At 37.2% G+C, this 57,671-nt stretch carries 52 protein-coding genes and 2 tRNA genes (1 of these 54 only partly in view); 29 read left to right on the top strand and 25 right to left on the bottom strand.

Annotated features, from left to right (window positions below; genetic code table 11):
* Positions 1-132: 132 nt before the first annotated feature.
* Positions 133-351 carry a membrane or secreted protein gene (locus M9892_01420; GenBank protein ID MCO5253009.1) on the bottom strand — a complete coding sequence of 73 codons (219 nt, stop codon included), beginning with the start codon at positions 349-351 and terminating at the stop codon, positions 133-135.
* A gap of 202 nt (positions 352-553) precedes the next feature.
* Between M9892_01420 and M9892_01415 the strand changes: the two genes are divergently transcribed.
* The gene (locus M9892_01415; GenBank protein ID MCO5253008.1) at positions 554-2,095 is read left to right on the top strand and encodes a YifB family Mg chelatase-like AAA ATPase; all 1,542 of its coding nucleotides are present in this window, start codon (positions 554-556) and stop codon (positions 2,093-2,095) included.
* Positions 2,096-2,192: 97 nt separating this feature from the next.
* Positions 2,193-2,609 carry a hypothetical protein gene (locus M9892_01410; protein ID MCO5253007.1) on the top strand — a complete coding sequence of 139 codons (417 nt, stop codon included), beginning with the start codon at positions 2,193-2,195 and terminating at the stop codon, positions 2,607-2,609.
* A 137-nt stretch (positions 2,610-2,746) separates the two neighbouring features.
* Here M9892_01410 and obgE read toward each other — a convergent pair whose 3' ends face one another.
* Together obgE and M9892_01400 are read right to left on the bottom strand one after the other, a co-directional pair.
* Positions 2,747-3,748 carry a GTPase ObgE gene (gene obgE, locus M9892_01405; protein ID MCO5253006.1) on the bottom strand — a complete coding sequence of 334 codons (1,002 nt, stop codon included), beginning with the start codon at positions 3,746-3,748 and terminating at the stop codon, positions 2,747-2,749.
* A gap of 38 nt (positions 3,749-3,786) precedes the next feature.
* Entirely contained in the window at positions 3,787-4,374 is a 588-nt protein-coding gene (locus M9892_01400; GenBank protein MCO5253005.1) for an adenylate kinase, read from the bottom strand.
* Between the two features lie 95 nt (positions 4,375-4,469).
* Between M9892_01400 and M9892_01395 the strand changes: the two genes are divergently transcribed.
* The 8 genes from M9892_01395 to ygiD all read left to right on the top strand — a co-directional run bounded on the left by M9892_01395 (position 4,470) and on the right by ygiD (position 14,138).
* Positions 4,470-5,444, top strand: coding sequence for a polyprenyl synthetase family protein (locus tag M9892_01395; protein MCO5253004.1), 975 nt, complete (start codon positions 4,470-4,472; stop codon positions 5,442-5,444).
* A gap of 123 nt (positions 5,445-5,567) precedes the next feature.
* Complete coding sequence (locus tag M9892_01390) at positions 5,568-6,497, top strand: DUF6089 family protein (protein MCO5253003.1); 930 nt, start codon at positions 5,568-5,570, stop codon at positions 6,495-6,497.
* Positions 6,494-7,336, top strand: coding sequence for a DUF6089 family protein (locus tag M9892_01385; protein MCO5253002.1), 843 nt, complete (start codon positions 6,494-6,496; stop codon positions 7,334-7,336). The genes M9892_01390 and M9892_01385 overlap by 4 nt, the downstream gene beginning before the upstream one ends.
* A gap of 27 nt (positions 7,337-7,363) precedes the next feature.
* The gene (locus M9892_01380; GenBank protein ID MCO5253001.1) at positions 7,364-8,110 is read left to right on the top strand and encodes an isoprenyl transferase; all 747 of its coding nucleotides are present in this window, start codon (positions 7,364-7,366) and stop codon (positions 8,108-8,110) included.
* The gene (gene bamA, locus M9892_01375; protein MCO5253000.1) at positions 8,100-10,631 is read left to right on the top strand and encodes an outer membrane protein assembly factor BamA; all 2,532 of its coding nucleotides are present in this window, start codon (positions 8,100-8,102) and stop codon (positions 10,629-10,631) included. The genes M9892_01380 and bamA overlap by 11 nt, the downstream gene beginning before the upstream one ends.
* A gap of 40 nt (positions 10,632-10,671) precedes the next feature.
* Positions 10,672-12,036, top strand: coding sequence for an O-antigen ligase family protein (locus tag M9892_01370; protein ID MCO5252999.1), 1,365 nt, complete (start codon positions 10,672-10,674; stop codon positions 12,034-12,036).
* Positions 12,036-13,175 carry a DegT/DnrJ/EryC1/StrS family aminotransferase gene (locus tag M9892_01365; protein ID MCO5252998.1) on the top strand — a complete coding sequence of 380 codons (1,140 nt, stop codon included), beginning with the start codon at positions 12,036-12,038 and terminating at the stop codon, positions 13,173-13,175. Before M9892_01370 ends, M9892_01365 begins: the two co-directional genes overlap by 1 nt.
* A gap of 81 nt (positions 13,176-13,256) precedes the next feature.
* On the top strand, positions 13,257-14,138 hold the full coding sequence (ygiD, locus tag M9892_01360; GenBank protein MCO5252997.1) for a 4,5-DOPA dioxygenase extradiol: 882 nt from the start codon (positions 13,257-13,259) through the stop codon (positions 14,136-14,138).
* Position 14,139: 1 nt separating this feature from the next.
* On the opposite strand, the gene M9892_01355 is transcribed toward ygiD, so the two are convergent.
* Genes M9892_01355 through M9892_01330 form a run of 6 tightly spaced genes read right to left on the bottom strand, consistent with a single transcriptional unit; the run spans position 14,140 to position 19,241 of the window.
* The gene (locus M9892_01355) at positions 14,140-14,337 is read right to left on the bottom strand and encodes a hypothetical protein (GenBank protein MCO5252996.1); all 198 of its coding nucleotides are present in this window, start codon (positions 14,335-14,337) and stop codon (positions 14,140-14,142) included.
* A 12-nt stretch (positions 14,338-14,349) separates the two neighbouring features.
* The gene (gene lptC / locus M9892_01350; GenBank protein MCO5252995.1) at positions 14,350-14,940 is read right to left on the bottom strand and encodes an LPS export ABC transporter periplasmic protein LptC; all 591 of its coding nucleotides are present in this window, start codon (positions 14,938-14,940) and stop codon (positions 14,350-14,352) included.
* Positions 14,933-16,366 (bottom strand): hypothetical protein, encoded by a 1,434-nt coding sequence (locus tag M9892_01345; protein ID MCO5252994.1) that lies wholly within the window; start codon positions 16,364-16,366, stop codon positions 14,933-14,935. The genes lptC and M9892_01345 overlap by 8 nt, the downstream gene beginning before the upstream one ends.
* A 4-nt stretch (positions 16,367-16,370) precedes the next feature.
* Positions 16,371-17,771, bottom strand: coding sequence for a hypothetical protein (locus tag M9892_01340; protein MCO5252993.1), 1,401 nt, complete (start codon positions 17,769-17,771; stop codon positions 16,371-16,373).
* Positions 17,758-18,474, bottom strand: coding sequence for a type III pantothenate kinase (locus M9892_01335; protein MCO5252992.1), 717 nt, complete (start codon positions 18,472-18,474; stop codon positions 17,758-17,760). The genes M9892_01340 and M9892_01335 overlap by 14 nt, the downstream gene beginning before the upstream one ends.
* Entirely contained in the window at positions 18,462-19,241 is a 780-nt protein-coding gene (locus M9892_01330; protein ID MCO5252991.1) for a biotin--[acetyl-CoA-carboxylase] ligase, read from the bottom strand. The genes M9892_01335 and M9892_01330 overlap by 13 nt, the downstream gene beginning before the upstream one ends.
* Before the next feature lie 40 nt (positions 19,242-19,281).
* On the opposite strand from M9892_01330, the gene rsfS reads away from it, so the two are divergent.
* The gene (gene rsfS, locus M9892_01325; protein MCO5252990.1) at positions 19,282-19,656 is read left to right on the top strand and encodes a ribosome silencing factor; all 375 of its coding nucleotides are present in this window, start codon (positions 19,282-19,284) and stop codon (positions 19,654-19,656) included.
* Here the strand turns inward: rsfS and M9892_01320 are convergent.
* Positions 19,653-20,537, bottom strand: a complete 885-nt coding sequence (locus tag M9892_01320) for a YicC family protein (GenBank protein MCO5252989.1) — start codon at positions 20,535-20,537, stop codon at positions 19,653-19,655. The genes rsfS and M9892_01320 overlap by 4 nt on opposite strands.
* Before the next feature lie 76 nt (positions 20,538-20,613).
* On the opposite strand from M9892_01320, the gene M9892_01315 reads away from it, so the two are divergent.
* The 5 genes from M9892_01315 to M9892_01295 all read left to right on the top strand — a co-directional run bounded on the left by M9892_01315 (position 20,614) and on the right by M9892_01295 (position 24,929).
* On the top strand, positions 20,614-21,591 hold the full coding sequence (locus M9892_01315; protein MCO5252988.1) for an NAD-dependent epimerase/dehydratase family protein: 978 nt from the start codon (positions 20,614-20,616) through the stop codon (positions 21,589-21,591).
* Complete coding sequence (locus tag M9892_01310; protein ID MCO5252987.1) at positions 21,588-22,310, top strand: glycosyltransferase; 723 nt, start codon at positions 21,588-21,590, stop codon at positions 22,308-22,310. Before M9892_01315 ends, M9892_01310 begins: the two co-directional genes overlap by 4 nt.
* 48 nt (positions 22,311-22,358) lie before the next feature.
* A complete protein-coding gene (locus tag M9892_01305; GenBank protein ID MCO5252986.1) occupies positions 22,359-22,850 on the top strand; it encodes a DUF255 domain-containing protein in 492 nt (163 codons plus the stop codon).
* A gap of 97 nt (positions 22,851-22,947) precedes the next feature.
* Positions 22,948-23,970, top strand: coding sequence for a DUF4340 domain-containing protein (locus tag M9892_01300; protein MCO5252985.1), 1,023 nt, complete (start codon positions 22,948-22,950; stop codon positions 23,968-23,970).
* Between the two features lie 20 nt (positions 23,971-23,990).
* A complete protein-coding gene (locus M9892_01295; protein MCO5252984.1) occupies positions 23,991-24,929 on the top strand; it encodes a DMT family transporter in 939 nt (312 codons plus the stop codon).
* Positions 24,930-25,018: 89 nt separating this feature from the next.
* Here M9892_01295 and M9892_01290 read toward each other — a convergent pair whose 3' ends face one another.
* From M9892_01290 to M9892_01275, 4 genes are all read right to left on the bottom strand, one after another.
* Positions 25,019-25,735: a LytTR family DNA-binding domain-containing protein gene (locus tag M9892_01290; protein MCO5252983.1), complete on the bottom strand. Its 717-nt coding sequence runs from the start codon at positions 25,733-25,735 to the stop codon at positions 25,019-25,021.
* The gene (locus M9892_01285) at positions 25,732-26,688 is read right to left on the bottom strand and encodes a histidine kinase (protein MCO5252982.1); all 957 of its coding nucleotides are present in this window, start codon (positions 26,686-26,688) and stop codon (positions 25,732-25,734) included. The genes M9892_01290 and M9892_01285 overlap by 4 nt, the downstream gene beginning before the upstream one ends.
* Before the next feature lie 21 nt (positions 26,689-26,709).
* Positions 26,710-27,444, bottom strand: a complete 735-nt coding sequence (locus M9892_01280; GenBank protein MCO5252981.1) for a hypothetical protein — start codon at positions 27,442-27,444, stop codon at positions 26,710-26,712.
* Between the two features lie 111 nt (positions 27,445-27,555).
* Complete coding sequence (locus M9892_01275) at positions 27,556-28,464, bottom strand: PfkB family carbohydrate kinase (GenBank protein ID MCO5252980.1); 909 nt, start codon at positions 28,462-28,464, stop codon at positions 27,556-27,558.
* A gap of 118 nt (positions 28,465-28,582) precedes the next feature.
* On the opposite strand from M9892_01275, the gene M9892_01270 reads away from it, so the two are divergent.
* Positions 28,583-28,656, top strand: a tRNA-Asn gene (locus M9892_01270).
* Positions 28,657-28,719: 63 nt separating this feature from the next.
* On the opposite strand, the gene M9892_01265 is transcribed toward M9892_01270, so the two are convergent.
* Positions 28,720-28,792 (bottom strand) — tRNA-Gly (locus M9892_01265).
* Positions 28,793-28,847: 55 nt separating this feature from the next.
* Positions 28,848-29,528 (bottom strand): SDR family NAD(P)-dependent oxidoreductase, encoded by a 681-nt coding sequence (locus M9892_01260; protein ID MCO5252979.1) that lies wholly within the window; start codon positions 29,526-29,528, stop codon positions 28,848-28,850.
* 523 nt (positions 29,529-30,051) lie between these two features.
* Between M9892_01260 and M9892_01255 the strand changes: the two genes are divergently transcribed.
* From M9892_01255 to M9892_01230, 6 genes are all read left to right on the top strand, one after another.
* Positions 30,052-33,276: a BspA family leucine-rich repeat surface protein gene (locus M9892_01255; protein MCO5252978.1), complete on the top strand. Its 3,225-nt coding sequence runs from the start codon at positions 30,052-30,054 to the stop codon at positions 33,274-33,276.
* Between the two features lie 142 nt (positions 33,277-33,418).
* The gene (gene hisS / locus M9892_01250; protein MCO5252977.1) at positions 33,419-34,804 is read left to right on the top strand and encodes a histidine--tRNA ligase; all 1,386 of its coding nucleotides are present in this window, start codon (positions 33,419-33,421) and stop codon (positions 34,802-34,804) included.
* Positions 34,795-36,276 carry a histidine ammonia-lyase gene (hutH, locus tag M9892_01245; protein MCO5252976.1) on the top strand — a complete coding sequence of 494 codons (1,482 nt, stop codon included), beginning with the start codon at positions 34,795-34,797 and terminating at the stop codon, positions 36,274-36,276. Before hisS ends, hutH begins: the two co-directional genes overlap by 10 nt.
* On the top strand, positions 36,260-36,703 hold the full coding sequence (locus tag M9892_01240; protein MCO5252975.1) for an NUDIX domain-containing protein: 444 nt from the start codon (positions 36,260-36,262) through the stop codon (positions 36,701-36,703). Before hutH ends, M9892_01240 begins: the two co-directional genes overlap by 17 nt.
* A 188-nt stretch (positions 36,704-36,891) precedes the next feature.
* Entirely contained in the window at positions 36,892-38,343 is a 1,452-nt protein-coding gene (locus tag M9892_01235; GenBank protein MCO5252974.1) for a glyceraldehyde-3-phosphate dehydrogenase, read from the top strand.
* Positions 38,344-38,496: 153 nt separating this feature from the next.
* Entirely contained in the window at positions 38,497-40,560 is a 2,064-nt protein-coding gene (locus M9892_01230; GenBank protein MCO5252973.1) for a glycosyltransferase family 39 protein, read from the top strand.
* 6 nt (positions 40,561-40,566) lie between these two features.
* Here the strand turns inward: M9892_01230 and pyrF are convergent, their stop codons facing one another.
* The gene (gene pyrF / locus M9892_01225; protein ID MCO5252972.1) at positions 40,567-41,382 is read right to left on the bottom strand and encodes an orotidine-5'-phosphate decarboxylase; all 816 of its coding nucleotides are present in this window, start codon (positions 41,380-41,382) and stop codon (positions 40,567-40,569) included.
* A 63-nt stretch (positions 41,383-41,445) separates the two neighbouring features.
* Between pyrF and M9892_01220 the strand changes: the two genes are divergently transcribed.
* The gene (locus M9892_01220) at positions 41,446-43,125 is read left to right on the top strand and encodes a DUF6029 family protein (protein ID MCO5252971.1); all 1,680 of its coding nucleotides are present in this window, start codon (positions 41,446-41,448) and stop codon (positions 43,123-43,125) included.
* 11 nt (positions 43,126-43,136) lie between these two features.
* Here M9892_01220 and M9892_01215 read toward each other — a convergent pair whose 3' ends face one another.
* The 7 genes from M9892_01215 to rpsO form a co-directional block, all read right to left on the bottom strand.
* Positions 43,137-44,333, bottom strand: a complete 1,197-nt coding sequence (locus M9892_01215; protein MCO5252970.1) for a tetratricopeptide repeat protein — start codon at positions 44,331-44,333, stop codon at positions 43,137-43,139.
* Between the two features lie 32 nt (positions 44,334-44,365).
* Positions 44,366-44,875 carry a hypothetical protein gene (locus M9892_01210; protein MCO5252969.1) on the bottom strand — a complete coding sequence of 170 codons (510 nt, stop codon included), beginning with the start codon at positions 44,873-44,875 and terminating at the stop codon, positions 44,366-44,368.
* A 191-nt stretch (positions 44,876-45,066) separates the two neighbouring features.
* Positions 45,067-47,106, bottom strand: a complete 2,040-nt coding sequence (locus tag M9892_01205) for a PKD domain-containing protein (protein MCO5252968.1) — start codon at positions 47,104-47,106, stop codon at positions 45,067-45,069.
* Between the two features lie 46 nt (positions 47,107-47,152).
* Positions 47,153-47,572, bottom strand: a complete 420-nt coding sequence (locus tag M9892_01200) for a hypothetical protein (GenBank protein MCO5252967.1) — start codon at positions 47,570-47,572, stop codon at positions 47,153-47,155.
* A gap of 103 nt (positions 47,573-47,675) precedes the next feature.
* Positions 47,676-47,828 (bottom strand): hypothetical protein, encoded by a 153-nt coding sequence (locus M9892_01195; protein ID MCO5252966.1) that lies wholly within the window; start codon positions 47,826-47,828, stop codon positions 47,676-47,678.
* A gap of 74 nt (positions 47,829-47,902) precedes the next feature.
* Entirely contained in the window at positions 47,903-50,029 is a 2,127-nt protein-coding gene (locus M9892_01190; GenBank protein MCO5252965.1) for a polyribonucleotide nucleotidyltransferase, read from the bottom strand.
* A gap of 102 nt (positions 50,030-50,131) precedes the next feature.
* Positions 50,132-50,401, bottom strand: a complete 270-nt coding sequence (rpsO, locus tag M9892_01185; protein MCO5252964.1) for a 30S ribosomal protein S15 — start codon at positions 50,399-50,401, stop codon at positions 50,132-50,134.
* A 199-nt stretch (positions 50,402-50,600) separates the two neighbouring features.
* Between rpsO and M9892_01180 the strand changes: the two genes are divergently transcribed.
* Positions 50,601-51,296, top strand: coding sequence for a galactosyltransferase-related protein (locus M9892_01180; GenBank protein ID MCO5252963.1), 696 nt, complete (start codon positions 50,601-50,603; stop codon positions 51,294-51,296).
* Here M9892_01180 and M9892_01175 read toward each other — a convergent pair.
* Positions 51,293-53,185, bottom strand: coding sequence for an amidophosphoribosyltransferase (locus M9892_01175; GenBank protein MCO5252962.1), 1,893 nt, complete (start codon positions 53,183-53,185; stop codon positions 51,293-51,295). The genes M9892_01180 and M9892_01175 overlap by 4 nt on opposite strands.
* A 91-nt stretch (positions 53,186-53,276) precedes the next feature.
* Between M9892_01175 and M9892_01170 the strand changes: the two genes are divergently transcribed.
* The 4 genes in view from M9892_01170 to M9892_01155 are tightly spaced (at most 60 nt apart) and all read left to right on the top strand, a layout consistent with a single transcriptional unit that may run on beyond the window.
* Complete coding sequence (locus tag M9892_01170) at positions 53,277-53,966, top strand: response regulator transcription factor (GenBank protein ID MCO5252961.1); 690 nt, start codon at positions 53,277-53,279, stop codon at positions 53,964-53,966.
* A 13-nt stretch (positions 53,967-53,979) separates the two neighbouring features.
* Complete coding sequence (locus M9892_01165; GenBank protein ID MCO5252960.1) at positions 53,980-55,347, top strand: HAMP domain-containing histidine kinase; 1,368 nt, start codon at positions 53,980-53,982, stop codon at positions 55,345-55,347.
* Between the two features lie 60 nt (positions 55,348-55,407).
* Positions 55,408-56,709 carry a TolC family protein gene (locus M9892_01160; GenBank protein ID MCO5252959.1) on the top strand — a complete coding sequence of 434 codons (1,302 nt, stop codon included), beginning with the start codon at positions 55,408-55,410 and terminating at the stop codon, positions 56,707-56,709.
* Between the two features lie 24 nt (positions 56,710-56,733).
* Positions 56,734-57,671 carry the 5' portion of an efflux RND transporter periplasmic adaptor subunit gene (locus tag M9892_01155; protein MCO5252958.1) on the top strand. Its footprint extends 157 nt past the window's final position, so the window shows 938 of its 1,095 coding nt (coding positions 1-938); it begins with the start codon at positions 56,734-56,736; the stop codon falls past the right edge of the window.

Below are 57,671 nucleotides of genomic sequence, written 5' to 3'. Positions count from 1 at the left end.
TGTAATCATTTCATGAAAGCCTCAGGTATATGCCGAGAGGCTTTTTGTTTTTAGCAAGGAATAAACATAAATAAATGAAAAGTGCAATTGAGCTATTTTTTAACCGTGGTTAGTGTTTTCACTACCTACTACTTAAGGATTGCTTGCGTTGTCTTTGCCGCAAGATTCCCCGGGCGCACTCCCGCAAAGACCGCATGTGCCATTACTATCATTAAGTAATGGGTTGGAAGAGGAACAGCTTTTGCGGACTTCTCCGCCTTTAATCAAAATTGCTCTAATCCCAATTCCTGCTGCTGCAAGCACAGTAATTGCGATGGCAAGTATGACTGTTGTGATGAGTGTGGATGACATAGCGAATGCAAAAGTACCTAAAATTCTTCGCACCTTATTACGGGCGCTTGTGTAATGTGTTTAAAACCCTACATAAATCCCATTAAATGTGTCGTCAAGTAGGTTGTTTCCCTTCCAAAATTCACATATTTTGACACGTGCAAATATTTTACTTCTTAATTTCATACTTTTCATTTGCTTATTCCTGCTATTTTTGTTCCCTATGCTGATAAAAACTTTTGGAGCTGCTGTTTATGGTGTCAATGCGGGTTTGATTACAGTAGAAGTAAATCTCGGTCAAGGTGTAGGCTATTTTCTTGTGGGTTTGCCCGATAATGCAGTCAAAGAAAGTCAATTAAGGATTGAAACTGCTTTTAAGAACTCAGGTTTGGAGATGCCGCGCAAAAAGGTGGTTATCAATATGGCACCCGCAGACCTCAAAAAAGAGGGTTCCGCATACGATCTCACAATAGCTGCTGCTCTGTTGGCTGCTTCCGAGCAAATTGTTGCGGACAGAATACCGGAGTATATCATCATGGGAGAACTCTCATTAGATGGGAGTCTTGTTCCTATCAAAGGAGTTTTACCCATAGCCATACAAGCTAAAAAAGAAGGTTTCAAAGGGTTTATACTTCCACAACAAAATGCAAAGGAAGCAGCTATTGTTAAAGGTTTGGAGGTATATGGAATGGAAAATATTTTGGATATCGTAGATTTCTTTAATAATGTAAAAGAGTTTGAACCCGCAATGGCTGATCCAAGGGGAGATTTTGCGAATCTAAATGAATCATTCGATGTTGATTTTGCTGATGTTCAAGGACAGGAGAATATCAAACGAGCAATGGAAATTTCGGCAGCCGGTGGACATAATATTATTTTAATTGGTCCTCCGGGTGCAGGCAAAACGATGTTGGCAAAAAGGCTGCCAACAATTTTGCCTCCAATGACGCTTCAGGAAGCATTAGAAACTACCAAAATACATTCTGTGGCAGGTAAGTTGGGTAGTCATGCATCACTGGTTGCCACACGCCCTTTTCGTTCGCCACACCATACAGTAAGCGATGTTGCGCTCGTGGGGGGAGGGAACATTCCGCAACCCGGTGAAATCTCACTCGCACATAATGGAGTACTTTTTTTAGATGAACTTCCCGAGTTTAAGAGAACCGTTCTTGAAGTTTTGAGACAACCTTTGGAAGAGCGCAGAATTACAATCAGCAGAGCCAGATTTACGGTCGAATATCCTTCGAGCTTTATGCTGGTAGCCAGTATGAACCCTTGCCCTTGCGGATATTACAATCATCCCGACAAAGACTGTGTTTGCGGACCGGGTGTGGTGCAACGATATTTGAGTAAGATTTCCGGTCCTTTGCTTGACCGAATTGATATCCATATTGAAGTTACTCCTGTTTCGTTTGAACAGCTTGCCAATCGTGACAAACCTTCTGAACACTCTAAGGATGTGAAACAAAGAGTGATGAAAGCACGTGAAATTCAGAAACAAAGGTATGCGGACCAAGAAGGAATTTATTGTAATGCACAGTTGCAATCTAACCGAATTCACGATGTATGTGCAATCCCAAAAGCTGGACAAGCTTTACTAAAAACGGCTATGGAAAGACTCAGTCTGTCAGCACGTGCTTATGATAGGATTCTGAAAGTGGCGCGTACTATTGCTGACCTGGCAGACAGCCCTGAGATTCGAGTGGAACACCTGGCGGAAGCCATTCAATACAGAAGCCTTGACCGTGAAAATTGGGCGGGATAATCTTGACGCTCATAGATGAAGAATATATACCCGTTGTTTTGACGTTTTTATTTGATTGGTTTTATTCATATTTGCACCACAAAATTTATATTATAAAATGAATACAGGATTTATACATCTACACAACCTTGTCGCTTGGATATTGGTAATTATTCTTATCGTTTCGGTAGTGCTTTTTCTAATTAACAATTCAGGTAAAAAACCTTTGAGCAAATTGCAAAATAACCTTAGGTTGTTTGCAGTAATTGTATCCGGTTTACAGTTGGTACTTGGTTTTGCATTGTATTTTATCCAAAATCGTATTCAAGGTATGTCGTCAATGTCGGTTCCCGAAATTAGGTTCTATTCTCTCGAACATCCGCTAATTATGCTCATTGGTATTGCTTTTATTCATATTGGAAGTGCTAAAATCAAAAAAGCACCTACTGAATTGAAAAACAAAAAAGGATTGATATATTTTGGAATTAGCTTGGTATTAATAATGAGCAGAATGCCTTGGGATAGATTGTTTTAATCTTACCCTACGGGTGTTTGTATCCTCCATTCCAATTAGGACACTACCAATACAGCCTGACAAGGCAAAGACAAGATAAATCGTAGCTATGATTGGAGTTGTTCCAAACACTTCAATGTGCCGTCAGCCTATATTGTTTATTGATTATCGTAAGACTGATTGATAGCCCTCCAAAGTAAATCTTTGAGTTCTTGAATGTTAATGCCTGCCAAAGAAGAGATGAATATGGGATTTAGTTTCTTTAACTTCGTTTTTAATTTTTTCAACTCTTGTTCTTCTAAAAGTTCACACTTACTTATGGCTATAACCCTTTGTTTGAGCAACATTTCGGGGTTGAATTTTTTGAGTTCATTGACAAGTACTTTGTATTCTTGTTGAATGTTTTCAGAATTTGCAGGAATAAGAAATAACAGCACCGCATTGCGTTCAATATGTCTGAGAAAGCGGTGTCCTAATCCTTTGCCTTCGCTTGCCCCTTCAATAATGCCGGGGATGTCAGCCACTACAAAAGATTGATAATCGTAGTATTTGACTACGCCAAGATTAGGGGTAATGGTAGTAAACGGATAGTCCGCGATTTCCGGTTTGGCGGCTGAGATAACTGACAGCAAAGTAGATTTTCCTGCGTTTGGAAATCCAACTAACCCAACGTCTGCCAGTACTTTTAATTCTAAAACAACAGCGCTTTCAATTCCTTGTTCACCGGGTTGGGCATATTGTGGAGCGCGGTTGGTTGAACTTTTGAAGTTTACATTGCCAAGTCCGCCTCTGCCTCCGGGCAATAACACGTGTTTTTGTTCGTCTTGAGTGATTTCACAGAGTATTTCACCGGTTTCTGCATCTTTAGCTATAGTGCCCAATGGTACTTCCAGAATTTCGTCCTTGCCGTCAGCACCTGTCCTCTGATTTTCTTCACCTGATTTTCCGTTTTCAGCAAAAACATGTTTACGGTATTTTAAATGCAATAAGGTCCACAAATTATTGTTCCCTTTCAAAATGATATGCCCGCCTCTGCCCCCGTTTCCACCGTCCGGACCTCCTTTGGGATTGCCTTTGGCGCGGTGAAAATGAGCACTCCCGCTACCGCCTTTGCCGGAGCGCATATAGATTTTTACATAGTCAATGAAATTTTCTGCCATGTTTATAATTGGGTGTCCGAGTATATAAAATAAAGGGGTTAAATAGAAGAGGAGAGAACAGATTGAATCTCTTTTGATAAGAGTTCGTATATTGTCTCAACAGAGCCTACGCCATTGATTTGCTTATACTTATTTTGTTTGTTGTAAAAATCAGCTGCCACAGCAGTCTGTTCATTATACACTCTGATTCTGTTGCGAATAATAAATTCGTCTGTATCATCAGTGCGACCACTGATTTTTCCTCTTTCGAGTAATCTTCGGGTAAGTTCGTCTTCGGGTACATCTAAGGACAGCATGAGGCTAATGCGTGTGTTCAGCGTAGATAAAAGCGAGTCTAAGGCTTCAGCCTGCGGCACAGTTCGGGGAAATCCATCAAAAATAAATCCTTTTGCATTTGGGAATTTGGACAATTCGCTCTTCAGCATGTTAATGGTAACCTCGTCAGGTACTAACTCACCTTTGTCAATGTATGATTTGGCAAGTTGTCCAAGTGCAGTTTCGTTTTTGATGTTGAAACGAAAAATATCTCCCGTACTTAAATGTACCAAACCAAATGTGTCAACTAATTTAGCAGATTGAGTGCCTTTGCCAGCCCCCGGAGGACCAAATAATACAATATTTAACATGAACTTTTTAATGAGGCACAAAAATAAAATTAAAATCTGAAATACCATGCTTTATTGCAAACAGTTGTATTTTAGCAGCCCGAAAGTAACGCAGCGTGGCAGACATTTTAAAAGATATAAAATATGAGTTAAAAGATCAGTTTGCCGGTTTTGAGTCAACCTTTTCCAAAGGTGTAAAAACCAAAGTTTCCTTACTCGATACAATTCTTAATTATATTGTTAAGCGCAAGGGCAAACAAATTAGGCCTGTTATGGTATTGTTGACAGCCGGCAGTTGCGGAACTATCAATGAAAAAACATATAGAGGAGCTTCCTTGGTTGAATTATTACATACTGCTACGCTTGTCCATGATGATGTTGTAGATGAAAGTTATAAGCGAAGAGGTTTCTTTTCTATCAATGCACTTTGGAAAAATAAAATTGCTGTGCTTGTAGGAGATTTTCTATTAGCACGGGGGTTAATTATGGCTGTTGAAAACAAAGATTTTGAAATGCTCAATATCGTTTCAGATGCCATGAAGCGTATGGCAGAAGGAGAATTGCTGCAGTTGGAAAAAGCGCGTAAACTTGATATTAAAGAAGCCGACTATTATCAAATAATCTCAAATAAAACTGCTTCATTGTTTGCCTCATGCTGTGCTATGGGTGCTGCCAGTGTTTCTGATTCTACAGAATTGGTAGAAGCGATGAGAAATTTTGGAGAAAATGCCGGTATGGCTTTTCAAATTAAAGATGATCTTTTTGATTTTAATGATGACAACTCAGGCAAACCTAAAGCTGTTGATATTAAAGACCGGAAAATGACCTTGCCTTTAATTTATTCGCTCAATAATGCTGAACCTAAACGTAAAAAGGAAATTATCAGGATTTTTAAATCTAAAAAAATCAGTACTGAACAGATTCAAGAAGTAGTTTCATTTATCGTAAATTCGGGAGGTGCAGAATATGCACGTAAAGTAATGAATGAGTATAAACAAAAAGCTATGCGAGATCTTGAAATACTACAAGATAGTAGGCACAAAGAACATTTAATTGCTGTCTTAAACTACATAATTGAACGTAAAAACTAAGTAGGAGTTTCGTCCACTGTACAGAATAGCCTAATGGCAACAATTCCAGCCAAAATAATTTCTTATTTATTACGTTAAAGGTGTAAATTCGCGCGTCTTAAATTCAGCTATTAATAAAGAAACATGAAACGAAATTTTACCTCCATTTTTTATTTTTGTTCACTTGGTGTTGCAATGTTTTTGAGTGAGCACGTCTTTGCACAGAATCCGATTCCTTCCAAAAGAGAAACGGCTTTAGATTTCGGAATTTTTATTGGTGGCTCTAATTATACCGGAGAATTGACCAAATCATTTATGCCTGTTATTGGAGAAACTCATCTTGCAGGCGGAGCTATGATAAGATACAATTTGACCCCGAGTATCAGTCTTAGAGCTGTTGCCATGTACATGCGAATTAGCGGAGATGATAAGAACTTCAATGACGATGCATTCAGAAGAAGAAGAAATTTGAATTTCAGGTCTAATATCTTTGAATTCTCAGGCGGATTTGAGTGGAATTTGATGGGTTGGCAGCAAACACGAACACACTTAGCATCTACACCCTATCTTTTTGGTTCTATTGCAGTATTTAAATTTAATCCTCTCACACAGTTTTATTATCATCAAGGCTTGCCAAATCAAGATCCAAGTTTGTCATCCAGAGATGGAAATTGGGTTGAGTTGCAACCACTTTCTACAGAAGCACAAGAAACGACCAAGAATAATGGAGCCAAAAGATATTCACTTACACAAGTAAGCATCCCGTTTGGAGCAGGATACAAATTTCAATTGAGCGACTATTGGACAGCCGGTTTTGAAATAGGTGTGCGAAAAACATTTACGGATTATCTAGACGATATTTCTACCAAATATTGGGATCCAATTATTGTCGGTGGTGCTGGTGGCTATATGTCCAAAGCCTTGTTTGACAGATCGTATGAAGTAGGCGAAAAGCCATTTTTGGAGGATGATTCAAGAGGAAACAATAGGACAAAAGATTGGTATATGTTCGCAGGGATTAATATTACCTATAGAATACTTGGCGGGAAAGTTCCTTGCTTTAATTTTGAATGATAAGAAGGAATTCCAAATACCTGATACTTTCCATACTGTTGTCGTTCAATCTTTCTACTCAGGCACAGCGGTTTTTTGCAGGTAAAATGGAATTCGGAGTTATGTTTGGAGGCTCAAACTACCATGGAGACTTAGCCAAAGAAATAGTTTTTTCTGAAACACACCCCATGTTTGGTGCCTATTTTCAACGCAATTACAATGAATGGGTTTCTCTACGCTATCAGTTTTCCTATGCTAAAATTTCCGGTTCGGATAAGAATTTCGTTGCTTATACCCAGCGAAATTTGAGCTTTTATTCTAATATTTATGAAGCCGGAGTTGTGGCAGAATTTAATTTTAACCCTTTTGGGCTAAGCCCAAATATGAAGTCATTCTCACCTTATATGCTTACCGGCTTAAGTGTTTTTCGTTTTGATCCCAAAACAAAATATAATAATGAAGTGGTTTCATTACGAGATTTAGGAACAGAAGGTCAAGGCTTGGATGGGAAAAAAAAGTACAGTCTGATTCAACCGGCACTGCCGATAGGTTTTGGTCTTAAATGGAAACAAAGCCAAAATTTGGTTGTTGGATTTGAATTAGGTTTCAGAAAAACATGGACGGATTATTTGGATGACGTAAAGGGAGAATATCCTTCTTATAATAAAACACTTGCAGATAAGGGACAATTAGCCGCAATGATGTCACACAGGTACAAGGAAGGCTCCGATATCAATTTTACTGCTCCGGATAGAATGATGAGAGGAGATCCGCATCTGAATGATTGGTTCTTTTTTATAAACTTTAGAATAGGGTATAAATTTGGTAGCGTACCTTGTGCAAACGATAAATCATTTTAATATAAATTCGCCAGCCTTTACACAATCTTGGAACATACAGAAATTGATATAGAAAAAGTCCCTCAACATGTTGCCCTTATTATGGATGGTAATGGTAGATGGGCAAAAAGAAAAGGTTTGTCAAGATTGATAGGACATGAATATGGAGTAGGGTCTGTACGTGAAATTGTAGAAGCTGCAGCCAAAATCGGAATTAAATACTTGACACTCTATACTTTTTCAAAGGAGAATTGGAATAGACCGGTATTAGAAGTTAGTGGGTTAATGAGTCTGCTTGTAAAAACCATTCGAAAAGAAATTAAGACCTTGACAGAAAATGAGATACGCCTTCAAATTATTGGAGATGTCTCAGAACTTGCATCAGAAGTGCGGGCTCAACTTAACGAGGCTGTTGTCAATACTCAAACCCATTCAGGAATAACAGTTATTTTGGCAATCAATTACAGTGCAAAATGGGATATAACCAAGGCGATAAGAAATATTTCAGAAAAAGTGAAGTCAAATGAAATTAGTTCCGAACAGATAGATGAACATTTGATTGCCCAATCCCTCAGTACTGCCCAATTCCCGGAGCCTGAACTTATTATTAGAACTGGTGGTGAACAAAGAATCAGTAATTTTCTCCTTTGGGAATCAGCCTATTCTGAGTTTTATTTTACTCCGATATTTTGGCCTGATTTTAAAAAAGAGCATTTTTATCAAGCAATTTTAGATTATCAAAATAGAGAAAGAAGGTTCGGAAAAACCAGTGAACAGTTAGTGAATGAAAAATAAGAAAATTTATATCTACATTCTTTTTGCACTCTTTACAATAAGAGGGGTCTATGGGCAGAAAGACAGTGCACAACTATTGAATTTTGATTTTTCAGCTCAAAAAGAAATAGTCATAAACAATATAGTAGTAGAGGGCAATGTGTTTGTTGAAACCTCATTGATTGTTGTCTATTCAAACTTATCTTTAGGTCAGAAAATCAAGATTCCGGGACCCAAGGTCAGCGATATCATAACCAATCTATGGCGACAAGAACTTTTTTCAGATGTAAAAGTATATGTCCAAACGATTCACGATGACACCGCTAATATTATTATTTGGGTTAAAGAAAGACCTCGATTATCTAAGTTTACGTTCCCGGGATTGAAAAGGTCGGAAGCCCGAAATGTCCGAGATGAAATTTCGCTCAAAGGAAACATGATTATTAATGAAGACCTCATTAATAAAACCACGCGTGAGATTAAGCAGTTTTATTATGAAAAAGGATATTTTAGTGCAAATGTTCGCATAGAATCTATACCCGATAAAGATAAAAGTAATGCGAATATTTTCAGAATATATATTGATAAGGGTCAGAAAGTAAAACTTTATGACTTTGAATTTGTTGGAAACATTGCATTGACAGACGCGCAACTCAGAAAAAGTTTTAAAAACACCAAACGTAGAAAAAACAAAATCAATATTTTCAAATCTGCTAAGTTTATAGAAGATGATTATGAAATGGATAAGCTGGATTTGATTAAACTCTATCATTCAAAAGGATTCAGAGATATGCAAATTGAAACTGATTCCGTCATTAAGATTAGTGACAATAGGGTTGTCGTTAAAATGCACATTAAGGAGGGAATACAATATTATTTTAGAAATATCACCTTCTCGGGCAATACCGTTTTTTCTGATGAAATACTTTCGAGAGTCTTAGGAATCGAAAGTGGCGATGTGTACAACCAATCAAGATTTGATGAAAAGCTGTATGCAAGCCCTGATGGATATGATGTTCAAGGACTATATATGGATGATGGTTACTTGTTTTTCAACGCTGTCCCTTTGGAAATCAATGTAGAAGGAGATTCAATAGATGTAGAGATTAAGATTCAGGAAGGGGAGCAAGCAACCCTAAGAAACATGATAGTTCGAGGTAACTACAAAACCAGCGACCATGTGATTATCAGAGAATTAAGAACACGTCCCGGTCAGAAATTTTCACGTTCTGATATTCAACGTACTGTGCGTGAGTTATCATCAATGGGCTTGTTTGATCCTCAACAGATTAATGTAGTGCCCAAACCCAATCCTGCTGATGGTACGGTGGATATAGAATATACGGTTGTGGAGAAAGCCTCAGACCAGATTGAATTGTCAGGAGGAATTGGACCCGGTTATGGCGGACAAAGTGCCCAATTTGTGGGTACTTTAGGTTTGGTTTTGAATAATTTTTCATCAAAAAAAATGCTGAACCCTAAGCTTTGGAATCCTATTCCTGTAGGTGATGGGCAAAAATTATCGTTGAGAGGACAAAGCAGCGGATTCTTTCAAGCCTATAATTTTTCATTTACTGAACCTTGGTTAGGTGGACGCAAGCCAAATTCGTTTACTACGAGTGTGTTTCACTCAATTTATAATTTTAACGGTCGCCCCAAAAGCGATCCTGCAAGACAATCCATGATGACCACAGGAGCTAGTGTTTCCTTGGCTAAACGATTGAAATGGCCGGATGATAACTTTTCTATTATGTATTCTATGACTTATCAGCGTTATAAAATTCAGAACGGAAAAGACTTTTTTGAAGTCATCGAAAATGGCAAATCAAGAACTCTTGAATTTCAGACGGCTTTGTCTCGAAATGCGTTAGAGGGCGGGTTTATCTTCCCTACAGGAGGGAGCAATGTGTCGTTGTCGCTTGCATTTACACCGCCTTTCTCACTTCTTTCATCTAAGGATTGGACGAATGCTACTAACGAAGAAAAATACAAATGGGTTGAATATCATAAATGGAAATTTGACGCTGAATGGTATTTAAAACCTTTTAATAAAACAAAATTTGTTTTGATGGCAAGATCGCGTTTTGGGGTTATGGGCAGTTATAACCCGCTTATTGGATTATCTCCCTTTGAGAGATTCGTGGTGGGAGGAAGCGGATTGTCAGGTTTTACATTTTATGGCACCGAAATAGTGTCACAAAGAGGCTATGATGAAGGAGAAATTTCTACCGCAGCCTCCGGTTATCGCAATATTGGAGGTACAATTTTTAGTAAACAAACGCTTGAATTACGATATCCTATTACGGATAATCCGAATGCAACAATCTATGTTTTATCATTTTTGGAAGCAGGTAATGCTTGGGTAAATTTTAAAAATTTCAATCCTTTTGATTTGCGTAGAGCAGGTGGGGTAGGATTGCGACTGTTTTTGCCGATGTTTGGATTGATTGGGGTTGATTATGGATATGGATTTGATTGGAAACAAGTGAATCCCGGAGATAAGCCGGGCCGCTTCCACTTCTATTTGGGACAGCAGTTCTAAGCCTTGTTATGACTTCAAATAGTTTTATACCTTCGCAACCGTGCAGCAACTTCTCAAAGAAGCCAAAGGATTACTATTACTGAGCAAGGAAATTATCCTGCAGCTTATTCTGATTCTCTTATCATCATTTGCCGGAAGTATTGTAGCTTCACTTGTTGTTTTGGGTGTTATTGGGTGGAATCTAACAAAAAACAGACTTGGTGACGCTTTCATACTTTTTCTTATAATTCTGTTGTTTTCGGATAGTGTAATGCCAATGTTTCTCAATGCCGGTAACGCGAAGGAGTTTGTGTCTATTTTGCTTTTCTTATATGTGATGACAAAGACTAAAAATCCCATTAAGAACTCGTTCATTAATTATTTCTGGGCATATCTGTTTATTGCATTATTAGGACTTATACTTGTCAATTTTGATTTCTTGGGTTTCCAAAAGTTGATTTCCTATGGACTCATGATTGTTATAGTACCTGCTGTATTATTGCATGTGTTGAACCGTCCAGGAGGTGCTTCATTCTTGAGAAAGTTACTCTTTATGTTTGTGGCACTTTATGCAATCAGTATTGTAATGTCTAGGATTAACCCCGAAGGATTTGCGCATTTTGGCAGGTTTAATGGAATACATCGTAACCCCAATGGTGTCGGGATTTTCTCAGCTCTTTTTATTATGAATATTGTGTTGGTAAAAGATAAGTTTCCAAAACTATTTTCTGCCAAGATGTATTGGTTGTTTATTGGGGTTTTTATTTTTACGGTCTTGTTGAGCGCGTCAAGAAGTGCATTGATGGCATTAGTAATATTTTTTCTCTTTAGGACTATTAAGGTTAAGTTTTTTGCGGGTTTTGTTATTGCGCTTGTGATTGCATCCGGTTATGCTGTAATTACTGCTTGGTTTGAAACACTTATTATAGATTTTGGTTTGCAATCCGAGTTTCGACTTGATACTATTTCCTATGCATCGGGCAGGATTTATGTGTGGGATGCTTGTTGGCGAGAAATTCAAAGCCACTATTGGCTGGGATATGGTTTTACCTATGCAGAGTATTCTCATTGGGACAAAAAATGGTATGCCGAGATTCCTATGTTGATTCACAACTACGGAAATATTCATAATTCATATCTTACTATCTGGCTCAATACAGGCCTCTTAGGCTTAGTTTCTTTCTTGTCAGGGGTAATTTACCTTGTCTTTAGAGCACAGAAAAAATCTCCTTCCATTGCACCCTTGTTTTTTGGAGCGGTAGTTATTGGAATTTTTGAAAGTTTTATGGTGGCATCGCTAAACCCTTATACATGGCAACTGTGGTTCGGTTTTGTTATAGCGGCATTTACTCCCAATAAATTAGTGAAGAGAACCAAAATATCGGACAGTACAATACCTTTGCCAACTCAAAAATTGCTAAAATAATGAAACCCATTTCTATGGTTGATCTTCATGGTCAATATCTCAAAATTAAAGAAGAAGTACTCTCAGGGATTGAAGCTGTTATAGACTCTTCGTCTTTTATCAATGGAGCCGAAGTAAAACATTTTGCTAATGAACTGGGCAAATATTTGCATGTGAATCATGTAATTCCTTGTGCCAATGGAACGGATGCACTGCAAATTGCCTTGATGGCACTTGAGTTAGAACCTGATGATGAAGTTATTATACCCTCTTTTAACTATGTTGCACTGGCAGAAGTTGTAAAATTGCTTGGATTAAAGCCTGTTTATGCAGATGTACATCCGCATTATTATACGATTGACCCTCATTCCGTAAGAGAAAAGATTACAGCCAAAACTAAAGTGATTGCTCCTGTTCACCTGTTTGGACAATGTGCACCTATGGAAGAGTTGATTCAGATTGCTAAAGAATTTAACTTGTTTGTCATAGAAGATAATGCCCAAGCTATTGGCGCAGATTATACTTTTAAGGATGGTTCAACCCAAAAGGCAGGAACAATCGGACATATTGGAACAACCTCTTTTTTCCCTTCAAAAAATCTTGGATGTTATGGTGACGGAGGCGCTCTTGTCACACAAGATGCAATATTGGGGGCTAAGTTGCAATGTATTGCCAACCACGGACAAAAAGTAAAGTATATTCATGACATGGTGGGTGTGAACTCAAGATTAGATACTATTCAGGCGGCAATATTGTTGGCAAAACTTCCACATCTGGATGAATACAATGCAGCAAGAAACAAAGTAGCCACATATTATGACAATGCTTTTAAAGAGTTTAGTCCTACGATTGAATTACCTGCCAGAGCAAGTTATTCAACTCATGTCTTTCATCAATATACTTTGGTTTTAAATGGGATAGACAGAGAAAGTTTCAAATCTTTTTTAGCGTCCAAGAATATCCCATCCATGGTTTATTATCCAATCCCTATTCATAGACAGAATGCTTATAAAACAGAAGATGTAATTCCTATTTCTGAACACTTAGCACAAAATGTCGTTTCATTACCGATCAGTACCGAGATGGACGAAGACCAGCTAAAATATATTGTGGAGAATATTCAATCTTTTGTAAAACAAGAGAGTTCTGCAAGCAAATAATCAAAGACAACAATTCTTGTTTATCCAATTGTTTGCAAGGTGTATTCTTGGATAAAGAAAATTTTGCATCTTTGCTAAAGAATGGATAGGAAGAAATTTCTCAAAACCTTAGTTCTTGCTCCATTTGCTTATCAAGCCATGAAAATGAACGCGCTGAATCAGCTGAATTTTAGTTTGGAAGACTCGGTCAAAATGCCGGTGTTATTTGTTGGACACGGCAATCCTATGAATGCAATTGAAGAAAATGAGTTTGTGGAAGGGTTTAGAAATGTTAGCAAACAAATACCGAAACCTCAAGCGATTATTTGTGTCTCCGCCCACTGGGAAACACGTGGTACTTTTGTAACAGCAATGGAACACCCCAAAACTATCCATGATTTTGGTGGATTTCCCAAAGAGTTGTATGAAGTAGAATATCCGGTATTAGGAAATCCTGAACTTGCCAAACAGACCCAAGCTTTATTAAGTAAATCAGAAATAGGTTTAAATCAAGACTGGGGATTAGACCATGGTGCATGGACTGTGCTAAAACATTTGTACCCTAATGCGGATGTGCCTGTTGTTGAACTAAGTATTGATTATACAAAGGATGCTCGGTATCACTTTGAGTTGGCTCAAGAATTATCAAGCCTTCGGAAAAAAGGAGTTTTAATCATAGGCAGTGGAAATATAGTACACAACCTGCGTTTAGTTGCATGGAATAAAATCAATGAGAATTATGGTTTTGATTGGGCATTAGAAGCCAATGATATAGTCAGGAAGAGTGTTCTCAATAGGGATTTTGCCAAAATTATTAATTATAAATCACTCGGCAAGGCGTTTGAACTTGCGGTACCTACACCGGAGCATTATCTGCCTCTTTTGTATGCCTTGGCATTGGCGGAGCCAAACGAAGAAATCAGTATTTTCAATGATGCGGCTTTAGCCGGTTCGCTTACTATGACTTCTTATAAAATAGGTTAACTTATTTACCTTTAATTTTCTCTTTGTTACGCAATTTTCGCAGTCTGACTATAAAGAAAAAAGACGCAATCAGCAATGCAAAGAACAGCCATGTCTTAATGCTTGAAAGTCCATTGTCTAAGTATGCAGCGGTCATTTCAATAACCGCTATAGCTGCAACAAACATCCACAAAATCAGTAAAAACCAGTTAGCTGTCATTGGAGGTGCAAGTTATTCTAAATTAAATTCTCCGCTTGCCTTTTTTATTACCCAATTACTGAAATCCTCATCCGCAATGAGTCCATATCCGGTAAGAATCTCTGTTGGGGTGGTTATCTTTACAAATTTGTCTGTATAAATCTTTTTGGACTTTTGGTCCCAAATCAATTCTTCCGTATTCAACTTCTCATTCTTAATATTAACCACATCAACATTTCGTCTGAGAATAACCTTTTGTTCTTTTTCATAACTGATTCCATATTCAGAAGAAACAGTACTTTCGACTTGTTTATTTTGATTGAAAAAAACAGATTTAAGACCGTTCGGCATTTCAGTATAAGGGTTTTCATTGCCTCTTTTTGACACGGCTTTGGGTGATGTTAATACCGCTTTAAGAAATCCCGAATCTGTATATAAAATCTTAATATCTTCAGCAGTCTCAGTTGTCAATACTTCTTGCAGGTGGTCTAATTGATTGATAATTTCTTTTTTATTATTAGTGCATGATGCAAACACAAAAAAGAAAATAAAGACAAAAACCCGTATGATTGTTGTATCAAACGGGTTTTTGTTCAAAAGGATATAGTCATTAATTTTATTCAAAAAATCTGACTGTTGTGGTGGCATTCATGCAACTTACATTATAGGGTTGACCTTCTGTTACACCTTTGAAAAATGCAGTTTCTTTATCTGGTGCATGTTTCTTGTAAGTATTGATTCTGCTTTGTGCTTCATCTTTGATAGAAGGGTCAATGGAGATGGCTTTCTGCAACATATCGATAGTTACCCATGCAGCAGCTTTTTTGTCAAATGGATCAGTACAATTGCTCACTGCCATATTATATTTTGCCATAGCTTCTATAATCAGGGCGTATCCGTTACCGGGATTAGAAGCCAACACTTTGTTTGTATAATTTAATGCTTGTGAAGGATTGTTTATTTTCAAATAATTAGCAGCAATTTTGATATAGAAGGATTCTTTGCGTTTTGGGTCATCAGCATATCCTGCTGCTTTATCATAGTAGGTATTTGCAGTCTTCACGTCATTATTGTTGTCGTAGTATTTTGCAAGTTCTTCTGCAGTAGTTGCATCCGGTTTAACTTCAAAAAGAGATTTTAATACAGAAATATAGTTAGGGCTATTATATGCTTGTGCGCTTCTATATAGTTTCACAATTTTTTCTTTGAGTGCGGTATCATTGGGATTGGCTTTAAGTCTTGGCATGAAAATCTGATCGATATCTTCGCTTTTTACAATGCCACGCAAACTGTTTTCAATTCCATCTTGGGTTTGTTTCCAATAAGCTGCATAAGGTCCGTTACTATTTACATTGAAATCCATGATAGTGCCTATTTTATCATAAGCATTCAAAATATCTTCTTTGCTTGCTTTTTTGTTTTTATAAGCGTTAAAAATGGCTGTCATGTATGTGGATGGAACAATATACTCTAACTTGTTGTTTTCAACCACTATGGCTCTTTCACATAATTCAATAATCTTGGTGTACTCTGTTGGGCGATACAAATTTAAATAATATGCCCATCTGCCTTTTACGGCTCCTTCGTTTCCGTGGTAATGGATGCGTTGAGGGAAAACAGCAAAAAATGAATCTAATAAAATTTCCTTTTTGTTTTTGAGGGTGGAATCAGCAAGGAAAGCAGGAAACATGGTTTCTGCATCTACATAAGGACCTAATCGGGCACAAGGTGCTTTTGCCATAATTTTTTGCCACATGGGATAAACACCCGCATAGTTCTTGTATTTGAATCCCTCTTGATATAATGAGAATGTTCGGAGCATGTCAAGAGAATCTTCCGGGTTTTCTCCAAATGGGTGCAAACATTCAATAGGTCTGTTTGTATTAGGAGGAGGGGGAGTGTTTGTTTGATTGTCAGTTTGAGTTGTAACTACAGTTGTGTGAGTCTCGGTTGCCGCAACAGTTTTGCCTCCGGCACAAGCCCACAATGGGAAAAATGTTAAAATAAATAATTTGTTCATTGCCATTATGTTTGAGCTAATTCTTTTCATTTGATTATCTGTACTTTCTTTTAATAAACCATAAATCGGTAAGTGACATTCCTATGGAAATCCTATATAAATCTTCTCTGACTCTGCCATCAGTTATATCACCTCTCTTGATATATTCGCCCGATAAGTAAATCATAGATTTGTATTTTTCTCTTTTTCCATCTTCAGTAAAAACATCTCTTACTACGGGTAATCCAATTCCAAAAGATATGCCAGTTTCTTTGATTGGCTTAATTCTCCCTTGCTCATCATAGTAAACCGCGTTAAGATTAGCAGTATTAAAGCCTAAATATATTTCGGGATTATGCATGCTTTTGGTTGGAGTAGATTCAGGATTGATAGTGATACCAAGACTTAATTTGTTATAATTGGCAAAATCAGTATTCCACCCTTTATTCATTACATCAGACCAATTCTGTACTGCATATTCTGCTCCAAAGCTGAATTTTTCTTTGAGCGTAAATGAAAATCCCGCAGACAAATAAGAAGGGATGTTTACAGTACTCTTCTTCTCGTCTGTATTGAAGATTGTATCTTGTAGCACAAGAATACCTTGGATGTTATAGTCAAAACTTCTTACAGTTCTAGATTGCTTGGAATTAAGTAAATAAGGCAGTTGATAGCTGATACCGGAACTGAGGGTCATTTTTTTGTTGAGCGGTATGACAAATCCCAGCCCAAATGTATGATTAAAACCGTTGTATTGTGTGAAGTCAAGGTCTTGTAAGGTAACAATATTTTGTGTGTCAGGGAAAGTGGCAAGTCTTGTTTTGAGACTTTGTCCCCACATAAAGGAAAGAGAATATCCAAGACTTATATACTTGCCGAATTTGAAACCATTATTAAAACCAACAGATGTCAGACCCCCGTTAGCAGTGTTTGAAAAAATCGCAGTAGCAAAACTAGTATCTAATTTTTGTTGAAAATCTCCGCCCAAACTGCTGTATGGGGTAATAGATAGTCCTGTTGCCCAGCTAAATAAATTGGAAGGATTAGTGATTTTGTTTATGGTTTTGTCCGCGTTAAAAATGGTGTCGGGTCTATGCTTGTCTTTCTTGTAAATTGCTCTGAATCCAATCCCGAAATAATTAAAGTTGCCATTATTAAAATCTCTGAAATCACTTTTAGTCCGAAGTGTGCCTCTTTCGCCTCTGAGTCCAAAATCTATGATGGTTTTGTCAATAAAACCAATGCTTGCAGGATTTACATAATTATAATGATTATTGGAAAAAATGGAAGTTGCAACTCCTCCTAATGCCCTGTTTCTGGTTAGATATCCATGATTTATCTCACCCAAACCTGAGTATGAATAAGGAGAGTTGGTGTTATTTTGAGCTTGTAGAACGGAGGGAATTCCTCCCATACTTGCGAGTAGAATAACGAGTGCTTGTTTAAATGATACCATTAATTTGAGCTATGTTGAATAATCCGTATAGGTTTAGATAAGGCGCTGCGAATATCTTTGTTTTTAGTTTCTTCTCAAAAAAAACTGCATCACCTCCGGTCAGAAAAATATTGATTTGGTCTGATTGACTCCAAAACTGATTAATATAAAATTCAATTTCTGCCTGAATGCCGTTTTGAACACCGTTGGCAATGGCACTCTGAGTGTCTTTTCCCATAGTCGAAGTGATGTGAGTAGGTGTAATCAAAGGTAGTTTTGCAGTGAATTGATGCAATGATTTATATCTTAACGACAGTCCGGGCGAAATATTTCCACCGGAATAAACTCTGTCTTTACTTACAAAATCAATAGTTAGGCAGGTGCCAAGGTTAAAAACCAAGCAATTTGTATCGGGTTTGAGGAATAATGCGCCTGCCAGTCCACACAAACGGTCTGTGCCCAGTGTTTCGGGTGTTTTGTAATTGGTTTTGAAAGGGAGGGCAGTTTGTGCATTAATGATGAGAAGGTTTTTCTGATGACAGATTGGGTCAGTTTTTCCACTCACATCCGATATAATAACTTGAGTATCTTTACTTACATTGCTAATAACTTCGAGAGATTCTGTGTTTGGATATATTTGGTGATTCAACAACTTGCCTTTTGTGTTGAATTCGGCAAGCTTCAAGTTTTGATTACCTATATCAACACAGATTATGGAATCCATTGATAGTGCTCACGTGTAAGTTTTTTGAAAATACCATTATGCTTCACAAGTAAACGATGGTCAGAGCAAAATTTATCAGGTGCGGCAAGTATTTTTTTGTTAGTGTCTCTTTCAAGAAATTCTTGTTGGACATTTCTTTTCCATAACAACTGACTAATCTTCTCTTCTAAGAAATTGAGTGAAGTAAATGTGTTTTTTTCTGTAACATCTCTTAACGTTTTTAGAAATTCCTCCGTTACTGTATGAATGTCAAATTCTTTTCCGGCATAGTCTCGCATACTGATTGCAGGATAACCCATATCACTGTCTTTAAAAACTTGATTGATATTGAGCCCTATTCCACCAATGACAGTGTTTACTTTGTCGCCTGCAATGGTTGTTTCGGCAAGTACACCTGCAATCTTTTTGTCATCAAGAAAAATGTCATTAGGCCACTTCAGCAGTGCAGGCATGTCAAATGAACTTCGAAGCGTACAAATCAAACTATATGTCAAGATATAGTTAATTCTGAACAAAGCTTCCGACAAACTGAAATTGGGTTTCATTACTACAGTAATTAACAGATTTTTCCCGTGTTCTGATTCCCATCCATTACCCATTTGTCCTTTGCCTTCTGTCTGATAATCTGCAATGATAGCTGCCGGAATGTATGAGACAACCTCATCCAAAATTGTTTTTACATAATCATTTGTTGAGCTGACCGAATCAAAATATTTGCATCTGTAGCCTGCAATTAGGTCTTCCTTGTATAAATTTGCGCTTTCCAAAATCAATAAAAATTTATGGGTGCAAAATTAACATCTTTATATGAAAAAAACGAAATCTGATGAAACTGACTTATTAGTCATGAGTATTGTTGCAGGAATGCAGGAAAAAAAAGCGAAAAGTGTGAAGGTGTTAGACCTTAGGAATATTAAATCAGGTTTTACAGATTGCTTTGTAATTTGCCACGGAACTTCAGATAGACATGTAGAATCTATTGTTGATAGTGTAGAAGAAGTTGTACGAAAGAAGACAAAAGAGAAGCCGTGGAATATTGAAGGTTCCGAACGAAACGAGTGGGTGTTAATTGATTATATTAATGTTGTGGTACACGTATTTGTGCAAGATAAAAGAAAGTTTTATGCAATCGAAGAGTTGTGGGGAGATGCAGATATCACTGAGTTTGATGATGTTATTTAAAGTGCATTGAGCACTTGTTCTTTGATTTTCTCCAAAACATCTTTCATTTCAACTACATATTTCTGCATGGTAAAGTAATTGGCTTTAGAACCCAAGGTATTGATTTCTCTGCCCATTTCTTGGCTAATAAAGCCGAGTTTCTTACCTGTTGCTTCATTGTCTATGGTTTCAATAAAATAATGAATATGGTTGTGAAGTCGGCTTATTTCTTCGCCAATATCAAGTTTTTCCAGATAGTAAAGCAACTCATATTCAAAGCGAGTAGGATCTAATTTTACCTTTTCATTGAGTTCTTCAATCGCCTTTTGAAGTTTAGATGTTACACTCGCTTTTCTTTCATCGTCCAGTAGGATAATGGATTGCAGATGTTGCTGAATCGTGAGTGCGTGTTCTTTTAAGTTGCGAGCCAATGCTTTTCCTTCTTGAAGTCTGAAATTATCAAATTGTTCAAAAGCCTTGTCCAAAGTATTTTTTGCCAAATTCCAATCTTCGTCTCCTGTTTTTGGGTCATTTATTTTGATAACTTCGGGTAGTTGCATCAAATATTCAAACATGTTGGGATTAGCCATGTTTAACTCTGCTGTCAGTGCGTCAATCTGTTGTTTGTAATGTTTGGCAATTTTGTGGTTAATACTTAACTGACTTGACAATAAATCTTGATTTATATAATCAACATTAACATTGATTTGTATACTCCCCCTACCGATTTTGTCCGCAGCCCATTGTCTGATTTCTGTTTCTTTGTCTCTGAAAATCTTAGAAGTGCGGAGATTACACTCAAAGAATTTGCCATTGAGCGACCTGATTTCAACCTTTACAGAAATATTTTTGTTGGCACTCTCAACGGAGCCAAAACCGGTCATGGAACGTAAGTTTGACATGGGTGCAAAGAAAATGGAAAAAGGCACCTGAAATTAAACCCATTCAATACATCTAATTTTATTTAAGTTTGCGCTGATGAAAATTGCAATTACGGGTGTTGCCGGCTTTGTAGGCTCAAACCTTGCTAAAAAACTATTGTCAGAAGGTCATCAAGTGCTTGGAATTGATAATTATTCTTTTGGAAACAAAGAAAATATTGCTTCCATTATCGCAAACAAAGATTTTACTTTTTTTGAGAGAGATGCCAGAAACATTGATTCTTTTAATGATATTAAAGCAGATGTTTGGGTACACCTTGCTTCTCAAAAAATCCCCAGATACAGTAGTTCATTTTATACCTTGAACGATAATCACAAAATGACAGACAATTTAATTGAAAAGTGTCTGCAGGACAAGGTAAAGTTGGTATTTGCTTCCACAAGCGATGTGTACGGCAAAAACACCGAACTGCCTTTTAATGAAGAATCTAATTTAGTGATGGGTCCAACTAATGTAAAGAGATGGGCATATTCGGTTTCAAAAATGTATAGTGAGCATAAAATTATTGCCAATCATGATGAACTTGGATTGGATTATACAATTATGAGGTTTTTTGGTTCTTACGGACCACATCAAAACACTACTTGGTGGGGCGGTCCACAGGCGGTTTTTATTCAAAATATTCTGGAAGGCAAAACGATTGAAATTCATGGAACCGGATTGCAGACACGAACCTTTACATATATTGAAGATACGGTGCAAGGTATTGAAAAATGTATTTTTCACCCGGAATCTCTAAATGATATTTTTAATATTGCCAACGAACCTGATGAAGAAATTACCATTAAAGAATTAGGACTTTTGATTTGGGAACTCATGAAAGGAGATAGAAATAATCCGGACATGAAACTTATTCCTTATGAAACCTTCGGTAAATATGAGGATGTGATGCGTAGAGTGCCCGACATCTCCAAGATTAAAACTAAACTTGGTTTTTTGCCCAAATGGAAAATGGCTGACGGACTTCGTAAGACGATTGAATGGCAAACTAAACGTTTTCAAAAGCCATTATGATTTTCACCTTGATTCCTATATATAATGAGGCAGAAAATCTGTCCGAATTAGCCAAAAATTTGCGGAGTACATTGGCAGGACATGAAAAGACTTTTGTTTTTGTGGATGATGGTTCTATTGATGGTTCACCGGAAAAGATTAAAGAACTCTTCCAAGGGGAGAATGTTCATGTGCTTGTCAATCCGGGTAATCAAGGTCCCGGGTATTCTTTTAATGCAGGATTTAATTTTATATTGGATAAATTGAATTCCAAATCTGATGATATTGTGATTACTCTTGAGGGAGATAATACTTCAGATATCAATATCCTGCCGGTTATGATGAACTTAAATCAGCATGGGTTTAATTTAGTGTTGGCGTCACCGTACGCACAAGGCGGAGGTTTTGATGAAACTACTTTTGTGCGCAAACTCACTTCTTTTACTGCCAATCTCATGCTTAGACTTTGGTTTGATGTCAAAGTGTTGACTCTCAGTTCGTTTTACAGAATATATTCAGTCCAACTGCTGCATGATATCAGAAACAAATATGGGGTACTGATTAAAGAAAAAGGTTTTATCAGTAAAGTTGAAATACTTGTCAAAGCCATCCGTATTAAGGCTAAAATTATAGAGGTTCCTATGACATTACACTCCAAAAAACGCAAAGGCAAATCTAAAATGAAGGTAATGAAAACGATGATGAGTTATTTGCGCTTTTTTTTAAAACCCGGATTATAATTCTTGGCACACTATTTTCAAATGATTTTGAATTAAATTTGCAAACCTATGATTAAGAAAATTTCTGTAACCCTGAGTATTGCGTTATTAGCAGCACTCCTTGTTGTTTCTTCGTTTAAAACTTCAGATAAAAAATCGGTAAAAGGTGAAGAAATAGAATGGCTTGATTTCCAAGTCGGATACGACAAAGCGATTAAAGAGAAAAAAATGATAATAATAGACGTATATACCGACTGGTGCGGCTGGTGTAAACGTCTTGATAAAAATACCTATTCTAAAGCCGAAATTATAGAAAAGGTGAACAAAAACTTTATACCTGTCAAGCTAAACCCTGAACTTAGTGCAAAATATCAAGTTGGTGATAAAGTTATGAGCGGTTCTGAACTTGTACTCTATCTGGAAGGTGGTCGTAATTATGGATATCCCACCATTATATTCTGGAAAGATCCAAGCAAAAAAGAAAGCATAGAAGTGGCAGTTGGATATAAAGACGCCAAGGAATTCGAGCAAATGCTGGATTTTTATATTGGTAAAAAATAATCTCATTCTTACGGTTCTACACTAAATTGTGTATTTGGTCAAATCTGTTGGCGAAATGACAACAGACTAATATACATTCGCACACACTTTGTAGCTCATGAACAATAGAAAAATTTTAGTTTCCCTTGTTATTCTTGCTTTTATTATCGGAGGATACTTTCTCCTCAAACGCAATCCTTCCACCACTCTTTTAGGTGATGAATCAAATTTTGCCATCAAGGATGTTCAAAAACTTGATAAGATATTTCTGCGCTCTCGTTTTCAAGACGCCAGTGCAACTTTGACCCGAAACGAACAAGGCAAATGGATGATAAATGGACTTTATGAGGCAGATGGTGCTAAGATAGATGTTCTTCTGAATGCGGTTAAAAACATGCGTGTGAAATCTCCTATTAGCAAGGATGCTTGGGATATGGTGATACGCAACCTTGCATCCAAAGGGGTGAAAGTGGAGCTTTATTCAGGTAGTTCTAAACTCAAAACGTATTATGTTGGCGGTCCCACACCTGATCACATGGGCACATACGTATGGATGGAAGATGCCAAGCAACCCTATGTTGTTTATATAGAAGGATTTCAGGGTTATCTTTCACCTCGTTTCTTTGTAAATGAACAAGACTGGCGTAGCAAAATCATTTTTGCTTATGAACCCGTTGATATAGAGTGGGTGAAGGCAGAATGGACAGAAGACGAAAGTCAATCCTTTACTATCATTAACAAAGACAACAAGCCCATATTGGAATCTGCTGCTATTGGCAATGCAAAAAAGATAAATGAAAACAAGATTCGCTCTTATCTTAACTATTTTAGCCGTCTTGCCTACGAGGGATTTCCAATTGATATGAATGCCGGAAGCATTGACTCTGTCTATCACCAAACTAAACCCTTCTTTGTTCTTAAACTTAAGCCAAAAACTAAACCCGAACAGGTTTTACAAATTCATTACAAAGGCTTGAAAAGAAACAGTAAGTTGCAACTTGACAGGGAAGGAGTACAAATGCCCTATGATATTGACAGTTACTATGCCTTTTTTAATGGAAATGCAAAGGAATTGCTGATGGTGCAAGATTATGTTTTTGGCAAAGTCATGAAGAAAGCTTCTGATTTCAAACTTGAATAATGAGGTGCTGACTTTCTTGAATGGGCAAACTCAAAGTACATCTAATTTTATTTTTAGTCATGCTGTTTTATGCTGTTACATTCAGCATAGCCAAGGACGTGATGCCTACTTATATCAACGGTGAAGTTTTTACTTTTTATAGAATCGGAGGAGCCTTGATTTTATTTTGGTTATTGTCTCCATTTGAGAAAAAAATACTACCTAATAATAAGTTGACAAAAATTGAAAAAAAGGATGTTTTGCCTTTGATTATTGCCAGCGTCTTTGGAGTTGCATACAATATGTTTATGTTTTTCAAGGGCTTAGAGTTTACGCATCCTATCAACGGAGCTGTGCTGATGCTGAACACTCCTATTTTTGTGCTCATCTTCGCTCTCTTTCTCAAAGAAGAAAAACTTACAGTTAAGAAAGTCGTTGGTATATTAATGGCAGCAGGAGGTGCATTGATGCTGATGTTTGGCAAACAAATAAACTTCTCGGAGCTTACGCTCAAAGGTGATATACTTGTTACGGTGAATGCTATTTTCTATGCTTTTTATCTTGTGTATGTGCGCAAATTGCTTACAAAATATACGGTTGTTACAGTATCAAAATGGACTTTCTTGTTTGGACTATTTTTGGTTGCGCCCTTGATAATGAAAGATGTTTTAGCAGTTAACCATTTATCTTTCCCGAAACATATTATTGGAGAAATTATATTTGTGGTTGTTTGTACAACCTTCTTGGCATATTTACTAAATACTTGGGCAATAGAAAAAGCCGGTTCAGTGTTGGTGGGTACCTATATTTATCTACAACCGGTTTTGGCGGGCGCAATTGCAATTTTTTGGGGTACCGATGTCTTTACATGGGTTAAACTTGTTGCAGGGGTGATAGTTTTAATAGGAGTATTTTTAACTTCGGATAAGCAACAGGAGTTATTTAAGAATCAAATTGCTAAAAGAAGAAATATGACGTGATGACAACGAAAGAAATGATTCCTTATTAGCTCATTATGTTTAGATGTGGTATCGATAACAAGATATGTTAGGCGTGTATCACTCCCATTTTATCTTATTGCACGTGTAGCAATAAACTTAGCAAAAGTTTCTTTATATGAATCTGAAATTGGAATTTTGTGATTCCTAACCCATACATGACCTCTATCGGAATTTTTAATCTTATTTACCGGAACAATGTATGACCTGTGTACTCTAATAAACTGCTCTTTTGGCAGTGTATCCATTAGTGATTTCATGGTCATTAGCGTTAAAATAGGGCTGGGGTTATTGTCGGTAAAAATTTTAATATAGTCTTTAAATCCTTGGAAATAAGTAATCTCCGATAGCTTAATCTGAACATTATTATATCCGGATTTCACAAAGAGCATGGGTTCCGACTTAGGAGATTGCTTCATTGAGATTAAGTCAAACCATTCCTTGGCTTTAAGCGAAGCATTCAGAAAGTCATTGTAATTAAACGGTTTAAGCAAATAATCAATTGCATTGGCTTTGTATGCATCCAAAGCGTACTCGCCAAAGGCAGTAGTGAAAATAACGCGTATGTTTGAGTTGATGTTTTTTGAAAAATCAATTCCGCTAATATCCGGCATTTGAATGTCTAAATAAATCAAATCAATTGACTCATAATCAAGTACACGAAGAGCATCTAAAGGGGTGCTGAAAACTCCTACAAGCTCAAGAAAAGGCGTTTTTTTAATGTAACTCTCAACAAGTTGTAGAGCCAAGGGTTCATCATCTATTGCTATGCATCGTATAATTTTCATAAATCTATTTTTAATGTGCTTGTAAAGTAATTATCTGTTTTGTTTTGAATGAATGAATGTGTTGTTGGATACATTAATCTCAATCTTGTTCTTAGATTCTCTAACCCAATGCCCGAACCACTTTTGTCTGATTTATTTTTTGGGAAGTAAGAATTCTGAACGATGCATAATAATTGTTGATTTTCCAGTCTCAAATCAATGAGTATTTCACTTGATGAATAAGACGAGACCCCATGTTTGAATGCGTTTTCTAATAGCGGGATAAAAATAAAAGGTGCGATTTTTGTGCCATGAGTAGAATCAGGGAAATGAGCAGTTATTTTTACGTTATTACTAACCCGCAATTTCATGAGTTCGATATAGTTTTTCAAAAATTCAATTTCAGTATCTAAATCAATATATTCAGTGGAAGATTGATAGAGCAAATAACGCATAAGTTTGCCTAAACCATATACCGTTTCCTTCGCTTTTTCGGGTGAAATGTCGATTAAAGAGTATATATTGTTGAGTGAGTTAAAGAAAAAATGAGGTTGAATTTGATATCGCAATAATGTAAGTTCAGTCTTAAAGTATTGATTTTCTTTCTCCTTTCTTTCAAGCTCATAAATTAACCAATGTTGGGTTAAGCGGATTGCAAGACTTAGACCTAATGATACGAGAAGTAAAAAGATAAATTGACGTGTAAGCAGAAAGTCGCTATAATAACCGATGAGGGCAAGGGCGGTGAATAGCAGGAGATTTGAAAGGAGAAAACTAAGTGGTTTATTTTTTAAAAGCAGTAATCGAATTAAGAGTACATAGTTAATTAGAAAATAAAAAGTGCAAATGAGTGTGTCAATCAGGCCAAAACCGCCAACTTGGGTTAGTAGTAAAACTAAAAGCAGCACCCACATTATACCGTAGAGTGCTGCTCTTATCTGTTTTTTGCGAATCTTTGCGAGAAGGGGAGTCATACGAAACAAAAGTATGACTTTTTACTTTCCATTTTCTTGCTCGTCATTATTGTTTGAGGGATTACGTTTGTTGCGAAATTCCTCCATTCTTTGTTTTTTCAAATCTTTATATTGTGCATATTGTTCAGCACTTACAAAGGAGTTCTGGATTCTTTTTTCACAACTTGCCATATAAGTTCTAAAATTAGTTTTGTCCTCCTCTGTTTTATTCTGGTTTTGTTTGAAGTGAATTCGAGCGATATTTCTTTCAGTAAATATGGAGGTCAATGAATCTTGTTGTGTTTGGGTCAAAGCAATAGAAGAAGATATTTTGTTTACCTGACGCTCGGCAAGAGCAGATGCGTGTTTTTCTGCGTTAAATGCACCTTTTTTACCTTCCTTTTTCTCTTTGACTTTATTTTTTCTATTAGCTTTTTTCTCTGCCATCATGCTTTGGTATTTGGCAAATTTCTTTTCATCATTCAGGATGGATTTAACTTTGTCATCGCGTGTCTTTTTGGCTTCTTTGAGAGTCAAAGCATCAGCTTTGTTTTTTTCATCTTTACCTTTGACTTGTTGGACAGTTGTAAAAAATTCTACAAATACACCATGCAGCGATTCCTTTTGGGTGGGTGTGATTGAAATGGAGTCTGCCAGTTTGTTTACTTCTTTTGTAGCTTTGGTTTCGGGGTTAAATTCTTTTTTGGAATTCTTTTGTTGAGCATTACTTAGGTTTACGAAAGCAAATGCTGTAAGTACTAAAATTAACTTTTTCATGACTTTGATTTTAAGTTAGAAATATAGTTTCTTACACATTCAATATTTGTGCCATATAAGTAATAAGGCAAGCTGGGTTAGTACAGGATTTTAATGCTTACATACAGTCATTTAAAACTCCACCATGAATCTGAATTGATTGTATCGGTCTTCTATCTGTTCCTCAGAAAGGTTAAATAAATTGTCTGTGCCAAATTTTTCAACACAAAAGCTCGCCATAGCACTGCCATAAACCAATGCTCTTTTTAGGGTTTCAAAATTTGTATTACCCGTCTTGGCTATATATCCGATAAAGCCTCCGGCAAAGGTGTCGCCTGCACCGGTAGGGTCAAATACTTGGTCGAGTAGAAATGCAGGGACATAGAAACTCTTATCTTCATGGAAAAGAATCGCACCATGTTCACCTTTCTTTATAATAAGGTATTTTAACCCATTTTGCATTATTTTTTGTGCTGCTTTCTTGAGTTGGTATTCTCCGCTTAATTGTCGCGCCTCTTCATCATTGATGGTAAGTACATCTACTTTTGAAATAATTTTCTTGAGAGAATCCAATGCTATATCCATCCAGAAATTCATCGTGTCCAAAACAATTAATTTAGGTCTTTTGTGCAATCTTTCAATGACTTGAAGTTGCACTTCAGGACTTAGGTTTCCCAACATTAGATATTCGCAATCTTGGTAGCTTTCTGGAATAATAGGGTCGAATTTTTCAAGTACATTGAGCTCTGTTACTAAGGTGTCTCTTGAGTTTAGATCATAATTATATCTACCTGACCAAAAAAATGATTTTTCGTCTTTTTTGATTTGCAATCCTTTGGTGTTAATTCGTCTGGATTGTAGTTGGGTTATATATTCGTGTGGGAAATCACCTCCAACAACTGCTACAAGGTTAACAGGATTGATAAAATAAGATGATGAAAGGGCAATATAAGATGCAGCACCTCCGATAATTTTATCAGTTTTTCCAAATGGAGTTTCAATGGCATCAAAGGCAACGGAACCAATAATAAGTAAGCTCATATTAAATTCTTTTCGAGTCGCAAATATGTCGCAAAAATGGGTATATATTTTTTTATTTTTGATTTGTTCGATTGATTTGAAAGTTATAATATTGCAGCCCCGTTCACGGAAAACACCTTCCTCAGTAGCTCAGCTGGTTAGAGCACATGACTGTTAATCATGGGGTCGCTGGTTCAAGCCCAGCCTGGGGAGCAAAAAGCCACCACAAGGTGGCTTTTTTGTTTTTAGGGTCGAATGAAAAGAATCAAATTTCTGAGCGGAAAACGGGGTTCGAACCCGCGACCTTCAGCTTGGGAAGCTGACGCTCTACCAACTGAGCTATTTCCGCATGTTGGAAGGGTGGATGCAAATTTGCCATAAATGCTCTTTTGCTTAACACTTTTCTATAATTCTTCTTGGATAACAATTTCAACTTTGTCGAGATTGTTTGTTGCATATTTTCCAATGATTTTAGCTATTTGTTCCGGTCGCTCCCATTTGCTGAAATCAGCTTTGGGTATGGATGCTCGGTTTTGAGGTGTGTCAATAATACTGGGGACAATAACATGAGCGAATATCTCTTTTCCTTTTGTTTCTTCATTAATCAGATTGGCTAAATAAAATAGCAGTGATTTTGCAAGTCCATAAGCTGTTACTCCATTGGCTTTGTTGGTACTCATGCCGGCATAAGAACCTATAAAGAACATCTTACCATTGCCTTGTTTTTGCATTTGTTGCAAAATAGGACGTGCAAGATTATAAGCAGTTTCAAAATTCAGCATGTATTGCTGCCGAATACTACCAATGTCGGTGTCGGCAATGCTTCCCATTGTAAAGCCACCTACTGTTAAGACTGCAATGTCTATCGAATGATAATGTGCAGTTATGGCTTGAATACTTTGTGAAGCGCAATCCTCATTTGCAATATCGGAAATGATTTCTTCATAATTTTGATCTGTGATTGGGTTTGCACTTTTTCGGTGAACAATACCTACCACCTTGTTGCCATTATTGAGAAAGAATTGAACCGTTGCTTGTCCTAAATTACCGGCCGCGCCACTTACTAATACTACTTGATTTTTCATGTTTTGACTTTGCGAAAATAAACTTGAAATTGAATTAATATTTTCGGTGATAAAAAATGCGCGATTCATTATCATAACCTCAACGCTTGCAATTACAATCGGTCAGATAGTGATTGTTTGAAAGTTTAATCAAGGACGAGAACATTAATCCTTGATAAGTGTTAAATAATGAGGTGTTATTTGTAGTATCGGTAAATTTTTATGTTAAAATAAATCACAAATCTACATTGTAAATCTTGCTGTATATATTTTGTATAGAGTATGTGTAAAAGTTGAAAATGATACTTTGCGGATTATATTGTAAAATTAGACGAATTTGAGGTTGTGCACATTTGTTTGATGATGCATAAAAGTATTGTAAATAACTAATTTACTTGCTGATAATATTTGAAAATTGGATGTTTAACTTGTTTGTGAACAAGTTGTAAACATTTGATAATGTATTACAATATCTACTACTTTTGTATCGAAAGTCGTTCAAATCTCAATTAGATTACTACTAAATTATTTAAAGCATTTTATTATGAAACTATTTCGCAATTCACTCAGTTTTAATTTGATTCCGCTTTCTGTGATGGGTTCTTTGTTTATGGTAAATTTAAGTTCCTTAAATGGACAAACACAGCCATTTGTGACCACATGGAATACAGGAAATACAACTAATATTACTATTCCCATCAGTGCTAATTCGGCATCATATAGTTATAATTATGATGTTTATTGGGTTGCAATGGACGATTCTACACAAAATGGAACTATCACCGGACAAACAGGAGCTACAACTATATCAGGATTAAGTTCAAATAAGTATTACCGGATAGAAATTTCTGGACAATTCCCGGTGATTCTATTTGCTAATAAGGGTGACAAGACTAAGATTCGCAATATTGTTAAGTGGGGCGATATTGAATGGAGAAGTTTTGAAGGTTCTTTTTTCGGCTGTTCAAATTTGGATATCTCAGCAACTGATGTCCCCGACTTGCAAGATGTGAGTTCGTTATCATATATGTTTGCCAACTGCACCTCCCTTATTGGAACAGAAGCCAACTGGAATTGGAATACAGAGAAAATCGGTAATATGGCATACCTTTTCTATGGGGCTTCAAAATTTAATCAAAATATAGGTAGTTGGAATACGGTAAATGTGAACAACATGAACTCAGTATTTTGCAATGCTCTTGCTTTTAATCAAAACATCGGACTTTGGAATACAGCTAATGTGACTGATATGGGTTATATGTTCAGTAATGCTAGCGCATTTAATCAGAACATTGGGGCGTGGGACACTAAGAATGTTACTTCCATGAAATCAATGTTCTATAAAGCGACTAAGTTTAATGGAAATATTGGTGCTTGGGTTACAGATAAAGTGAAAGATATGAGTTGGTTATTTAATTCGGCATCCGCTTTTAATCAAGATATAAGTGCTTGGAATACAGTCAATATAACCGATATGAGCTATATGTTCAACAATGCCATTGCATTTAATCAGAGTATTGGTACTTGGAACACAGAAAATGTTACCGAAATGCGCAGTATGTTTGAGAATGCTACAAAATTCAATGGAAGTATTGCCGCCTGGAATACCTCTAATGTAACAAACATGAATCGCATGTTTTATAATGCAATTAACTTTGACCAGAATATTGGAAGTTGGAATACTGCCAAAGTTGTTGACATGAGCTATATGTTTGCCGGAGCTTCAAAATTCAATAAGAATATTAGTGGTTGGAATACTGATAATGTGCTCAATATGGGTAATATGTTTGTTAACGCATTGTTGTTTGATCAGCCCATTAGCCGATGGAATACTGTAAATGTTACTAACATGAGTCAAATGTTTAACGGGGCTGTTGATTTTAATCAAATGATCAGTGTGTGGGATGTCCGCAATGTTGCTGATTTGTCCTATATGTTCTCTTATGCAACAGCTTTTAACCAAACATTAGGTTCATGGATAATCAACAATCAAGTTAATATGGAAGGAATGCTTGATAATAGTGGTGTAGATTGCAAGAACTATGGGAATACCCTTATTGGTTGGGCTTCTAATCCTAATATTCCTAACGGCAGAACACTCGGTGCCAATGATCTCAAATATTCAAGTTCTGCGAGCAGTGCAAGAACAATGCTTACGAATAAAGGCTGGAATATTACAGATTCTGGTGTTGCAACATTCTGTAGCCCACTTGTGACAATTTGGAATACAGAAAACTCAACCTATATATTAATCCCTACTAAAGGAAGCGGTTATGATTATGATCTTTATTGGGAGGAAATAGCCAATCCTGCAAACAATGGAATCTTAACATCGGTGAAAGATAGCGTAAGAATAATAGGGTTGAAAGCCAATACAAGCTATAGAATAGATATTGACCGCGATTTCCCAAGATTTTTCTTTAATAATGGTGCTGAGAAATCCAAGATTAGGCAAATTACTCAATGGGGTGGCATAGCTTGGAACAGTTTTGATTCAGCATTCTTCGGATGTTCGAATTTGGAAATTACAGCAACCGATTTGCCCGATATGAGATTTACAACCGGTGCTAAATTTATGTTTAATAATTGCACTTCGCTTACCGGAATAGGAGCAAACTGGAATTGGGTTACTACCAATATCACCAATATGAATGGTATGTTTGCGAATGCAAAAAATTTCAACCAAGATATTGGGATTTGGAATACAGAGAATGTTACGGATATGTCTGCAATGTTTCAAAATGCAAGTAATTTTAATCAGTATATTGGCAATTGGAACACTGGTAAAGTGCTTTCAATGCGCAACATGTTTAATAATGCATCCAAATTCAATCAAGATCTAAATAGTTGGAATACGAGCATTGTAACTGACAAATCAGGTATGTTTTCAGGTGCAACATCTTTTAATCAAAGTATTGATAGTTGGGACGTTGAGAATGTTACCGATATGTCCAATATGTTTTTGAATGCCCAAGCATTCAATCAAGACATAGGTCTGTGGAATACATCTAAGGTTGTTAATATGTCTAACATGTTTGACGGTGCAAGTAGTTTTAACCAAAATATTGGCTCTTGGAATACAAGCAATGTAACCAATATGAATGCTATGTTCAAAAATGCATCTGACTTTAATCAGTCACTTGCTGCATGGAACGTTTCTAAAGTTAATAATATGGCAAGTATGTTTTACCAGTGCAGTGCTTTTAATCAATCACTTGATAGCTGGAATATTACTCTTGTAAGCGATATGAATAAAATGTTTGCCTCCGCCACTTCTTTTAATCAAAATTTAGGTTCTTGGACTTTGAGAACAAATGTAAATTTAAGAAATATTTTTGATCTGTGCGGGTTGGATTGTTCAAACTATGGGCTCACCCTTGAGGGCTGGTCAAAAAATATGGCTACTCCCAAAAACATTACTTGTGGCGCCATGGGTATAAAATATGTTTCTACGGCTACCACATATAGAAACACATTGACCAAGACCAATAAGTGGACTATTACCGATGCCGGAGTCTGCAAATCAACTGGTGTGGATGAGATTGAAACTGAGACAAACGCCCTTAACATTTATCCTAACCCGACTACAGGAATCTTTACTTATTTTGGTTCTGTCAAAGGGGTATATATGGTGATGGATTTGCAAGGACGTGTTGTGAAAGAAGGTGTTACCCAAAATGATAAGACTGAAATTGACCTTTCCGGTATTGTGCCGGGTATCTATATTCTAAAAGTACAGAATGTAGCAGTTAAAATTATCAAAGAATAACGTATTTGCTATACGTTTGATACTACTCTATTTATTCAGATTGAATAAGTCTGTTATATGCGGTTGTATAGATTCATGTGATTTTTCCTTAACCGCTATTTTGTCTTACTTTTGAAGCCATTTACGAAAATTAAGAATAGCAATGAGCAAAGCATCACTGGCAAAGGGTACGCGCGACTTCGGTGCCGAAGAAATGAAAAAGCGAAAATTCATTTTTGGCAATATTGAAGACGTTTTTAAGCTATATGGTTTTAATGCCATTGAAACTCCTGCTGTTGAAAATTTAGAAACCCTGATTGGGAAATATGGTGATGAAGGAGACCATCTGCTTTTTAAGATTCTGGACAATGGGGATTTCTTAGGTAATGTTGAGAAGGTTTTTGGTCGTGAAAAGAACATCAGTGAAATTACTGCAAAAGAAGTTGCACCTCATATTGCCGGCAGAGCTTTGCGCTATGATTTGACCGTGCCATTTGCTCGCTATATCAGTATGAATAGGCACATAGTTAAGCTTCCTTTTAGAAGATATCAAATGCAGCCCGTCTGGAGAGCAGATAGACCGCAAAAAGGTCGTTATAGGGAGTTTTGGCAATGTGATGCCGATATTATTGGGACAGATAGTTTAGTATGTGAAGCAGATTTAACGGCAGTTTTTCATAGGGTTTTTCAAAAGCTCGGAATTAAAAACTATGTGATTCATATAAATAATCGAAAAGTATTGGAAGGTGTCGCAGAAATGATTGGGGCAACAGAAAGATTTAGTGATTTTACGGTCGCTCTTGACAAATTTGATAAAATTGGGAAAGAGGGTGTGAGAAAAGAACTGCAAGAGCGTGGTTTTACTGATGAACAAATCCAAAAGGCAGAACAATTCTTTATCAGTTCAACACTTGATTCAAAGAGTCTGACAAAATGGAAAGACATGCTTGCAGAGACTGAAATTGGCTCCGTTGGCATCAGCGAACTTGAGAGTTTGTTAGTGTATCTGGAAGCAAGCGGATTCAACCATCATATTCTCTTTGATGGAACTCTTGCGCGAGGATTAAGTTATTACACCGGATGTATTTTTGAAGTAAAAGTACCTGATTCAGGTATCGGAAGTATTGCTGCCGGAGGAAGGTATGATAACCTTACCGGTATTTTCGATATGCCCGGAATTTCAGGAGTGGGAATCAGTTTTGGGGCAGATAGAATTTATGATTTGATGGAATCACATAATCTTTATCCGCAAGATACAGGTGCAAATTGCAAAGTGCTGTTTTGTGGATTAGATTTACAATCTTTAACATTCTGTATTCCGATTGCGGAAAGACTCAGGAGCGAAGGAATCACTTGTAATGTATATCCCGAAGCAAGCAAGTTGAAAAAACAACTTGACTATGCAAATGCTGCTAAAGTCAAATTTGTAGCTATCATAGGTGAGAACGAAAGAATAAATAAGCAGGTTGCCCTAAAAAATCTCGAAAGTGGTGACCAAGAAACATTGGATATTGAGACATTTATTAAGAAAACGAAATCATGGTCATAGACCCCCAAGAACATATAACAATTGGACAAACAAGAAAGTTTGTACAAAGCAATGAAAAACTATCTCTGAGCATTGAATCTCAAAATAGTATAACTCATTGCAGAACCTACCTTGAAAATAAAATCAAAACATCAAAAGAGCCGATTTATGGTGTTAATACAGGTTTTGGGTCGCTGTGTAATCATATCATACCACCTCATGAGATGACCGATTTGCAATATAATCTGCTGCGCTCGCATGCTTGTGGTACAGGAAATGAGATTCCGCAAGAGATTGTAAAACTCATGCTGGTTTTGAAAATAAAATCATTGGCAAAAGGTTTTTCGGGTGTTAAACTTCAAACTGTTGAACAATTAGTTGAATTATATAACCACAATGCATTACCTATTGTTTACGAACAAGGCTCTTTAGGGGCATCCGGTGATTTAGCCCCTCTGTCACACCTCTGTTTGCCGATTTTTGGAGAAGGTTCGCTAAGATATAACGGTAATGTAATTTCCGGCATTGAGTTTCTAAACAAATCAGGTCTAAAGCCGGTTTTACTTGGAGAAAAAGAAGGTTTGGCGCTTATCAACGGAACTCAATTTATGAGCGCATTTGGAGTTTGGTGTTTGAGTGAACTGAAAAAACTTAGTCATTGGGCTGATATCATTGCCGCACTTTCCTTGGAAGCTTTTGATGCACGTACAGAACCTTTTGCACATGAATCTCATGCAATCCGCCCTCATCAGGGGCAAATTGCTACAGCACAACATATTACAGAATTGCGCAATGGCTCGCAAATAGCTGCCCGTTCTAAAACACATGTGCAAGACCCTTATTCATTTAGATGTATTCCGCAGGTACACGGAGCAAGCAAACAGGTCTTGGAATATGCTACGAGTGTTTTTGAAACAGAAATTAATGCGGTAACAGACAACCCTAATGTTTTTCCGGATGCAGACAAAGTGCTTAGTGCGGGTAATTTTCATGGGGAAATACTTGCATTTCAGTTGGATTTTGCAGCGATTGCAGCTTCAGAACTTGCGTCTATTAGTGAAAGGAGGATTTATAAACTCATTGGAGGAGAACGAGGATTGCCACTTTTCCTTACGCCTAATGCGGGAGTAAACAGCGGTTATATGATTGCACAATATTCAGCTGCTTCGATTGTAAGTCAGAACAAACAGTTGTCAAGTCCGGCATCGGTGGACAGCATTGTGAGCAGCAATGGGCAGGAAGACCATGTTAGTATGGGTGCCAATGCAGCAACTAAATTGTATAAGGTTACAAATAATCTCAAAACGGTTCTTGCCATTGAACTTCTTTGTGCATGTCAGGGCTTGGATTTTCAGGGAAGTGATAAAACTTCGGATACTCTTAAACAGGTATTTGAAAATTTCAGAAAAGTGGTACCTTTTCGTGAGAAAGATACTTATCTGCATGACGATATCCAAAAAGCGATAGCATTTATCGATGAACAAGTGCTTTAATATTAGAGTTTACGGAATCTTGTTGAATGACCGCAATGAAGTCCTTGTGAGCGATGAATTCCGATGGGAAAAATTTTTTACCAAATTTCCGGGCGGTGGACTCGAATGGGGAGAAGGGCTGAAGGATTGTCTGAAAAGAGAATTCAAAGAAGAACTTGCGCTGGAAATTGAGGTAGGCGAGCTTTTTTATATCACCGATTTTTTCTTGCAATCCGCATGGCTCGAAACGGATCAAATTATCAGTATTTATTATCGAGTTGAGTGTCCATCAGTAAACGAATTGCATTTTGCCCAATACTCAACTCCGTTTTATCAAGAACAAGCAAAGTTTCGTTGGATACCATTAGTCGGAATTTCAGAAGATATGTTTACATTTCCGGTAGATAGGGTAGTAGGCGGAAAATTAGCGCATAAACAAAGCTCTTGATTTTGTGTTTCTTACCATTGATTAAAAGACATTTTAGAAATCTGCCCAAGGGTGTGTTGTCTCATCCCTAAAGTTAACAAATTCAAATTCGCGCATACAAATTGAACGTGGGCAAATAGCTAATAACTCATTTAAAATTTTGCTTCACTTCAATTATATTTGCACCACGATAAAAAATTAACATTGAAATGACGAAAGAAATCAATTATGAACAGGATTTGCAGGAATGGATTAAAGCAGAAAAAGCTGCCATTGAACTTATTCACGTAACAGGTTCATTGTGGTTCGATAAATCTGTCGAACTTGTTATATTTAGAAATCAGGTAGTGGACCGCAGTGCCAGCCAAATACTTAGTCTGTTACAATATGCAAAAGAAATTGTAAAAAAACCCATCAATATCTTTGATGCCTTGCTCATTGCCAAAGAGTTGTATGCGGTCGAGATTTCACCCTCGCGCCTTGACATTGGAAAATTAACCCATGAGTGGATACTTGAAAAAGCACAATATGCCAATATCAAAGATTTTGTAAATACCAAATTGAAGGATTTTATTGGGAAGAATAAGAAAGTTCTTGTGCCCAAAGATGTGGTGTTATATGGTTTTGGAAGAATAGGGCGTATTCTTGCACGTGAACTTATTATTCAGGCAGGTAAAGGAGAACAACTTCGATTACGTGCGATTGTAACTCGCGACAAAACAGATGAAGATTTGATTAAACGTGCCGGATTACTTCGCATGGACAGTGTGCACGGACCATTCCCCGGAACCATTATAGAAGATCTTGAGAATCGCGCTTTGATTATCAATGGACATACCGTCCACATGATTTCTGCAAAAGGACCTGAAGAGATTGATTATACCAAATATGGAATTAATAATGCATTTTTGATTGACAATACCGGTGTAGCAAGAGACCGTGAGGGATTGAGTAAACATTTATTGTCCAAAGGAGTTGACAAAGTCTTGTTGACTGCTCCCGGAAAGGGCGATATTCCTAATATTGTTTACGGTATTAATCAGGCTAATCATGACAAAGATGAAAAAATATTTTCAGCAGCTTCTTGTACCACTAACGCCATTGTTCCTGTTTTAGCTGTGGTTAACAATACCTTAGGCATTGAGCGCGGACACATAGAGACTATTCACTCTTATACCAATGACCAAAATTTGCTCGATAATTACCATAAAAAATATAGAAGAGGACGTTCTGCAGCACTCAACTTGGTAATAACAGAGACCGGTGCAGACAAAGCAGTTTCTAAAGCCATCCCTGAACTTGCAGGCAAAATCACCGGAAATGCTGTGAGAGTCCCTACTCCTGACGTGTCTTTGGCTATTATGAATCTTACATTAAACCAAACAACCGACAAAGACGCTATCAATGAGATTTTGAAAGATGCTGCATTAAAAGGGGATTTAGTAGAACAAATCAAGTATTCATATAACAATGAATTGGTAAGTACAGACCTTGTGGGTAGCCCACAGGCAAGTATTGTTGACAGCCCTGCTACGTTAGTGAGCAAAGACGGAAAAACTGCTGTCTTGTATGTGTGGTACGACAACGAATATGGCTATAGCAGACAGGTAGTACGTTTAGCAAAGTATCTGTCAGATGTGATTAGACTCAGATACTATTAATTAGTTGAATAAATAAGTATAAAAGCTGCTTTTACACAAAGCAGCTTTTTTTTTTATAATATTCAAATGTTTGAATCTTCTTATTTAGCAATAGAAACAACGATTAGAATTCATTTTTTTTCTCATATTTGAACCCTCACAAAATCAATCTCTATGGCAAAGAAGCAACCCATTAGGCATAAAGAACCTGAAAAAAAATTTGCACCCGTAACACCTAAAAAAAAATCTTCATTTTGGGAAAATGTAGAACGCAATCCATGGTGGTTATTAGGGAGTGTAACCCTTCTTGCACTCATACTCAGGGTGTGGGGCGCTGGCAAGGTATCCTTTTGGTTTGATGAGTATTTGCATGTTTTGCCCGCAGCCGATTTTTTAAGAGGAAAAGGGTTGCACAATATTGATGGGTTTAATGGGGTGTTTACTACTTGGGTTGAAATTGTTGCCATGGGAATTTTTGGTATCAATGAAACTACAGCAAGAGTTGCGATGTCGCTCTTTGCTGCTGCATCAGTCATTCCGATGTATTTTATTGCTAAAAAACTCTTTAACTCCCGAATTGCATTTACTGCAATCTTTCTTTTTGCAATCTCTCTTTATGCCATTTATTGGGGAAGAACAGTAAGAAATTACGCAACTTTTTTACCCTTCTATTTATGGATGCATTGGTTGCTTTTAAACATCTTTGAAGGAGATATTGCTCAAAAGAAAGATTTTAAAATTGCCTCGGGGATTAGTATAAACATCAAAACATTCGCTTGGTTAGCGCTGTCTTTCATACTTTCATTGCTCAATCACCAATTAACTGTTTTTATTATTTTTGGTTGGTTGTTTTATGGGTCTGTTGTTTGGCTTGGTAATGTAATATCTGGAGAGAAGAAATTCTTAAACAAATACACGATATTCGTTCCATTATTGTGTTCATTTGGCTTGCTGTTCTCAAGTGCGGGGAATATGCTTGCGAAGAAATTTCTCGGAGTTTTACTGCCTCCTAATATCGTTAATGGTGTAGTGCCTGATTTGTCAAGGATTGTCACTTTATGGAAAACAGTACCTTTTGAATCATTTGATGTTTATATGAATGTACTTAAAACTGATGGGAATTATTTGTATATATTGGCAATTATTGGTTTTGTAATTTCATTCATTAAAAGCAGACGTTCTGCACTCTATCTCTCAGCACATTTTGTCTTTTTGCTCATCCTTTTTTCTTTTGTTTTCAGAGAACCTGCCGTAAGTCGTTATTTGTATTTTATTATACCTTTTTATTTTATGGCTGTTGCTTATGGTATCTGGTGGTTGATAGACAAATTATGTGAAACCATTCTCAAAAAACAGGCTCTTTCGCAAACCACTTTTGTGTTTATTTTAGTTTTGATCTCAGGTATTTTCCTTTTGAATCCTAAGAATCTGAAAGCATTCTTAAACAATACAGAGCACGGGCAAGTAGTAGATCGCAATATTTCCGAATGGTATTATACAAATTGGAAATCACCAATTGAATATGTTCAGCAAAATATGAGTGAAAGTGATGTTGTATTGTCCACCGTGCCCAATGCTATCCGTTTCTATATGGGCATTGATACTGCTAAACTCGGGTGGTTCAGACAAATGATTTATGATGGTATTCAGAAAAAATATGTCCAAAACACTCCGGATGGAAAGAAAGTGAGCGGCTATACCACTGAAGAGTTTATGTCCACTGTCAAGAATAACCCGCGTGGCTGGTTGCTGGCTGATTATTATTTCTACAATGTGATGACCGACCCACAAGCAAGACAATTTGCTATTGAGCATCTGGATTACCACTTTGGGGCAAGTAGGGACGGCAGTGTGCAGGTGTTTAGTTGGGATAACTCCAAGCCCAAAACGGAGGAAACTCCTATCCTCGTTGAACTGGGCAAACCGTTGGGAAGAAGTCAATCTGATGAAAAGAGTTTCAACCTAAACTTGACAGGTCAAGACAAAGTTTTGTTCATTTTTGATGAAGAAGGAATTGATGTTTCAGGTGAAGCTGTTATCCAAATTAATGGTGGACAGATGTTTCCTATTCCAAAACCCGAAAACAGCAGGGGATGGGGCAAAGAATATGCAACAATGGAAATTCCTGCACAATATCTAAACAATGGCTCAAATAAAGCTCAATTTTACTATAACCCTCAGGTCGTAACTGATGATATACGTCCGGGATTTGTGATTTATAATGTGAGAATGAGATAAAATATTTTAACTGCAAACAGCATCAACCCAAGGCTCCATTTGATTTTGCAAAAATTGAGCAGCTTTTTCGGCTTTTAATGCATAATCTTCTTCATTGCCGGCATAAATGATACCTCTGGATGAATTTACCAATAATCCAAGCTGAGAGTTGGTGCCTTTTTGAGCTACTTGACTTAAGCTGCCTCCCTGTGCCCCCACACCCGGAACAAGCAAGAAATTATCAGGAACTATTTTTCTGATATGTTCAAATTCTTCGGTTTTGGTTGCACCTGTAACAAACATCAAGTTATTTTCATTGCCCCATTTGCTCACGGATTCAAGAACATTTTCAAACAGTCTTTTACCTTTGCTTTCAAGGAACTGAAAATCCTTAGCTCCTGAATTGGATGTGAGTGCAAGCACAATAACCCATTTGTTTTTGAACTCAAGAAATGGTCTGAGACTATCTTCGCCCATATAGGGAGTAACCGTGATAGCATCAAAATTTAGCGTGTCAAAAAAAGCTCTGGCATACATGCTTGATGTATTCCCTATGTCACCACGTTTGGCATCGGCAATGGAGAAAACATCTTTGGGAATAAATTTTCGGGTTTCTTCTAAAACTTCCCATCCCTTACTGCCATATTGCTCAAAAAAAGCAGTATTGAGTTTGTATGCTACCGAGTATTTGCGCGTGTGTTTGATTATTTCTTTGTTGAATTCTAACAGCGCGTCCGTAGTGCGTGGCAAATGCAATGGGAGCTTGTCTATTTCAGGGTCAATTCCTGTGCACAGAAATGATTTCTTTGTGCAAATCTGATTAAAGAGTTCTTGTCTGGTCAATTTTCTTTTGTTTTTAAATTACTTTTGCCTCTGTTCATAAAAGGCATCGCAAAAGAAATCAAAATGAGAGGAAGATTATTATTGTTGGGTATAATTTTATACGCACCACTATTCACATTCGGACAGGAAGCCGGTAAATTTTCCGGTAATTTTCAGACCAATATGAATTTTTACCAAAGAGACAATAAAATTGGCGCCAATACAGAGGTGTATAGAAATCAACTTTCAAGTATAGATGCTTGGTTATATTTGAATTACGATTTTAAAGGATTTAATTTTGCAGCCCGTTTTGACGGGTTTCAAAATACACCGCTCTTTAATCCGCAAGGTACGTATTCCAAACAAGGTCTTGGATTTTGGCAAGTTTCTAAAGATATAGACTGGTTACAGATTACTGCCGGCTATTTTTATGAGCAATTCGCTTCAGGAATGTTGTTTAGAGCGTATGAGGACAGAAATATTGGGATTGATTATGCAATTCAAGGAATTAGGGTCAAAGCCAGTCCGGTAAAAAACCTGAGAATGATTGGATTTTCGGGTCAGCAAAAAGGGAATATTTTTACCGGTGACAGGTTTGGAGTCTCGCCTCAGGTTATAAGCGGTTATAATATGGAATACAGAATCCCTATCACAGAATCAATGAGTCTTGATATAGGGGCATCAGTAGTTAACAGAGTATTGGATAATAACACTTTTGAACGTGTAAAGTCAGAAATTCTCAGTTATCCGGATAGTCAAAGGTTTAATGCATTTTATAATGTTTTTGGATTCAATGGATATGGTACTTTCACATGGAAAGGACTTACACTTTATGGAGAATACAATTACAAAACCGAAGAACCTATTGCAAATGCAGATGGCAGCAAGTTGATTTCAGCTCCGGGCAATATCATTTTTACTTCTGCTTCCTATTCTAAAAGCCGTTTTGGCAAAAACAAAAAAATGTCTTTCGGTGCTAATGCTCAATATAAAAGAATTGAAAATTTCAGTTTGAGGACATCACCGTTTGAGACTCTATTGAATGGGCAGATATCTTATTTGCCATCTATTACCAAACAAAATGCGTACAGACTTTTAGCCAGGTACAATGCAGTTACCCAACAACTTGGAGAGCAAGCCTATCAAGCGGATTTTATTTTTACACCCAAACGCGGTACTTCTATATTGCTCAATATTTCACACGTGGAAAGCCTTGCAGCCAATGGACTAAATGGAAAGCCGGAGAAATTGTTTGAAGAAATATACCTTGAGTTGCAGCATAAATTCAAAGTTTCAGCCAGTGGCAGACAATGGGCTTTTAAAGGAGGAATTCAAAGTATATTCTACAATCAGAATCGTTATGAAGTGAAACCCGGTTATCCAAATGTTCATGCACTTACTCCTTTTGGGGAACTGACTTATAAATATACACGCACTAAATCTTTGCGTTTGGAGTGCCAGTATCTTGACACTAAACAAGATTTGGGAAGTTTCATCAATGCCATTCTGGAGTGGAACTTTGCACCCAAATGGTCTTTTGCTGCAGGGGATATGGTGAATGTTGTTCCGCATCGCCAACCGGGCTCGCCTGTGTCTGATGAAATCATCCATTTCTATACAGCCTTTGCTGCTTACACTATGGGTGCAACTCAGTTTACATTGGCTTATATAAAACAGGTCGAGGGGGTGAATTGTACCGGTGGAATCTGTCGTGTTGAACCTGCTTTCAGTGGAGTTCGGTTTACATTAAATACTTCTTTCTAAGTATTTTTCCCCTACTTGCCTTGTGCATTGTATTGTTGTAATTCTTGTGAAAAAGGGTAGAGTTCTAAACCTTCATCACTTATCTTTTTGAGTTCTTGTAGTTGTCCTTCTTGCCACAATGCTTTACAATAGTTTTCATACAGGATAAATGAAGTATTACCCAAGGATTTACTCGCTTTTAGATAGGATAATGCGGACAAATAATTGTTTTCTTTCAGGAGTTGTATGCCGGTAAGCAACTGTAATTCTGCGTTCATTGGGGAGTTGAGAACAGCAGTTTGCAAAGTTTGTGATAGTGCAACACCCTCGAAAAAATTGTTTTGAATAGCTTGTGTGAAATGGGTTACAAGTGATTTGTCATTGCTTGATAATAAGGCTTTGCCGGCAAAATCTGCGGCTAACTGAGGAAGATTTGATTCAAAACTCAAGAAATAGGCACTTTGGTAGAAGTTCGTTTTATTAGACGACAAGAGGTCTGATTTTGAGTAAGGGGTCAGGAGTGTTTGTAATTCTTGTTTTTTATGAAGATTGTTCAAGGTTTGTCCATACATCAACACATATTTGCCATTGACGGGATCTGAGTTAAACAATGCTTTGCCAATATTCATTGCTTCTGTTGATTTGTTTTGGATGGTATAAAGCTCAAACAAATGCTCGTCTGCCAAGGAGTTGTTGTTTGGAAATTCAGTTTTGTACTTTGCCCATAATGCTTCGGATTTACTGAAATTGCTTGTTGCGCGCCATGCGCTGTCAGTTTTCACATACACAAACTTGTCTGAGGGGTGTAAGTCAAGGGCAATTTGCATTTGTTCGGCATATTTTGTCGCTTCGCCTTTGAATTGAAGTAACTCTGCATAGAAGAGTCTATACCAAAGAATATTATCCTTGTCCAATTTGACCGCCTTTGCTGCAAGGTCTATTGCCTGTTCTATGTTTTTGAGTTTGTATTCTGTTTGAGCCAGTCTAAAAAGTGCCTCAGGGTTGTCAGGCTGGAGGTTGAGACAGCCATTAAAATTTTTTTGTGCAGTGATATAATCCTCTCGCAACAGTGCAGATTCGCCCAAAAAGAGCGCGGTTGCAAACTGTTTGTCTATTGCATACTGAGGTATTTTTGGGTTGTTTTGTGTGGCAACCGGCTTTGTCGCAGAGCATGATATAAAACTGATTCCGCTACAAAGTATTGCAATTCGTGTCCACCACTTACTCATGTTGCGAAAATAAGAGTTTTCTTGCACTGTTATTATTCGGGTTGAGCAATACGTCCTTCAAGCACCTTAGCCAATGCTTCCGGGTTGCGCGTGCCGATTAATAATTTTTTGCCGTTTTTGAACTCAAGTTGCAATCCCATATTACCGGAGATGTTGAATGCCATACCTTGATTAAAGCCATATCGGATTCCCCATCCGCCAAATTCTGCCAGAGGCTTGTATTTTCTTACATAGGCATTGTGTAGGTCTTCCCATTTATAAACCCTCTCTTTGCGGTGCAAAGGAGCCATGCGTACATATATTCCGTCTTCTTTGACTTGTGTACTTAGGGTGAGTCCCAAGACAAACACTGTGAGTGTCGTAAGCAAGCAGAAGATGATGATTAAGCCTTCATTACTCATGGGATTGTTGCCAAAGGGTTTGCCTTGCACGATTTGAACGTATAGTCCGATGAGCGGCAAGATGTTTATACTTAAAAGTGTGACCCAAACCCATATTTGTCGGGGTCTTTGTATCTCTTCAAAAAAAACTGTGCTTGTCATCTATCAGGATTGTGTGTACAAAGTTATTCTTTATAAATAAATGTCGTAAAAATATTGTGTTCAAGTATTAGCTGCTTGCGATTGACTCTGTAAGTTATTTCAAATAAAAAAGCAGCTAATGAAGCTGCCTTTTAAGATAATTGAAAGCCAAAAGTATGAGATTATTTCTTTTTATATCGACTGGCTTTTCATCATTTGTTTACAACAAATCGAATGGACTTAGACAAACCGGAATCAGAAACAGTCAATACATACACCCCATTCGCCATATTGCGCGTGTCTATGACAAAAGAACCGTCACTTCTTTGATAGGTGTAACAAGTAATTGTTTTGCCCGGCATATCTCTCACTACAAGTGTGGGCGCATTCCAAGTGTATGTGGCATTGTCAATGTCAATGTCAATATACAATTCAGATTGAGCAGGATTGGGATATATGGACACGCCTTGAGTGTTTGCTGTTTCCTTGATACTATTAGCACTGACATTGATTTGACGTTCAAAAGAATCGGTTCCGCAATCGTTGCTCACATAGAGTTTGATAGTATGAATTCCTTTTGCAAAGGGGTGAAAGGGATTTTTTTGTTGCGAAGTGTCACTGCCGTCCCCAAAATTCCAAACATAATCACAATAACCGGAAGACAAATTTCTGAAATTAACATTTTGGTCTAAGGCTTCAAAATACGCAGTAGGCAAGCAGTTGTATTTGACCAGCGACATGCTCGTGTTGCCATCTGTCAGACTTTTGGTGTCAGGTCCCAATCCTACTTTGGCAGTTTGTTTAAAGACTGTACACAGATATATGTCCTTGTCAATCACATTGACAGCACCATATTCAAAACTACCTATTTCAGGCACCTTGTCAGTGTTCATAAACCACACATCCTTGAGATTGTTGTTGAGAGTATAGACCGCAAGAAAATTGGTCTGATATGGATAGTTTGCCGGACGTCCTTTGTTATAATCTTTGATATAAACATTTTGTCCGTTAAACGCGAAATTGGTATTGCCTGCCGTGTTACCTACAACTACATACAAACTATCTGAATAAATATTAGAGAAGGACAGGTCGGATGTGCTGTCAAAACTGTTAATATGTCTTAAGGAGAAATCACTTGTATTGAAACTGGCGATAAAGGCATTTCTCCCTTGCGTATTCGGGGGGTATGTATAAGTATTTCCGTTAATGGTTAATTCAATGGGAACGGAGGCATTAACAAATGAAAAACCTGTCAGCAATACATTGCTATTGCCCCTGAGATTAGAGTATAAACTTCCATTAACGAAATTTGCGTTTTTGTGTATTTCTATACGCGGAATAATATGACCTGTTTCAAGGTCAATGGTACAAATACAAGCAGATTGTCCGGTGGGGGGAGGTGTCCATATCGTGTCTTTGTCAGTATAGTGAGTTGTGTCGGTAAAGCCCACACTTTCTATGTACGCATACATCATATTCTGCTCAAAATTGTACAAGAAGCTTGATATAAATAGCGCTGATTGAGTTATCCATTGTACTTCCAAATTTGAATTCAGTTTGACCAGTGCATAACTGCCTGAAGGACTGGTGCTATGTGTTATATATGTGCCATCCAAGAAAACCGTATCGTAAAATTTGATATAACAATACAAGTTGCCCTGATTATCTACGGTAATATCGTGTAATATATTAGTTCCGTTGTAATTACGCACTTTTGATGATAAAAGGGATGTTGTGAAAGTCAGGTGCTTTACATATTCAAAAGTGGAATCATACACCGCAATAAAAGAATGAGATCTTTGGTTGGTTACATCTATCCAAGGCTCGTTTGTGCCAAAAGAAATACTGTCACAATCTATATTTATACCCATATAATTCCGGTGATTGATGCGGTCATAAGTTACTTGCCTGCTTGATATCTGACCGTACCGATTAGCCTCATATCCGGCAAGATTAATGACCTGTGATTTTACAAAATTGCCCGACTTGTCTAAGACTACAAAATACAGTGGATTTAAAGTGTTTCTTGAAGTAATAATCTCGCTACCCGGGGGCTGTAGTTTCAAGGATGTTGAGAACGATCGTAATCCGTTGAGCACAATGTAGTCGCCAGACGAACTCATCATCCTGCTACTCCCGAAATAATTAGCTGCGATGCCGGTGCCCTGCAAACGTCTTGTCCACTCTAATTGCTGTGCGTGGGCAGGTACTGACAGTGCCACAAGTACCCAAAGTAAAAATTTGTGTTTCATAGTTGTTAATTTTTAAATGTAAAATAGTTGTTGAACGTAATGGTATCTATGGGCAAGTCATCCACATCGTAACATAGCATCCTGAATAAGTGCCGTAGTTTTCATTGCAACATGAATTTTGTATAAATACCGAAGGAGTTGCGCTCAGAGTAATATTATGAGTAGTGCTCCCGATTCGTATTACCCGTATATTCTTGATGATGATAGTGGAGCAATCACATGGAAATAAGTGGTTGTAGTTACTCAAATGTGTAACAGTCGGAAAAGAACTGCTGCCTGGATTTAAAGTAATAGTTTGCTTACGAATGAGATTAGTATCCGGTGGGCAGGAATAATCTATCTCAAGTTCAACTTCGCAGTCTATCATGTTGGTAAATGCAAGTTGGCAAGCATTTGGTACACATTGCCCGTGTGTTTGGAGTGACAACAAAGCCAATAACGGAAGTAAAAGTAATAATTTTTTCATAAATATTTTGTTTTTCAATTTAAACAAAGGTAGTAAATGTGTGGTTTTTATCCTGTATTATTTTGATAAAAGTAAAAAAAAGTAGCTTAAATGAGATATGGGTTTATCGCACCCATTTTACTACTTCGCTCGTGCCGCCACCCATGATACACAATGGAAGACAGCAGATGGATATCCATGCCGACTGTTTTTTGAGTAACACGTCTTTGTGTAAATCTGTTTTTGACAAAATATTCAGGTGCTTAAGTGTGTACATTCTGACATTGACAAAACAAAAAAAAGCAGCCTTATAGGCTGCCTTTAAATTATGAAAAAAAATCCGTGAGTAATTTATTTCCCCTCTGCTGCTTCGCGAGGAAGCAATGCTTTGTGCGAGAGTTTAAACTTGCCGGTCTTTTTGTCTATATCCAACAATTTAACCTGAACATGGTCGCCTACTTTATAGATTCCATCCATCGTAGGAAGTCGTTTCCAGCTTATTTCGGAAATATGCAATAATCCCTCTTTGCCGGGTAGAATTTCTACAAAAGCGCCAAATTCCACAACATTCTTCACAGTACCGTTGTATATTTCGCCTACTTCGGGTTCTGTTACAATGCCTTTTATCCAAGCAAGTGCTTTAGCAATACTTTCTCCGTTAGGCGATGAAATTTCAACGATTCCTTTTCCGTCCACTTCATCAATGGTGATTGTTGTGCCTGTTTTCTCTTGTATCTCTTGAATAACCTTTCCTCCGCTACCTATAACAGCGCCAATATATTCTTTGCCAATAATCAATTTTTCAATTCTTGGAGCATGAGGTTTCAATTCAGGACGGGGTGCAGCAAGGGTTTTGTTCATTTCTCCCAAAATATGCAATCTGCCCTCCTTAGATTGTGCCAAAGCTTCTGCTAACACGTCATAGGACAGTCCGTTGATTTTAATATCCATCTGACACGCAGTAATACCTTTCTCGGTTCCCACTACTTTGAAATCCATATCGCCCAAATGATCTTCATCTCCTAAAATATCGGATAATACCACATATCTACCGGTGGCTTCATCCGAAATCATGCCCATGGCAATACCGGACACGGGTCTTGTAATCTGAATCCCGGCATCCATCAACGCCAATGCACCGGAGCAAACAGTCGCCATTGAAGACGAACCATTGCTTTCTAATACATCGCTCACCAAACGAATGGTGTAAGGAACATCAGAAGGGAGAGTTTTTTTAAGTCCTCTCAAAGCTAAATTTCCATGACCAATTTCTCTTCTTCCCGGACCTCTGTTAGGACGGGCTTCTCCGGTAGAAAAAGCCGGAAAATTATAGTGAAGCATAAATTTGTTATAGCCATAATTCATAGGGCTGTCCAAGAGTTGCTCATCTAATTTGCTTCCAAGTGTTACGGTTGCCAATGCTTGTGTTTCTCCACGAGTGAAGACCGCACTCCCGTGAGCAGCAGGTAAATAATCTACTTCTGACCAGATAGGGCGCACTTGGTGTGGATTCCTTCCGTCCAAACGGGTTTTGGTTGTTAATACTACTTCACGTACTGCTTCCCACTCAATTTGACCAAAATAGGCTTTTACTTTATTCATGTCCACCTCTTCGTCACCTTCAAAAAGAGCCAAGGTCTGTTCTTTGATCTCAGCAAATTTGATACTTCTTTCGTTTTTGTCAGAAGCGTGTTTAGCAACTTCTTCAATCTTTGGGAAAGCAAAAGATTTGATTTTTGCCAACATTTCAGCATCATGAGCAAATTTCTCATACTCTCTGATTTGAGTCTTGCCGGCTTCTATTTTGAGTTCTTCTTGTAGCTTGCACTGCTTTTTGATTACTTCATGACCAAATTTGAGAGCTTCTAACAAGTCATTCTCTGACACCTCACTCATTTCACCTTCTACCATATTGATGTCTTTACTTGTTCCTGCTATGATGATATCAATATCGGATTTTTCCAATTCTTCTTTAGTAGGATTAATCACATATTTGCCTTCGATTCTGCCTACACGAACCTCTGAAATAGGTCCGTTGAACGGAATGTCAGATACTGCAATTGCTGCTGATGCAGCCAAACCCACCAATGCGTCAGGCAAAATATTTTCGTCAGAAGACATCAAAGTGATAGCCACTTGTGTTTCGCAGTGGTAATCATCAGGGAAAAGAGGTCTGAGTGCTCTGTCCACCAAACGGCTAATCAGTATTTCATAATCTGTTAATCTGGCTTCTCTGCGGTGAAAACTGCCGGGGATTCTTCCTACGGCTGCAAATTTTTCTTGGTAATCCACAGAAAGCGGCAAAAAGTCGCAATCAGGTTTTGCTTCATAATTAGATACAATGGTCGCCAAAATCATGGTCTTACCTTGTTTAACTACAACAGATCCGTGTGCTTGTTTAGCTAACACGCCTGTTTCAATTTCGATGACCTTTCCATCTCCCAGGTCAATTGTTTTTTTTATTCCGTTTGGTTTCATTTCGATTATTTTATTTTCAAATTTTACAAAAAAAGCCCCATATGTCGGGGCTTTTTATACGATAAGGTTTTGAAGAAAAGCAAAATGCCCTTCCTAATATTTTTATTTTCTAATACCAAGCTCCTTAATCAGAGCTCTGTATTTATTGATATCTTGTTTTGCAAGGTAGTTAAGTAATGCTTTTCTTTTTCCTACCATTTTAATCAGGCTCAACTCCGCAGAATAGTCTTTTTTTGCTTTGCGAAGGTGGTCGGTAATGTGATTGATTCTTTCTGTAAATAGGGCAATCTGACCTTCGGTAGAACCGGTGTTCTTAGCATCTTTGCCATATTGAGCGAAAATCTCTTTTTTTCTTTCTGAAGTAACTAACATCTTTCTTTTCAGTTTTCTTTAAATCGGGTTGCAAATGTATTTCTTTTATTCTGATTTAAAAAACTCTTTTTCAGGATATTTTTTCTGTCAGAAAAGATTGTTATTTGCCTGATATAATTTTAGGGTTTTGGAGATAAAAAAGCGGGTAAATAGCATCAAATATCCTTTCTGGTATCTTTTTAAAGCACCACAAAGAAAGTTGTCCAAAACCGCACTGTATTTAGATTTGCAAGGGATTGCTGTGTATTTCTTTCGTTTTCTAAGCAAGAAATCACCCCTCAAAGTCAGTATTTGTGTTGGAATATCCAATAGGACACAAGCGTTCTTGGAATTTTTTTTGCCTTCACTTATTGCTTTAAAAAATGCTAACCAAGTTGAACTTTCACTATATGATATGGGCTCGGTTGATTTTGAAAAATTAGAAAGTGAAATCAGAAATCGCTGGCGTGGAGGGCTTATTTTGAATAGAACCGATGACAAATTCACAAGGGCAAAAGCTTTTAACAAAGCAGTTGCACAATGCTCCGGAGACATTGTATTTTTGTGTGATGCCGACATGAGTTTGCCGCCTAACCTGCTCAATTTAATCAGAAAAATAATTCGTCCCAATATTGTTTGGTTTCCCATTTGTTTTGCTACCGCCCCTGCTAACAGTAGCGAAAAAGGTAAATGGCTTTGGTATAGTGCAAAAGGAATGGTAGCCTTAATGAAAAGCGATTTTGTTCAAGTAGGTGGCTTGGATGAGAAGTACACCGATTGGGGACGTGAAGATGTTGATTTATGGGAAAGATGTCATCAAGCAGGATATGTTGTTATTCGTCAAAAACTCAGAGGATTGGTACATCATTATCATCCACCGGCAGAAGGAGCAACTGATTATTTTGCCAAATCCTAATATGCCCTTGCAGAATTTTTCTCGTAGAAATAGCAGAAAGAGCGATTGACTACTCTGTTGCCTCCGGGTGTAGGGTAGTCGCCTGAAAAATACCAGTCACCTGCATTGTTAGGGCAGGCTTGATGCAAACCCTCTAAAGATTGAAAAACAATTTCTACTTCAGCCGGATAGTTGGCAGGTGTAAGGATTTCGGCAATCTTATCGGTGATTTCTTTGTTACTTACAAGTTGATATAAATCTTTGACTTTGTTTTCGATTTGTGCCAAAGGTTTTTGATTTTCAGCTTTGCACTTTTGATAGATTTCATCTAATTTGTGGGTCAATTGTTTCTCTTTGAGTAATTCCATTACCGCATTGAATGCCACAAACTCTTTCATTCTACTCATGTCAATTCCATAGCAATCAGGATAGCGAATTTGCGGACAAGAAGAAACTACAATTACTTTTTTGGGATTCAGTCTTCCCAAAATGCTCAAAATGCTATCGCGCATTGTGGTGCCTCTAACAATAGAATCATCTACAATGACAAGGTTGTCAACCTTTGGCTTGATAGAGCTGTATGTGATGTCATATACAGAGCCGACCAAGGCTCCACGTTCTTTTTCATTGGTAATAAAGGTGCGGATTTTGGTGTCTTTAATCAACACTTTTTCTCTGCGACCATTATTTTTAAATATGGTTTTGAGGTAATCTTCTGTCAGATTAGCTTTGTTTTTAAGTATTTCCTCAATCTTCCATTTGTCAAGCCAATCATTAATCCCGTCAATCAAGCCGTAAAAACAGGTAGCGGCTGTGTTGGGGACATAAGAAAGTACTGTGTTTTCAAGGTCATAATTAAGTTTTTTGAGAATCTCGGGCGCGAGAAGCTGACCTAACATTCTGCGCTCTTTATAGATATCACGGTCGTTACCTCTTGAAAAATATATTCGTTCAAAAGAGCAACTTTTCTTTTCTCTTGCAGGAATAATCTCTGTTGTCTTCCAACTTTTGTCTGCTTTGATTATCAAAGCATGTCCCGGGTCTAATTCCTTAACGTCATCAGGCTGTAAGTTGAAAACCGTGCAAATGGCTGCACGTTCGGAGGCTCCGACAATAAATTCGTCATTGGCGTAATAATAAGAAGGTCTGATGCCATTCGGGTCGCGGATGATGAATGAGTCTCCGTTGCCGACAATGCCGACAAGGTTATAAGCACCATCAAAATCTTTTACACTGCGTTTGAGAATCTTAGCAAGGTCTAATTCTTGTTTTATTTTTTCTGTTATTTCGATATTGGGAACACCTTGATTTTTGTATTTGCGAAATATTTCTTCATTTTCTTCATCTAAAAAATGTCCGATTTTTTCGAGCATTGTAACATTAGAACTGATTTCTTTGGGTTGTTGTCCAAGTTCAATTAATGTTTGAAAAAGCTCATCAACATTGGTTAAGTTGTGATTACCTGCAATCATCAGGTTTCGACTCATCCAGTTATTTTGTCTCAAAAAGGGATGGATATTCTCCATTTTATTACCCCCTTCTGTACCATAACGCAAGTGCCCCAGCATAACTTCACCTGAATATGGAAAATTTGTTTTTAACCATGCTGCATCTTCTTGTTTGTTTGAAGGTAACGAATTGTATTGTCCCAGTATATGTTCAAATAAGTCTGCAACAGAACTTTTACTGTTAGATCTTTTGCGTGCGATGTATCTGCGACCAAATTCGGGGTTGAGCTTGACAACTCCTATCCCTGCTCCATCTTGTCCACGGTTGAGTTGTTTGACCATTAAAAGTCTCATTCGAGACAGTCCCCAAAGTGGCTCATTGTATTTTTCTTTATAATATTCAGGGGATTTCAGCAGTCGGATAAATGCTATTCCGCATTCGTGTTTGATAGAGTCGCTCATGGTGGAAATTGAGGATGCAAAAGTATAAGTTTATTGAGATGGTTGAATAAAATTTCCGACTATAAATGAATAACTTTCTACCTTTGCGCTTGTGAAGGTTTTAATCATTGAAGACGACCCTACATTGAACAAGAATATACGGGATGCATTAGAGTCAGAGAATATCCATGCTGTGAGTGTTTTTGATGGTTTGTTGGCAGAAAAAATGTTGCAAAAGGATAAATTTAGTTGTGTAGTATTGGACGTCAACTTACCCGGTAAAAATGGTTATGATTTGTGTTCAACATTTAGAACTTTTGACTCAACAACACCGGTTTTGATGTTGACAGCTTTTGGTGACTTGGACGATAAGGTCAAGGGATTTGACTGTGGGGTGGACGACTATCTGACCAAGCCTTTCTTTATGCGAGAGCTGATTGTAAGAATTCAGGCGTTGGTTAAACGTTCTGCAAGCAATAAATCAAGTACCCAAGAAGGTAACTCAATGATTATAGGAGATATTTCAATCAATCTGATTGCTAAATCCGTTTTGAGACAAGGCAAAGAAGTAAATTTGACCCCGAAAGAATATCAGATTCTGGTGAGGTTGTGCAAGACGCAAGGCGAGGTGGTATCCAAATCGGAATTAGTAGCTGAAATATGGGGACATTCTTTTGATGCCAATACCAATACAATCGAAGTGTATATTAATTTTCTTAGAAATAAAATAGACAAACCTTTTGGCAAAAACAGCATCAAAACCAAAGTAGGATATGGGTATTATATTGATATGATTGGCTAAGCTAAACCGCAGTATGAAGCTAAAGAATAAAATACTTATTTATTTCTCAAGTACTTTAATTCTGCTGTCATTTATAGCCTTGACTGTGATTTTTTTATTGTTTTCGGAGTTTAGACAAGATGAATTTCAACAAAGACAAAAACAAAAAATCAAATTAACTGTTGATTTGCTTGCAGAATATAAGACTATGAGCAAGAACCTGACAGAGCTTATGGACAATCTTACTATTCACGATTTTTATGATGAAAAAATGCTCATTTTTGATTCACAAAAGGAGTTAACTTATTCGAGTGTTGACGATTTACCTATTGTGGATTATAAAACAATACTCAATACGCTTTCACCCTCCAATCGTTGGGTAGAAGCTAAAGAAGGGGACTACGATGTGGTAGGTGTTTATATTGAAGGTAAAAGCGCCCATTTTTATGCAATCAGCAAAGCCTATGATAACTTTGGTTATGCGCATTTGTATTATTTGCGCAATGTTTTGATTGTGATATTTTTTGTAATTTCTTCGATTATCATACTTGTCTCAATTTATTTCTCCAATATTATTGCTAAGCCTATAAAATCTCTGGCGGAGCATCTGAATAGAATTGATTTGAACAAAGAGGATAATAAGAATGTAATTACTGACAGTTCTACCTATGAACTTCAATACTTGACACAAAGATTTAACGAACTGTTAGATAGAACAAAGGAAGCCTTTGCATTTCAGAAACATGCCGCCCACCATATTTCTCACGAACTGAAAACACCTATTGCGGTTTTGGTTTCGGAACTTGAAAAAATTGTTTCTCAAACAAGTGAACCTACACTCAAGCACCAACTCAATGGTCAGCTTCTGAAGACAAAATCGTTAGGAGAGGTAATTCATATACTTCTTGAATTGTCAAAAGTTGAGTCCGGACATGACATGGCAACTCAAGAATTCCGGATTGATGAGCTGTTGTTTGATATTATTTCGGAATTAAATATGCTTTTTCCTGATTTTAAATTTGAAGTAAATTATCTTTCGGATAAAATGGAAGAAGATAAACTGATTATCAAAGCAAATAAACTGCTCATCAGACAAGCTTTTTTGAATCTTTTGTTCAACTGCATTGCATACAGCAGCAATTCGACTGCTAAAATTGAAATTGATACTTCGCTCAAAAATCGTCTGATAATCAATGTGTCAAACTCCGGTGATACACTGTCCGAAGATGAACAAAAATTTCTGTTCAACCATTTTTATAGGGGGAGTAACAGTCATGGAAAAGCCGGCTTTGGTTTGGGTTTGGTTTTTGCAAAACGTATTTTTGAACTGCACAAAGGGAAAATCAGATATTCTGCACCTGCAACGGATGTCAATTTGTTTGAAATAATCCTGCATTCTTAAGCTAAATTTTATCTGCTTTAAGGTTTTTTTAAGGTTGTTGAAATCAACTTTGCTGCCTCTATGAGCGTATTTAAAAAAGGAATTATTCTGACTCTTTTCCTCGCCAGATTCTTTTCTGTCTTATCACAAGATACTCTTGTTATGAGTCGGCAAGAATGTGAAACCCGATTTCTGAACGAAAATCTGATGTTAATGGCGGAAAAGCTCGAAATCTCCAGATCAGAAGCCATATTGATTCAATCAAAATTGTGGTATAACCCCACTATTACGATAGATCAGGTAAACCTTTGGGCAAGCAAGAAAAATTTAGGAGTTTTTGGCGACCAATTACAAGGATTTAATGGCGGTAGCGTTGGGAAAAATCAAGAGTTTAGTGTTGGGATAGACCAACTCATTCGCACAGCAGGAAAAAGAGGTAAGCAGATTGCCTTAAATAAAGTGTCTATTGAAAAATCTAAACAAGCTTTTGAAGACCTGCTTCGCAATCTTAAGCTGGAGTTTCGTTCACAACTTACTCAGTTGCAATATTTGCAACTTAACAAGCGTATCTACATAAATGAAATAGAAAGTATCAAAAAACTGACGACTGCCTACCAGCGACAATTACACAACGGCAATGTTTCGCAAGGAGAATATATCCGCTTAAAAGCACTCGAACTTGAACTTACTAAGAATATCAATGAACTTGACAAACAAAGCAATGAAGTAGAAAGCAGTTTGAAACAACTGATGAATATTTCTGCTGCTCAACACTTGGTTATTAAAGAAGAAGATTTTCAACGAAACGCTTCAAAATTTGAAACTTTGGTTTTGTCCCAACTTATTGACCAAGCAAAACTATCCAGACCCGACTATAAGATGGCGCAACTGGATGAAGATTACTACAACCGACTATATAACTTTGAAAAAGCACAACGTGTGCCTGACCTTACACTCAAAGGAGGTTATGACAGGGGAGGTAATTTTATGTATAATTTTATTGGTTTTGGGGTAGCGATGGACTTGCCTATTTACAACAGAAATCAAGGAAATATCAAAATAGCACAAGCCGGAATCAAACAATCTCGCTTGATGGAGCAGCAAGCCTCACTTGCACTCGAATCAGAAGTGGCTCTTGCATTTAATAACCTAAATATAGCCTTTCAATTTAAGAAAGAAATCGCACCGGATTATGAAACTGTCCTTGACTCTTTGTTGAGCGCATACACTAAAAACTTTACTGAAAGAAATATCAGTATGCTGGAATATCTTGACTTCTTGAATGCATATCTCGACAACAAGAAGATTATTTTAGATACTGAAAAAGACATTAACAATAAAATAGAAGAATTGAATTTCACGGTCGGACAAGATGTATTGTAAGACTTCCAAAACAATCAACAACAAATGAAATACAAACAAATTATAGCTATGGCAGCTCTTTTGGGCGCATTAACTACGGGGTGTAAGCATGTGAAAGACCCCGGTCCAAGCAATGAAACTGAACAATATTGCATAGACAAAGAGTTTAAAGATAGAATAGAAATTAGTACACCTGATTATGAGCCAGTCAAAGAAGAGATTCATCTTACAGGCAATATTGATGCAGACCCCGACAAGGTTATTTCTTTTGTCAGCATGAATGAAGGAATAATCGCAGCCACACATTTTTCTTTAGGAGATAAAGTAGAAAAAGGACAGGTTTTGGCTGAATTACGTAGTGCTGATTTGAGTTCGCTACAATCTCAGTTAGAAATCATCAATTCGCAAATTGCTGTGGCAGAAAAGAACTTGCAATCTGTTCAAGCCATGTATAATGACGGGATTTCCTCACAAAAAAATCTATTAGAAGCAAAAAGTGAACTTGATAAACTCCGTTCAGATAAACAAAGAATTGCATCCAGTATGTCAATTTTCAGTGCCAGTCCTGAGAAAGGTGTTTTTCTTATCAAAGCTCCTTTCTCCGGTATTATTACCGAGAAAAATATCACTGCGGGAACCCCTATTTCAGGTGGCGGGGAACCGTTGTTTACGATTGCAGATTTGAGTGAAGTGTGGCTGTTGGTTAATATCTATACAACTAATGTTGACAAGATTCAACCCGGTCAAGATATTACTTTTCGCACGCTGTCATATCCGGACAAAGTGTTTTCGGGGAAAATTGCCTCTATTTCACAGATTTTTGATGAAGACGAAAAAGTGCTCAAAGCTCGTGTTGTAATCAATAATAAGGATTTGAAACTTAAGCCAGGAATGTTTGCTGATGTCAATGTAAACAAAACCCTTGACAGCAGTGCATTGGCAATCCCCACTAAGGCACTCATTTTTGATAATAATCAAAACTT

The organism is Bacteroidota bacterium (genome assembly GCA_023957335.1).
Taxonomy (GTDB): Bacteria; Bacteroidota; Bacteroidia; order NS11-12g; family UBA955; genus JALOAG01.
Note: the sequence above shows the minus strand (reverse complement) of the source record. Positions and strands in the feature narration are given on the sequence as shown.

Bases quoted from the DNA above. Each gene is read 5' to 3' on its own strand.
- M9892_01420 (MCO5253009.1), bottom strand. From the start codon at position 351: ATGTCATCCACACTCATCACAACAGTCATACTTGCCATCGCAATTACT.
- M9892_01415 (MCO5253008.1), top strand. From the start codon at position 554: ATGCTGATAAAAACTTTTGGAGCTGCTGTTTATGGTGTCAATGCGGGT.
- M9892_01410 (MCO5253007.1), top strand. From the start codon at position 2,193: ATGAATACAGGATTTATACATCTACACAACCTTGTCGCTTGGATATTG.
- obgE (MCO5253006.1), bottom strand. From the start codon at position 3,748: ATGGCAGAAAATTTCATTGACTATGTAAAAATCTATATGCGCTCCGGC.
- M9892_01400 (MCO5253005.1), bottom strand. From the start codon at position 4,374: ATGTTAAATATTGTATTATTTGGTCCTCCGGGGGCTGGCAAAGGCACT.
- M9892_01390 (MCO5253003.1), top strand. From the start codon at position 5,568: ATGAAACGAAATTTTACCTCCATTTTTTATTTTTGTTCACTTGGTGTT.
- M9892_01385 (MCO5253002.1), top strand. From the start codon at position 6,494: ATGATAAGAAGGAATTCCAAATACCTGATACTTTCCATACTGTTGTCG.
- bamA (MCO5253000.1), top strand. From the start codon at position 8,100: ATGAAAAATAAGAAAATTTATATCTACATTCTTTTTGCACTCTTTACA.
- M9892_01365 (MCO5252998.1), top strand. From the start codon at position 12,036: ATGAAACCCATTTCTATGGTTGATCTTCATGGTCAATATCTCAAAATT.
- ygiD (MCO5252997.1), top strand. From the start codon at position 13,257: ATGGATAGGAAGAAATTTCTCAAAACCTTAGTTCTTGCTCCATTTGCT.
- M9892_01355 (MCO5252996.1), bottom strand. From the start codon at position 14,337: ATGACAGCTAACTGGTTTTTACTGATTTTGTGGATGTTTGTTGCAGCT.
- M9892_01345 (MCO5252994.1), bottom strand. From the start codon at position 16,366: ATGAAAAGAATTAGCTCAAACATAATGGCAATGAACAAATTATTTATT.
- M9892_01340 (MCO5252993.1), bottom strand. From the start codon at position 17,771: ATGGTATCATTTAAACAAGCACTCGTTATTCTACTCGCAAGTATGGGA.
- M9892_01335 (MCO5252992.1), bottom strand. From the start codon at position 18,474: ATGGATTCCATAATCTGTGTTGATATAGGTAATCAAAACTTGAAGCTT.
- rsfS (MCO5252990.1), top strand. From the start codon at position 19,282: ATGAAAAAAACGAAATCTGATGAAACTGACTTATTAGTCATGAGTATT.
- M9892_01320 (MCO5252989.1), bottom strand. From the start codon at position 20,537: ATGTCAAACTTACGTTCCATGACCGGTTTTGGCTCCGTTGAGAGTGCC.
- M9892_01315 (MCO5252988.1), top strand. From the start codon at position 20,614: ATGAAAATTGCAATTACGGGTGTTGCCGGCTTTGTAGGCTCAAACCTT.
- M9892_01310 (MCO5252987.1), top strand. From the start codon at position 21,588: ATGATTTTCACCTTGATTCCTATATATAATGAGGCAGAAAATCTGTCC.
- M9892_01305 (MCO5252986.1), top strand. From the start codon at position 22,359: ATGATTAAGAAAATTTCTGTAACCCTGAGTATTGCGTTATTAGCAGCA.
- M9892_01300 (MCO5252985.1), top strand. From the start codon at position 22,948: ATGAACAATAGAAAAATTTTAGTTTCCCTTGTTATTCTTGCTTTTATT.
- M9892_01295 (MCO5252984.1), top strand. From the start codon at position 23,991: ATGGGCAAACTCAAAGTACATCTAATTTTATTTTTAGTCATGCTGTTT.
- M9892_01290 (MCO5252983.1), bottom strand. From the start codon at position 25,735: ATGAAAATTATACGATGCATAGCAATAGATGATGAACCCTTGGCTCTA.
- M9892_01285 (MCO5252982.1), bottom strand. From the start codon at position 26,688: ATGACTCCCCTTCTCGCAAAGATTCGCAAAAAACAGATAAGAGCAGCA.
- M9892_01280 (MCO5252981.1), bottom strand. From the start codon at position 27,444: ATGAAAAAGTTAATTTTAGTACTTACAGCATTTGCTTTCGTAAACCTA.
- M9892_01275 (MCO5252980.1), bottom strand. From the start codon at position 28,464: ATGAGCTTACTTATTATTGGTTCCGTTGCCTTTGATGCCATTGAAACT.
- M9892_01260 (MCO5252979.1), bottom strand. From the start codon at position 29,528: ATGAAAAATCAAGTAGTATTAGTAAGTGGCGCGGCCGGTAATTTAGGA.
- M9892_01255 (MCO5252978.1), top strand. From the start codon at position 30,052: ATGAAACTATTTCGCAATTCACTCAGTTTTAATTTGATTCCGCTTTCT.
- hisS (MCO5252977.1), top strand. From the start codon at position 33,419: ATGAGCAAAGCATCACTGGCAAAGGGTACGCGCGACTTCGGTGCCGAA.
- hutH (MCO5252976.1), top strand. From the start codon at position 34,795: ATGGTCATAGACCCCCAAGAACATATAACAATTGGACAAACAAGAAAG.
- M9892_01240 (MCO5252975.1), top strand. From the start codon at position 36,260: ATGAACAAGTGCTTTAATATTAGAGTTTACGGAATCTTGTTGAATGAC.
- M9892_01235 (MCO5252974.1), top strand. From the start codon at position 36,892: ATGACGAAAGAAATCAATTATGAACAGGATTTGCAGGAATGGATTAAA.
- M9892_01230 (MCO5252973.1), top strand. From the start codon at position 38,497: ATGGCAAAGAAGCAACCCATTAGGCATAAAGAACCTGAAAAAAAATTT.
- M9892_01220 (MCO5252971.1), top strand. From the start codon at position 41,446: ATGAGAGGAAGATTATTATTGTTGGGTATAATTTTATACGCACCACTA.
- M9892_01215 (MCO5252970.1), bottom strand. From the start codon at position 44,333: ATGAGTAAGTGGTGGACACGAATTGCAATACTTTGTAGCGGAATCAGT.
- M9892_01210 (MCO5252969.1), bottom strand. From the start codon at position 44,875: ATGACAAGCACAGTTTTTTTTGAAGAGATACAAAGACCCCGACAAATA.
- M9892_01205 (MCO5252968.1), bottom strand. From the start codon at position 47,106: ATGAAACACAAATTTTTACTTTGGGTACTTGTGGCACTGTCAGTACCT.
- M9892_01200 (MCO5252967.1), bottom strand. From the start codon at position 47,572: ATGAAAAAATTATTACTTTTACTTCCGTTATTGGCTTTGTTGTCACTC.
- M9892_01195 (MCO5252966.1), bottom strand. From the start codon at position 47,828: ATGTACACACTTAAGCACCTGAATATTTTGTCAAAAACAGATTTACAC.
- M9892_01190 (MCO5252965.1), bottom strand. From the start codon at position 50,029: ATGAAACCAAACGGAATAAAAAAAACAATTGACCTGGGAGATGGAAAG.
- rpsO (MCO5252964.1), bottom strand. From the start codon at position 50,401: ATGTTAGTTACTTCAGAAAGAAAAAAAGAGATTTTCGCTCAATATGGC.
- M9892_01175 (MCO5252962.1), bottom strand. From the start codon at position 53,185: ATGAGCGACTCTATCAAACACGAATGCGGAATAGCATTTATCCGACTG.
- M9892_01165 (MCO5252960.1), top strand. From the start codon at position 53,980: ATGAAGCTAAAGAATAAAATACTTATTTATTTCTCAAGTACTTTAATT.
- M9892_01160 (MCO5252959.1), top strand. From the start codon at position 55,408: ATGAGCGTATTTAAAAAAGGAATTATTCTGACTCTTTTCCTCGCCAGA.